General features: G+C 39.8%; 44 protein-coding genes, 1 tRNA gene, 1 other RNA gene and 2 pseudogenes. 5 read left to right on the forward strand and 43 right to left on the reverse strand.

Annotated features, from left to right (window positions below):
- Nucleotides 1–234 precede the first annotated feature (234 nt).
- From AC1TO6_RS14420 to AC1TO6_RS14435, 4 genes and pseudogenes are all read right to left on the reverse strand, one after another.
- A pseudogene (locus AC1TO6_RS14420) lies at nucleotides 235–689 on the reverse strand (DUF2247 family protein).
- 466 nt (nucleotides 690–1,155) lie between these two features.
- Entirely contained in the window at nucleotides 1,156–1,407 is a 252-nt protein-coding gene (locus AC1TO6_RS14425) for a hypothetical protein (RefSeq protein WP_482102313.1), read from the reverse strand.
- A 450-nt stretch (nucleotides 1,408–1,857) separates the two neighbouring features.
- Nucleotides 1,858–2,337: a hypothetical protein gene (locus tag AC1TO6_RS14430; protein WP_482102314.1), complete on the reverse strand. Its 480-nt coding sequence runs from the start codon at nucleotides 2,335–2,337 to the stop codon at nucleotides 1,858–1,860.
- Nucleotides 2,338–2,351: 14 nt separating this feature from the next.
- Nucleotides 2,352–2,834 carry a hypothetical protein gene (locus AC1TO6_RS14435; protein WP_482102315.1) on the reverse strand — a complete coding sequence of 161 codons (483 nt, stop codon included), beginning with the start codon at nucleotides 2,832–2,834 and terminating at the stop codon, nucleotides 2,352–2,354.
- 413 nt (nucleotides 2,835–3,247) lie between these two features.
- Here AC1TO6_RS14435 and AC1TO6_RS14440 point away from each other — a divergent pair, with 413 nt between their 5' ends.
- Nucleotides 3,248–4,072 carry an STAS domain-containing protein gene (locus AC1TO6_RS14440; protein WP_482102316.1) on the forward strand — a complete coding sequence of 275 codons (825 nt, stop codon included), beginning with the start codon at nucleotides 3,248–3,250 and terminating at the stop codon, nucleotides 4,070–4,072.
- A 349-nt stretch (nucleotides 4,073–4,421) separates the two neighbouring features.
- Here AC1TO6_RS14440 and AC1TO6_RS14445 read toward each other — a convergent pair whose 3' ends face one another.
- Nucleotides 4,422–5,333, reverse strand: a complete 912-nt coding sequence (locus AC1TO6_RS14445) for a DsbA family protein (protein ID WP_482102361.1) — start codon at nucleotides 5,331–5,333, stop codon at nucleotides 4,422–4,424.
- A gap of 435 nt (nucleotides 5,334–5,768) precedes the next feature.
- Here AC1TO6_RS14445 and AC1TO6_RS14450 point away from each other — a divergent pair, with 435 nt between their 5' ends.
- Nucleotides 5,769–6,347 (forward strand): TetR/AcrR family transcriptional regulator, encoded by a 579-nt coding sequence (locus tag AC1TO6_RS14450; RefSeq protein WP_482102317.1) that lies wholly within the window; start codon nucleotides 5,769–5,771, stop codon nucleotides 6,345–6,347.
- Between the two features lie 185 nt (nucleotides 6,348–6,532).
- Here AC1TO6_RS14450 and AC1TO6_RS14455 read toward each other — a convergent pair whose 3' ends face one another.
- The 20 genes and pseudogenes from AC1TO6_RS14455 to AC1TO6_RS14550 all read right to left on the reverse strand — a co-directional run bounded on the left by AC1TO6_RS14455 (nucleotide 6,533) and on the right by AC1TO6_RS14550 (nucleotide 23,999).
- Nucleotides 6,533–6,706 carry a hypothetical protein gene (locus AC1TO6_RS14455; RefSeq protein ID WP_482102318.1) on the reverse strand — a complete coding sequence of 58 codons (174 nt, stop codon included), beginning with the start codon at nucleotides 6,704–6,706 and terminating at the stop codon, nucleotides 6,533–6,535.
- A 33-nt stretch (nucleotides 6,707–6,739) separates the two neighbouring features.
- Nucleotides 6,740–6,913 (reverse strand): annotated as a pseudogene (locus AC1TO6_RS14460) (endonuclease V); the annotation flags it as partial.
- A gap of 19 nt (nucleotides 6,914–6,932) precedes the next feature.
- Nucleotides 6,933–7,388 (reverse strand): SMI1/KNR4 family protein, encoded by a 456-nt coding sequence (locus tag AC1TO6_RS14465; RefSeq protein WP_482102319.1) that lies wholly within the window; start codon nucleotides 7,386–7,388, stop codon nucleotides 6,933–6,935.
- A 683-nt stretch (nucleotides 7,389–8,071) separates the two neighbouring features.
- Nucleotides 8,072–8,617, reverse strand: a complete 546-nt coding sequence (locus tag AC1TO6_RS14470) for a T6SS immunity protein Tdi1 domain-containing protein (RefSeq protein ID WP_482102320.1) — start codon at nucleotides 8,615–8,617, stop codon at nucleotides 8,072–8,074.
- Nucleotides 8,618–8,712: 95 nt separating this feature from the next.
- Nucleotides 8,713–8,952 carry a hypothetical protein gene (locus AC1TO6_RS14475; protein WP_482102321.1) on the reverse strand — a complete coding sequence of 80 codons (240 nt, stop codon included), beginning with the start codon at nucleotides 8,950–8,952 and terminating at the stop codon, nucleotides 8,713–8,715.
- A 268-nt stretch (nucleotides 8,953–9,220) separates the two neighbouring features.
- Nucleotides 9,221–9,581: a transfer-messenger RNA gene (ssrA, locus tag AC1TO6_RS14480) on the reverse strand.
- Between the two features lie 80 nt (nucleotides 9,582–9,661).
- Nucleotides 9,662–10,129, reverse strand: a complete 468-nt coding sequence (smpB, locus tag AC1TO6_RS14485; protein WP_482102322.1) for an SsrA-binding protein SmpB — start codon at nucleotides 10,127–10,129, stop codon at nucleotides 9,662–9,664.
- A gap of 151 nt (nucleotides 10,130–10,280) precedes the next feature.
- Nucleotides 10,281–12,587: a ribonuclease R gene (gene rnr, locus AC1TO6_RS14490; protein ID WP_482102362.1), complete on the reverse strand. Its 2,307-nt coding sequence runs from the start codon at nucleotides 12,585–12,587 to the stop codon at nucleotides 10,281–10,283.
- Between the two features lie 68 nt (nucleotides 12,588–12,655).
- Nucleotides 12,656–13,402, reverse strand: coding sequence for an alpha/beta hydrolase (locus AC1TO6_RS14495; RefSeq protein ID WP_482102323.1), 747 nt, complete (start codon nucleotides 13,400–13,402; stop codon nucleotides 12,656–12,658).
- 164 nt (nucleotides 13,403–13,566) lie between these two features.
- Nucleotides 13,567–13,794 (reverse strand): preprotein translocase subunit SecG, encoded by a 228-nt coding sequence (secG, locus tag AC1TO6_RS14500; protein WP_482102324.1) that lies wholly within the window; start codon nucleotides 13,792–13,794, stop codon nucleotides 13,567–13,569.
- Nucleotides 13,795–14,005: 211 nt separating this feature from the next.
- Nucleotides 14,006–15,301, reverse strand: coding sequence for a phosphopyruvate hydratase (gene eno / locus AC1TO6_RS14505; protein WP_482102325.1), 1,296 nt, complete (start codon nucleotides 15,299–15,301; stop codon nucleotides 14,006–14,008).
- A gap of 14 nt (nucleotides 15,302–15,315) precedes the next feature.
- Entirely contained in the window at nucleotides 15,316–16,842 is a 1,527-nt protein-coding gene (gpmI, locus tag AC1TO6_RS14510; RefSeq protein ID WP_482102326.1) for a 2,3-bisphosphoglycerate-independent phosphoglycerate mutase, read from the reverse strand.
- Nucleotides 16,835–17,596 carry a triose-phosphate isomerase gene (gene tpiA, locus AC1TO6_RS14515; RefSeq protein WP_482102327.1) on the reverse strand — a complete coding sequence of 254 codons (762 nt, stop codon included), beginning with the start codon at nucleotides 17,594–17,596 and terminating at the stop codon, nucleotides 16,835–16,837. The genes gpmI and tpiA overlap by 8 nt, the downstream gene beginning before the upstream one ends.
- Nucleotides 17,597–17,611: 15 nt before the next feature.
- The gene (locus AC1TO6_RS14520) at nucleotides 17,612–18,796 is read right to left on the reverse strand and encodes a phosphoglycerate kinase (protein ID WP_482102328.1); all 1,185 of its coding nucleotides are present in this window, start codon (nucleotides 18,794–18,796) and stop codon (nucleotides 17,612–17,614) included.
- A gap of 110 nt (nucleotides 18,797–18,906) precedes the next feature.
- The gene (gene gap, locus AC1TO6_RS14525; protein ID WP_482102329.1) at nucleotides 18,907–19,914 is read right to left on the reverse strand and encodes a type I glyceraldehyde-3-phosphate dehydrogenase; all 1,008 of its coding nucleotides are present in this window, start codon (nucleotides 19,912–19,914) and stop codon (nucleotides 18,907–18,909) included.
- Between the two features lie 105 nt (nucleotides 19,915–20,019).
- A complete protein-coding gene (locus AC1TO6_RS14530) occupies nucleotides 20,020–21,054 on the reverse strand; it encodes a sugar-binding transcriptional regulator (protein ID WP_482102330.1) in 1,035 nt (344 codons plus the stop codon).
- Between the two features lie 134 nt (nucleotides 21,055–21,188).
- Nucleotides 21,189–21,416, reverse strand: a complete 228-nt coding sequence (locus AC1TO6_RS14535; RefSeq protein WP_482102331.1) for a glutaredoxin family protein — start codon at nucleotides 21,414–21,416, stop codon at nucleotides 21,189–21,191.
- Between the two features lie 95 nt (nucleotides 21,417–21,511).
- Nucleotides 21,512–22,306 (reverse strand): TPM domain-containing protein, encoded by a 795-nt coding sequence (locus tag AC1TO6_RS14540; RefSeq protein WP_482102332.1) that lies wholly within the window; start codon nucleotides 22,304–22,306, stop codon nucleotides 21,512–21,514.
- On the reverse strand, nucleotides 22,303–22,881 hold the full coding sequence (locus AC1TO6_RS14545) for a LemA family protein (RefSeq protein ID WP_482102333.1): 579 nt from the start codon (nucleotides 22,879–22,881) through the stop codon (nucleotides 22,303–22,305). Before AC1TO6_RS14545 ends, AC1TO6_RS14540 begins: the two co-directional genes overlap by 4 nt.
- 308 nt (nucleotides 22,882–23,189) lie before the next feature.
- Complete coding sequence (locus tag AC1TO6_RS14550; RefSeq protein WP_482102334.1) at nucleotides 23,190–23,999, reverse strand: DUF2935 domain-containing protein; 810 nt, start codon at nucleotides 23,997–23,999, stop codon at nucleotides 23,190–23,192.
- 187 nt (nucleotides 24,000–24,186) lie between these two features.
- Here AC1TO6_RS14550 and AC1TO6_RS14555 point away from each other — a divergent pair, with 187 nt between their 5' ends.
- Entirely contained in the window at nucleotides 24,187–24,693 is a 507-nt protein-coding gene (locus tag AC1TO6_RS14555; protein WP_482102335.1) for a DUF3231 family protein, read from the forward strand.
- A 780-nt stretch (nucleotides 24,694–25,473) separates the two neighbouring features.
- On the opposite strand, the gene AC1TO6_RS14560 is transcribed toward AC1TO6_RS14555, so the two are convergent.
- From AC1TO6_RS14560 to AC1TO6_RS14570, 3 genes are read right to left on the reverse strand one after another with little or no spacing between them, the layout of a single operon-like run.
- Nucleotides 25,474–26,043, reverse strand: coding sequence for a manganese catalase family protein (locus tag AC1TO6_RS14560; RefSeq protein WP_482102336.1), 570 nt, complete (start codon nucleotides 26,041–26,043; stop codon nucleotides 25,474–25,476).
- Nucleotides 26,044–26,058: 15 nt separating this feature from the next.
- A complete protein-coding gene (locus tag AC1TO6_RS14565) occupies nucleotides 26,059–26,325 on the reverse strand; it encodes a spore coat protein CotJB (RefSeq protein ID WP_482102337.1) in 267 nt (88 codons plus the stop codon).
- A complete protein-coding gene (locus tag AC1TO6_RS14570; RefSeq protein WP_482102363.1) occupies nucleotides 26,322–26,528 on the reverse strand; it encodes a spore coat associated protein CotJA in 207 nt (68 codons plus the stop codon). Before AC1TO6_RS14570 ends, AC1TO6_RS14565 begins: the two co-directional genes overlap by 4 nt.
- Before the next feature lie 468 nt (nucleotides 26,529–26,996).
- Between AC1TO6_RS14570 and AC1TO6_RS14575 the strand changes: the two genes are divergently transcribed.
- Nucleotides 26,997–27,176: a hypothetical protein gene (locus tag AC1TO6_RS14575; protein WP_482102338.1), complete on the forward strand. Its 180-nt coding sequence runs from the start codon at nucleotides 26,997–26,999 to the stop codon at nucleotides 27,174–27,176.
- A 683-nt stretch (nucleotides 27,177–27,859) separates the two neighbouring features.
- Here AC1TO6_RS14575 and AC1TO6_RS14580 read toward each other — a convergent pair.
- Nucleotides 27,860–28,018: a hypothetical protein gene (locus tag AC1TO6_RS14580; RefSeq protein ID WP_482102339.1), complete on the reverse strand. Its 159-nt coding sequence runs from the start codon at nucleotides 28,016–28,018 to the stop codon at nucleotides 27,860–27,862.
- A 287-nt stretch (nucleotides 28,019–28,305) separates the two neighbouring features.
- A tRNA-Arg gene (locus AC1TO6_RS14585) sits at nucleotides 28,306–28,377 on the reverse strand.
- A 193-nt stretch (nucleotides 28,378–28,570) separates the two neighbouring features.
- On the opposite strand from AC1TO6_RS14585, the gene clpP reads away from it, so the two are divergent.
- Complete coding sequence (gene clpP / locus AC1TO6_RS14590; protein WP_482102340.1) at nucleotides 28,571–29,179, forward strand: ATP-dependent Clp endopeptidase proteolytic subunit ClpP; 609 nt, start codon at nucleotides 28,571–28,573, stop codon at nucleotides 29,177–29,179.
- Between the two features lie 165 nt (nucleotides 29,180–29,344).
- Here clpP and AC1TO6_RS14595 read toward each other — a convergent pair whose 3' ends face one another.
- The 13 genes from AC1TO6_RS14595 to AC1TO6_RS14655 all read right to left on the reverse strand — a co-directional run.
- Nucleotides 29,345–29,602 carry an HPr family phosphocarrier protein gene (locus AC1TO6_RS14595; protein WP_482102341.1) on the reverse strand — a complete coding sequence of 86 codons (258 nt, stop codon included), beginning with the start codon at nucleotides 29,600–29,602 and terminating at the stop codon, nucleotides 29,345–29,347.
- 36 nt (nucleotides 29,603–29,638) lie between these two features.
- Nucleotides 29,639–30,586, reverse strand: coding sequence for a DNA-binding protein WhiA (gene whiA / locus AC1TO6_RS14600; RefSeq protein WP_482102342.1), 948 nt, complete (start codon nucleotides 30,584–30,586; stop codon nucleotides 29,639–29,641).
- Nucleotides 30,587–30,611: 25 nt separating this feature from the next.
- Complete coding sequence (locus tag AC1TO6_RS14605; protein ID WP_482102343.1) at nucleotides 30,612–31,595, reverse strand: gluconeogenesis factor YvcK family protein; 984 nt, start codon at nucleotides 31,593–31,595, stop codon at nucleotides 30,612–30,614.
- Between the two features lie 4 nt (nucleotides 31,596–31,599).
- Complete coding sequence (gene rapZ, locus AC1TO6_RS14610; protein WP_482102344.1) at nucleotides 31,600–32,490, reverse strand: RNase adapter RapZ; 891 nt, start codon at nucleotides 32,488–32,490, stop codon at nucleotides 31,600–31,602.
- Entirely contained in the window at nucleotides 32,487–32,969 is a 483-nt protein-coding gene (locus tag AC1TO6_RS14615) for an NUDIX hydrolase (RefSeq protein ID WP_482102345.1), read from the reverse strand. Before AC1TO6_RS14615 ends, rapZ begins: the two co-directional genes overlap by 4 nt.
- A 208-nt stretch (nucleotides 32,970–33,177) precedes the next feature.
- The gene (trxB, locus tag AC1TO6_RS14620; RefSeq protein ID WP_482102346.1) at nucleotides 33,178–34,128 is read right to left on the reverse strand and encodes a thioredoxin-disulfide reductase; all 951 of its coding nucleotides are present in this window, start codon (nucleotides 34,126–34,128) and stop codon (nucleotides 33,178–33,180) included.
- A gap of 109 nt (nucleotides 34,129–34,237) precedes the next feature.
- The gene (locus tag AC1TO6_RS14625; RefSeq protein WP_482102347.1) at nucleotides 34,238–35,758 is read right to left on the reverse strand and encodes a tetratricopeptide repeat protein; all 1,521 of its coding nucleotides are present in this window, start codon (nucleotides 35,756–35,758) and stop codon (nucleotides 34,238–34,240) included.
- A gap of 95 nt (nucleotides 35,759–35,853) precedes the next feature.
- Entirely contained in the window at nucleotides 35,854–36,387 is a 534-nt protein-coding gene (locus tag AC1TO6_RS14630) for an acyltransferase (RefSeq protein WP_482102348.1), read from the reverse strand.
- Nucleotides 36,384–37,037 (reverse strand): pyrophosphatase PpaX, encoded by a 654-nt coding sequence (gene ppaX / locus AC1TO6_RS14635; protein WP_482102349.1) that lies wholly within the window; start codon nucleotides 37,035–37,037, stop codon nucleotides 36,384–36,386. Before ppaX ends, AC1TO6_RS14630 begins: the two co-directional genes overlap by 4 nt.
- Nucleotides 37,030–37,974: a nucleoside recognition domain-containing protein gene (locus AC1TO6_RS14640; RefSeq protein WP_482102350.1), complete on the reverse strand. Its 945-nt coding sequence runs from the start codon at nucleotides 37,972–37,974 to the stop codon at nucleotides 37,030–37,032. Before AC1TO6_RS14640 ends, ppaX begins: the two co-directional genes overlap by 8 nt.
- 17 nt (nucleotides 37,975–37,991) lie before the next feature.
- Entirely contained in the window at nucleotides 37,992–38,798 is an 807-nt protein-coding gene (lgt, locus tag AC1TO6_RS14645) for a prolipoprotein diacylglyceryl transferase (RefSeq protein WP_482102351.1), read from the reverse strand.
- A gap of 30 nt (nucleotides 38,799–38,828) precedes the next feature.
- Nucleotides 38,829–39,755 (reverse strand): HPr(Ser) kinase/phosphatase, encoded by a 927-nt coding sequence (hprK, locus tag AC1TO6_RS14650; RefSeq protein WP_482102352.1) that lies wholly within the window; start codon nucleotides 39,753–39,755, stop codon nucleotides 38,829–38,831.
- A gap of 729 nt (nucleotides 39,756–40,484) precedes the next feature.
- A partial coding sequence (locus tag AC1TO6_RS14655) for an IS110 family RNA-guided transposase (RefSeq protein WP_482102353.1) occupies nucleotides 40,485–41,239 on the reverse strand: 755 nt, incomplete at its 5' end.

A 41,239-nucleotide genomic window follows, 5' to 3' on the forward strand; every position in this document is an offset into this window, starting at 1 on the left:
CCTATTCCTCGAAATTCATCTGCCTTTAGTTTAACATGTAGATAATGAATCGTGACATATATCCGACGCATTAAGATGGATATCCACACCTTCTGTCGTCTGGATGTAGATGTCTTATCAAGAATGTCCGAGCGTAGGAATTTCCAACTTTACAAAGTGCCTGGTTCTAAAAAAATCTGGCGTCATAAGTGGTAGTAACAACCATTAGACACGATTACTAAACTGGTCAAATAGCTAACTAAATCTCACACTCTCTAATTTTAAAAATCTATCTAACCTATTTACCATATTTTCTTTCGTAGTTGGGACTTCTTGAGGCATATAATTAACAAAACTCACCATATCTTCTGGGTAGTGATGATTTCCATAAAACTCTGCAATTTTATTTAATAATTCATTATCTTCTTTACATCTTTCTTTTATTCCAGACAAACAAACAAATCTGAGTTTTCTATTCTCCTCTACTAATATCGTGCTTTCTTCATCTAATTGAGGGAAATAATTAGTTTTTATTTCTAACATCACTTTATCTAAATCTTCACTAGATACACCCCATGCAAGTTCACTAACAAACCCACTTTCATCACCAATCTCCATCAACTCTACTGCATAGTCAGAAATAACGTCTTTACTAAAATAGTTTTCCAGTCATACTTAATATGTCGATTTTTTAAATCTTTTAAGTTCATATTATTCAACTCCTACTATTTTGGGATTTGATTTGGCTTACCGGTATAACACCATTTTCAATGAATATCCTGTGGCTCAACAATCCATTCAAAAACACCTTTTTCGCCATTATTACTCCCTGTTATTTGCTATAATTCCCTTTTAACGTCGTCCCCCCCTACCAGTGGAAACTCCTCCGCAAATCTAAAATAATTATCAACAACATAGAAAAACCATGTTCCTTTGATACATGAGGGAACTCTTTTTTCTATACTTTCCGTTGTCTAATTATTATTGATTAGTAAGGTTTGATAGCTACCGAGTAGGAGCTGCTCTAATTGAATAGACAACTCCGTTAGTTTTGTCACGACATCTATTTCATTATCTGTAATAGACTATGAAAAGGTTACAAAGCGCTTTGGCATTTTTTATCTGTTTACCGAAAGAAGACTCTCACTTAAAAAAACACAAAATCATTAGCATTTATCAAGATTCTATAGTTGTTCGATCAACAAAGTTTTGATTCTCTTTAATAATCATTCTTGAAAGACGTCTTCCTGCCCGCTTAAAGAAGAAATCATCAGCAAACTCCTGTGAATTTATTGGATAAATCTTGTTTATAACCCTATTTTTTTTATCATATTCAATTTGCCCCATTGAATTCTCATTTGGTCCATACAGATATACTACCCTATCTTCGTCCTCAAACTCCTTCAACATCAATACAAAAACTGCCATGAATCTTCACTCCTCATAGTCTTTCTTCCAATTCCACGGCCTTCCAGATTCTATTGTTTTGTCATGCGCTGTTCTATAGTTAGTAATCGGTACCTATTATGTTAAATAGGTACCTGAAATTAATTCTCTGGAAAATTAATGGCAGTAACTACATCTGTAAACAGCCCTTCAATATCTGAAACCCATGTTTCCATCGTCATAAGATCCTACGCAATTGGCGCCAACGCAGTCATCTGATTCGCATTTGGGTGAGTCAGGGGCAGACACCGTCTGTTTTAGGGCTGTTGTGAAGGTGAACCTTTTCCATGAATACCAGCTTGGTGTTCATTTGGAAATTTTGCTGGATGCATATCTTACCATCCCTATTTCCCACCAAAAGAATTTCCAATTTATATGTATCTCATTTTGCTAGGCAAGTACAATCTAAATCAAGGTTTTATTGTTTATGATTTAATCCAAAAGCGATTCAGAGAATTCATGTTTTAATTTACTTATTATCTTATTATCATTACTCAAGATAAAAAATAAGTCTCCATCTAAAATTCTAATTTCTAAATATGCTAATGGATGTTGCATATTATTGATTTCTTTTACTTCCACCCTTGGACGAAAGTTATAATCATAGAGATTATTATTTAAAAAGCAAACGAAAACCCCGTTCCTAATCGATTGAGTATCGTCTAAAACTTCAAAGAGATTTGCTTCTTCCAAATAAACTATTTTATCCCTTTCTACTTTTTCTCCGAACTTCCATGCAATTTCATCATTTTTATGAAGACCAGAACCTGGATCATCACTCACATATCGAGGTACTATCTCTATATCCCCAACTCCCCAATATATTTCACGCATTTCTGTACAAATCACACTAAATAATTTCTTGATAAAATTACTGTTGTTATTGGCATCTGGAGTTTGCAATTTAATCATATTTCAACTACCTTTCATTTTAAAGGGATGTTCGTATCCATACGGTGATCAATCTTATAACCACCTATAGGATATCTTTCATTCCATTGAACTTCGTGCCAATGTGGAACACTATGATTGTCAGGATAACCATTACTTGTAAAATCAACCCATCCCTTTTCTCTACCATAATCATCGTAATACTTAGTTTGTTTAATATTACCATATTCATCATACTTGTTAAGACTCTTCGTCCCAGGTCCAACGAATTTAGGAAAATTTTTACCATATGCCTCATCTGGTAAAAAAGGTTCCTTTGAAAAGTCATCTACATTACCTTTACCAATCGTCCCAACATCCTTAACCTTATCCCCGAATTTCCGAATATCATTCAAAGTATCAAGTGCTTTAGCAGCTTTAATGATAGTAAAAGCCGCAGCTTCTAATCTCTCAGTTGCTGTCGCATCGGCGCTAAGCATAGTACCGATATCTTCCGTAAAGAAGTCAAACGCACCCATGGCATAAGGCAAGGGTTCTTAAAAATCGGTACCCGTGTGTGGCACTAATCAAGTAATTCATTACAATTGTATAATACTAAAATGAAAGTCAGAAAGGTTGGCGATTTACGGCTTTTTTGAATGTTTACTTGGATGTATGAATTATTTGTCTTTGTTTGATGCAGAGGCACTAAATTTCAAGTGTCCAACGAAACCCACAAAGTGGCCGACCAATCGAAAGGTTTCCCACCAAACCATCAAAGCGACCAACAAAGCTTTTAAATTTAGTTTGTCCATATGACGAAAAAGTAGCGGGTATGGGACGTGTTAGTTCAGATCGCCGTTTAATTGTTGGTATAATTGTTTTTTTCGTTTAAAATGTACATATATGGGAATAGAGGAATCAGGGGATATTTATCTGAGGAGGAAGAGTTTTGGAAAACGTATGGATAGATGAGGATATTAAACCTTATATTAAAAATCATAAACAAGCTTTTGAAAACCAATTACTAGGTCAAGCTGGAAATGTAAGAGATAAAATTGATGATATTTTAAGATTTGGGGAAATTGACCTCATTAACAATGCACACAAACTTGTTAACTATGTCATTGAAGGCGATAAACTTAAGGAACTTCAGTTATTTGCTAAACAAGAAGGAATCGCATGGGCTACACATTCCATAGCTTTATCTTTTAAACTGGAATGGGTACAAGCGATTCGCAGAACTCTTTGGAACTTCATACAAGAATATAACAAGGATGAGCAAAATTTCACGATTGATATGGTTTTCATATTGGAAAAACAATTTAATAGCCAAATAGATGACTTTTTAAATTCATTCTTTATTAGCTATTCAACATTTAAAGATTCACTGATTTTAGCTCAAAAGGAGATAGTTGCAAATTTATCTGTCCCCATTATTCCGATAACGCCAAACATATGTATACTTCCCTTAATTGGCGCAATGGACACATTTAGAACAACTATCCTAGAGGAAAAGGTTTTAGAGGAGATTAACAGACTTCATACTCAAACATTAATCATTGACTTATCTGGCATAGCAAGTATGGAAAGTAATGTAATTGAACATCTTATGAAAACGATTTACGGTACTTCCATGATGGGATGTCGCACAATCATTACTGGCTTGCGTCCAGATGTTGTTAGACAGTTGAATAGTTTAGGTATTAATTTTGATAAAGACACGAAAACCTTTGGTACTTTACAACAAGCATTAAATGAATTCTTACTAAAATAATGAAATTAGAAATCGCAGTACATACCTAGTCTACGCTTATATAATATGTAATCGTGGTGAATTACCGCTTTTTTGTATGTGAATTCAGATGTGTGAATTGTTTTTCTTTGCTTGACCAAAGTATACTTCATTTAATTTGTCGTTAAAATCTTTATACGTAAAAAGAGACGATTTCATCTATTGGATAGATGAAATCGTCTCTTTAGGTATCTGCATGCGGCACAAACTTGGTAATTCACTGCTATTGTATAATATCACAATGAAAGTCAGAAAAATTGGAGACCACTGTTTTCCGTATGTTTAGTTAGATCTGTGAATTGCTTGTCTTTGTTTGATGCACAGGTCCAACCTATTTAGTAGTTGTAAAATAGAATTCTCCTAGAATTTCCTGCGTTTGATAACGATCTGGTGTAAGCTCTTTTTCAATATAAGAGTTAATCTCTGATTGTTCAAGATCGTACATGACTTCAATTTCTTTGGAAAATAGAAGTTTTTCTTTTTCAAGCAAGCTAGAAAGGGATGGTTGTTGTTTTGGTTGAAGCTCTTCCGTGTTTAGCACTTGTTTTAATCCGTCAACATAGTATTCAAACGGACGTCCACCAACAATTTTCACACCTTTATTATCCTCATTCATCATGATAATTGTAGGGAATCCTCTGGCACCTAGGCTTCTAACTAGTTCAAAATCTTTATTTAATAATTGTTGTCCAATTGGTTGTTCGGCTTCATTTACAACGGCTTCTCCATCAAGACCAAGTTTATTTACGATGTCAATCATAACCGATGGATCTGAAATATTTTGATTAAATGCGAAAAGTGCTTCTCTGGCACGGCGTAAATACTCAAATGCTGTAGCATCATTATGATTTTTTTGGATTACTTTAAACACACGAGAAGCCGGGTAAGAAGATTGAACTGGATTATCAATCATTAAAGTACCGTCAATTGGCATTCTTGAATGTTCTCCAACTTCTCTCCAATGACCAGCAACGTCAGCTGGTTTATATATTCCGTTAGCAGGATCGATTGGTCCATCATGCCATTTTTCCAGCAAACCGCCCATAACCGTATGAAAATTAAAATAATCACCATATTGCTCTACAAAACGACGAAGTGTCGGCTCAATTGCCCAACAATGAGAACAAATGGGATCTGTCACATAATAAAGATTAATCTTTTTTTCTGGTTGATTAAAATCGATGATTTCAATTTCCTCTTCTCCAGCTACTCCGCATACACCAGTTTCTAAATCACAAATCATATTATTATTGTTCTTCAATTGATCATCCCTCATTTCTTTATAATTACGTTTACATTCACACAAGATAGAATTCCATTCAACGACTAGATAGTCAATAACATCTATTAATTTGGACGTAACGGCTTTAGTATATTCCGTTTGACGAAAATAAACCCTTCACGTTCACTGGTTTTTTCATACTAAACTCCATTCTGCAATTTGTAAATTCACTCTTGCATCTCTTGTGCTCCCAGTAACTATACCGATTTTAACCAAACAACTCCCCCCTATTATGGATTACAATGCATGGTTATTAAACATCGCTTTGAAAGTGGATTATTTGCTTACAATTGAATCTTATAACATAATGAAAATTATCAACACCAATAGTTCGTTGGAAATGTCGTTTATACAACACATTGAAGAATTTGTTTAAAAAGTAGGAGGGAGATCAATATGACTCAACCAAAAACGGATCCTCGAATTCAACGTACCCGAAAATTAATCATGGATTCCTTTATGGAACTATCAAGTAAAACTGAATTTAAGGATATTACCGTTAAGGATATTACTGCTGAAGCTATGATTAATCGTGCCACATTCTATTATCATTTTGAAGATATATATGATTTATTGGAAAAGGTATTATCGGAAGTATTATTGGTTAATTTGGATTTTGACTACTATCAAAAAAATGAACTAAATGAAGAAATGCTGGTTAACATTTTCAAAGCGATTACAAATTTTCAAAAATCATTATCCAGTCGTTGTCATAGAGGATACGAATATACAATTGCCCGTATCATTAGGGAGCAGCTTGAAATCATTTTTTATAAAATGCTGTTAAAACAAAATAAAACTGAAGAGGATAAAGCTCTAAATATTACTGCTGTCATATTAAGCTGGGGAATTTATGGAGCTTCTGTAGAGTGGAAAAGATATAGTAAGGAGATAGCGCCAGAGGAATTTATCAAATCGGCCATTCCTTATATCATTTTTGGGATTGACTTTGGAGTTACGAAGAAACAGTTGTAAATGTTGGTTGTTTCTGTTTATTAGTATCCGGAGTGTTTTTGTCTCGTGGAATAACAGGACTCAAAATGCATAGGAGTTCTACTCTTTTTATAAATATAATAAAGAGCGTATCCGTGATGGAGTACGCTCCTTTGTTGAATTAACGTCGGCAATGATTTAATTATTTATCTAACGGTTCCTTATTGCTACCAATAACTAGGATTTTGCATTGCGTTTATATCATGCAAAATACCATTTACCGTGACCTTACCCGCAACGTCACCAATACTATCACTTTTCTTCTCTACAACATCATCAGCTTTTGTAATATTGGTGCCAGAGCCCTCTTCTATAAAAAAACCTAGATTAGCATTAGCCAATCTAGGTAACAATTTTTTTTAATGCTCTAATCATCATTGTGTTAGTTGTTTTCTCACTTTATGTGTTTCTAAATCTGCTAATCTAACAGGAATTGGTAAACGACTCTCTTTATTGATACAGTTCATAACCATTTCGGTGCTTGTATCTAAATCAATCCAGTTTCCACAAGAAACAAAGATGAGTTTAACACTTTTTGTCGTCCTTAAGTGTTCTAAGCTGTATAACCTATAACCCTTGCTCTTCCTCTTCTTCCTCAAGTTGTGCATTAAAATAATCAGCATAGGTCTCCCATTCATCTGGTTTTGAGGTAAAAGATTTTTTTTCTAATTCAGAAATTTCCGCTGCATCAAACCAAATAACTGAAGGAGTATTTTTTGTATCCATGACTATAAGACTTTCTGATGGCTCAGCTAGAACGACAAATCTAGTTGGCAAATTTACAGACTCTCTCAATCTAATCGTTTCATCGATGATATTTAAGCTGTTACCTACCCTGGAAAAAGAATAATTACTTATACTACCCAAATATCCCCCACTAAAAAATGTTGATATTTCGCAAAAAGTTTCTGGCAATTCTATTTCTAACATTTTTTCTATTTCTATTAACTCTTCATTGTTAATTCCATCATCAGAATAAAGAGCTTCGTGTCTTTTTTTCATTTCTAAATTTTTTTTATTCATAATACAATCCCTCTCTACAATTTATTTATTTTCTACTCTCAATTTCCAATATTCTCTTGTATCTGCATTGAATTTTTTTCGCTCTATAGGAAAACTAGGATTAGGTTTAATTTTACCAAACTGGCTGTTAAAAACTTCATATGTTTGTTGAGTTCCTTTCGGCCGAGTAGCCGTCCATTTCGATTTCGAATCAAATACTTTGGCGTACCCAATTGGTAATGAGTGTTAGATAAAAGATCTAGTTTATTTTGAGTTTTGCCTAGTGAACTGTTGACGACATCTTGGTAAATTGGGGAATAGATGGACGCCATCTTCTCTGTACTTACCACATTTCTTACTTGATTTAAATCGTTTCTTTTGTTGAATTACCGTCGCGATGATTAAATTATTTATCTAACGTATCCTTGTTGCTACCAACAACTTGGATTCTTTTTATTGAATTTATTTCATGCAAGATAATCCTCCAGCCATAACATTCCTATACCTTCTTAATATTATAATGTTATCTTGGAGTGTTGGTAACTTCATCAACTTCTGTAACGACTTATGTTTAAAAGTTAATAATTACAATATAAAAAAGGGATGAAAGATATAAAAAAACTGGAAGAAAATACATCTTCCAGCTTAGTTTATGAGTTAATCATTGTTCACTCGACTCGTCTTATCTAAAACTGAGTTTCTTGTTATTCAATAGGACCCATGAATTCAGTGACAATTAATATATGCTCTATTAGTTTCACTTTTTTTAGATTTCCAGCTTTTTCTGTTCCACTTAATCCTAATAAAGGGGTGTATCCAAAACACTCGTCATAGTTAGGGGCACTATATTTACTAGTCGCTTCAGGATAAGGCTGCCACATTAATTCATCGTTCATAAAGTCATTATCTTTTAAATCATCAAAAAAGAATTCAAATCCGGATGAAACAACATTAACATATCCTTTCCTAAAGTTTAATAAATTTACATACTTATCTTTTTCCCATACTATAATATCACCCATTGCAGTTGTAAAAATAGGAATCGCCTGCTCATACCTTAGGTAACTTCTCTCTAAAATATCTAAATAATCGTCTGGATTAATAACTTTTAAATAGTTATTTACGAAACTACCAAAACCATATTTTTCCCATGTTTCTATTAACTCTTCAGGAAGTTTATCCTTATACTTCAAAATAACATCTTCATCAACAGTTTCATGTTTAATAAAATCGCTAAATATAGTTTCCACTTAAAAAGCCCCTTATTGTGTTCTTGGCTTAATCATAAAATGTTGCTTTTATTTTCTATTAAATAACTCTTTCCCCTCCCCATAAATTCAACTTTTTAATATATATCCTTTTCAGAATCTTTATACTCAGTAATAAGAAATCCAACTTTAGATGTTTGATGGTTTCGACCTTTAAAGTCTCTTCCATCAATACCATAGGCTGACCATCCTTCTTTTCCAATGTAAAAAGTCAGTATGTTCTTGTATGCGAACTTTTTAGCTACTTGATCTTCACTGATGAATTTTAACTTATTTTGAGTTAGAAACTTACAGATTCTCTCTTGTGAATTATCCATTTTTACTCATCCTCTCATTTTTAAATGAAATGTTCTTTTTGTTTGGTGGGAAAAGAGTAGCGGATTATAGTTTTGTCTGCCTGTTCATCACACAATTCGAATTAATTCTGAATCATGTCTGAATTGCACCGTGCACAGGCAGCACTCACTAGGTACCGCAAAATCCCCTAAACAAAAGACGATCTCATCAAAAGATGAAATCGTCTTTGTTATATATATTGTTGCCATAATGATGCCACACATCGCTTAAACGTTGCTGTGACAACAAATATGGAGACGGTGGGAGTCGAACCCACGTCCAGAGGCTCTAACACTTAAGCATCTACGCGTGTAGATTGTCTATTTGGATTCGCGTGGCATTATGCCGGCAATCAGGGCGTCATGTACGCTATCTTGGAAGTCTCTTCCGGCTGCCTCAAGAGGCAACAGCCGTCGTATCCCACTAAAGGTTGAGCCCTACAAATGCCACATGGGCGATGGAAGTGTAAGGCAGATTCAACAGCTTACGCTGCGAATGCTAGGTTGTTGTTAGTTTTGCCTGTTATTATAAGGTGCCGTTTCTGACGGAGCCGGGCCCTCCGACGCGCAACTCAAGCTCAGACGACCCCTGTCGAATCCGTAACGCCCCCAAAGGGATGTCAGGATGGCCTTTTTCAAGGCTTCTGAACTACTTGAACACTAATCAGTATACCTCATTTTTACATAAACTTCAATACTTTTGTTTATCTCTAAGAGCACGATCTATTTCACGTTTTGCATCTTTTTTCTTGAGATCCTGGCGTTTATCGTAATCTTTCTTCCCTTTACCTACGCCTATTAATACTTTTGCAAAACCGTCTTTTAAATACATCTTAATCGGAACAATTGAAGTTCCCTGTTCTTTCGTTTGTCCAATCAATTTGCTAATCTGTTTTTTATGGAGCAACAGTTTCCTCGACCTAACCGGATCATGATTAAACTGATTCCCGTGGTCATATGGACTAATATGCATATTGGTAATCCATGCTTCGTTATTGCGGATTCTTACAAAAGCGTCCCTCAGTTGGACTTTACTATTGCGAATTGCTTTGATTTCAGTACCTAGAAGGACAATACCTGCCTCAATCGTTTCTTCTATTGCAAAATCATGATTCGCCTTTTTATTAACAGCGACTACTTTCCCCTGGCCTTTCGCCATTTCTTTCACCCCTTAATCCATTACGCCCCGGCGTAATGGCGTCCCAATTTCGAATTGCACTTGTGCCTGTAGGACGCAGGTAGGTAACCTTTCAAAACTTGTGACATCCCGCCGGAGGCTTAACTTGGGAGCGGCCTATACCGCTCCAATTTTATTTTTTCTTTTTAGGCTTAGGTTTTCCGCCCGCTTTTTTAGCCGCGCCTTCATAAAACTTTTTCTTTTTGCTATATGTTCCGGTTTTCTTTTTATCTTTTGACTTGTCACCGGGTTTACTGTCACCGTCTCTTTTCTTTGCATGGATGACTTTCGGCGATTCCTTACGTGTACGACGAACGTTTTGTTTCATCCCAACGATTTCAAAATCAATTGCCGATTCCTCCGGTTTTACGGAAATCACTTTCACAGTTACTTCATCGCCAAGCCTAAATTGCTTACCAGAGTGTTCCCCAATCATCATCATTTGTCTATCGTCAAATCGGTAATAATCATCCGTCATATGACTGACATGGACAAGTCCTTCGATTGTGTTCTCTAGTTCGACAAACAAACCGAAGTTTGTCACCGACGAGATAACTCCTTCAAACTCTTCTCCAATTTTATCGAGCATGAACTGAGCTTTTTTCAATGACTCTGTATCGCGTTCAGCTTCGACCGCACGACGTTCCCGTTCAGATGTATGCTCAGCGATATCGGATAATATCGCGCTCCAATGCGCAAGCGTCTGTGCCGAAACATCTTTTTCGATTAGATATGTCCTGATCAAGCGATGAACAATCAAATCTGGGAAGCGACGGATGGGTGCCGTGAAATGGGTATAAAATTCTGTGGATAATCCAAAGTGTCCCAGACTTTGATCTAAATACTTCGCCTGTTGCATTGAACGAAGAAGCATTGTAGAAATAACCGTTTCTTCTGGAAGACCCTCAATCGATTCAACGATTTCCTGCAATGCTTTTGGATGGACCTTATTCCCCGTTCCTTTTACAACAACGCCGAAGTTAGTTAGAAATTCGAAAAAGCGTTGTAATTTCTCAGCCTTTGGATCTTCGTGAATTCGGTAAATGAAAGGTACTTTAAGCCAGTGGAAATGTTCCGCGATCGTTTCGTTCGCAGCAAGCATGAATTCTTCAATAAGGCGTTCTGATACAGTACGTTCCATAATGACAACATCAGTTGGCCATCCTTTTTCATCAACAAGGATTTTCGATTCCTTGAAATTGAAATCAATGGCTCCACGATCTTCTCTCTTCTGTTTCAAAATACCCGCGAGGTCAGCCATATGGTTAATCATAGGAACGACATGTGCATACTGAACTGAAAGCTCTTCATCTTTTTCTTCGATGATTTTATAGACTTCTTGATAGGTCATGCGTTCTTTGGAGCGAATCACACTCTCAAATATTTCGTGTTCAACGACTTTCCCATTGCGATTTATCGTCATTGCGCAAGACAAAGTAAGCCTATCAACGCCCGGGTTCAATGAACAAATTCCGTTCGATAATCTATGCGGCAACATCGGAATAACTCTATCCGTCAAGTAAACGCTTGTTCCACGGTCGTAAGCATCATCGCCCATTGGAGAGTTTTCCGTCACATAATAACTGACATCCGAAATATGAACAGATAATATATAGTTACCATTGTCATTTTTTACAACTGAAATGGCATCATCAAGGTCTTTCGCATCCGCACCATCAATTGTAATTGCGAGTTCTTCACGAAGATCACGACGTTTAAACAAATCTTCTTCCTGAACTTCATCAGGGATTTTATTTGCCTGGTCTAGTACTGCTTGTGGAAAATCAATTTCAATTCCATGCTTATGGATAATGGACAAGATGTCCACGCCAGGATCATTTCTGTGTCCAAGGATTTGTGTCACCATACCTGTTGCTGATTTCCCGTCAACAGGCCAGTCAGTTATTTCAACAACGACTTTGTGGCCGTCAACTGCATCAAGCGAATCGCCTTTTCCAATGAATACGTCCATAGGCAGTTTTTTATCATCGGGAACAACGAAACCGAAGCCTTTGTTGTCCTGGTACATGCCTACAACTTTTGTTGTTTTACGTTCCACGACGCGCGTAATTGCCCCTTCACGTCTTCCGTCTGATGTGGCATTAGCGACACGTACGAGAACAGTATCCCCGTTCATAGCGCCATTCACTTCATGTGGCGGGATGAAAACATCGTCCATTCCTTCAGTTTCCGGTGCAAAAAAACCGAAACCTTTTGCATGTCCGATGAATTTACCACGTAATAGGTTCATGCCTTCTGGCACACCATAACGATTCGATCTCGAACGAATGATCAGCCCTTTTTGTTCAAGATGCACGAGCATTTTTACAAGTTCTTTGAATTCCGCAGCTTGTTCAAATCCCATTACTTCTTGTATTTCCTGTACAGTTAGTGGCTTATAAGTTTCTTCTTTCATTAGAGACAGCAATTTTTCTTGCATGTCTTTTTCTAAACTATCCAATTGCGTCACTCCTTCTAAGTCTATAGCATGGTCATAAGTCTTATTGTTCACACATTCCAGTTTAATGATTCCAGAAATCCAAAAATATCTTCATGAAGTTTCATTTTTTCCGGTCCGAGTGTAATAACATGCCCCGATTTTTCATACCATTTGATTTGTTTTTCATTTGATTCTGTAGTCTTATATATGACATTTGCGGAATCAGGATCAATTACTTCATCGAGTGTTCCTTGCACGACGAATAGCGGAGAATAGATGTGATCGATATTGTCCCGCACCTCGTAGACAAGCTCGCGAAGATCTTTGAGTGAAGGCATTGTTTCGCCACGTAAGTCCTCAATATCAAGTTCAATTTCTTCTTCGCTTTTTCCTTCATATTTCTTATATTCACGTGCATATTTAATAACACCTTCATACATTACATCCGTCGTTCTCATCGACATTGGCGCGCACATCGTAATAATGCCTTTCACTGGTTTGTTATACCCTAATTTCAGTGAAAATACGCCACCTAGGGATAATCCAGCTACTGCGATTTCATCGTAACCCGCTTCTTGCAATTGACGGTAGCCTGAAAGAACATCTTCCCACCATTCTTCTGGACCAGTATGTATTAACTCTTCTGGCGGTACGCCATGGCCTTTATAATGAGGCGCAAGTGTTGTATATCCTTTTTTCTCAAGAAATCGTCCTAGCATTCGGACATCTGCAGATGTACCTGTAAATCCGTGAAGAAGTAAGACTGCACGTTTCCCTCTCTCGAAAAAAAATGGTTTAGGTTGTGCAATTCTCAATTCAATCATCCTTTCGAAGAATAGCCTAAGGTACCGCTTTGGCGCTTGAGGTCTAGACACGACCTCAGTAGCGAAGCTTATACTTTCTTATTTTTTATAAAAAATGCCTGACCAGTCGGAAGGTCAGGCGATAGTGGTCTATTTATAGTTTAACATGCAAAAGATTATACTTTCATAATGACGATTGCCAATACGATAAACAAAACGGCAAGTACAACAGTAACCCTTTGAAGTACAAGGTCAAGTCCACGCGCTTTTTGTTTTCCGAATAGCTGTTCCGCTCCACCAGAGATGGCTCCTGATAGACCTGCGCTTTTCCCAGATTGCAATAATACGACTACGATCAATGATAGTGCTACGATTACGAGCAGTGTCATCAGCAAAGCATGCATTTTGTTCCACCTCCCGATTCGAACTTCACAACAGTTTTATTTTACCAAAGACGGACGGTGGTTACAACCTATTGTACTACTTTCATGGCAGTAGTCTATACAACCTAAGGCTTCGTTCGCCATATAATCACAAACAACTCATTGCTTTACAGTCTCAATTCAAACACATCGACACAAAACCCCGCACTAGGCGGGGTTCTAATAAAACCTTTTACTTCTTCAAGTTATAAAACGTCTTAGCACCAAGATAAACAGCAGTATCATCTAGCTGATCTTCAATACGTAATAATTGGTTGTATTTTGCAACACGGTCCGTACGTGAAGGTGCGCCAGTCTTAATTTGACCTGCGTTTGTCGCAACTGCGATATCAGCGATTGTCGTATCTTCTGATTCACCCGAACGGTGAGAAATGATTGCCGTATAGCCTGCACGCTTCGCCATTTCAATTGCATCGAACGTTTCAGTCAATGTACCGATTTGGTTCACTTTAATAAGGATTGAGTTACCAATACCTTCTTGAATGCCTCGTTCAAGCTTCTCTGTATTCGTTACGAATAAGTCATCTCCGACAAGTTGAACTTCTTTACCTAAGCGTTCAGTCAATAGTTTATGACCCGCCCAGTCGTTTTCATCCAAACCGTCTTCGATAGAGATAATCGGATATTTACTGCAAAGCTCTTCGTACCAGTCCACCATTTCTGCAGACGTTCTAACGACACCTTCTCCAGCGAGATTATATGTGCCATCGTCTTTGTTGAAGAATTCAGAAGCAGCTACGTCCATCGCAAGAAGTACATCTTCACCCGGCGTGTAGCCAGCTTTTTCGATTGCTTCAAGGATGATTGACAGTGCTTCTTCGTTGGATGATAAGTTCGGAGCAAAGCCGCCTTCATCACCAACAGATGTATTTAACCCTTTACCTTTCAATACAGCTTTCAAGCTATGGAATATTTCAGTACCCATACGAAGGCCTTCGTGGAAAGATTCTGCACCGACTGGCATAACCATGAATTCTTGAATATCGATGTTATTATCGGCATGCTCACCACCGTTAAGAATATTCATCATCGGTACCGGTAATTGCTTAGCATTGATGCCGCCTAGGTACTGGTAAAGTGGAATGTCTAGATAATCTGCAGCTGCATGTGCAACAGCAATGGATACACCTAGAATGGCATTCGCGCCTAACTTCCCTTTATTTTCAGTTCCATCTAGTTCAATAAGTGCATGATCTATCGTTACTTGATCAAGTACCGAGTATGCATCTTCCAATTCCTCTGAAATGACTTCATTCACATGGTCAACTGCTTGCAGGACACCTTTACCTAAGTAACGCCCCTCATCACCATCACGTAATTCCACCGCTTCATACTCGCCTGTAGAAGCGCCAGATGGAACGATGGCACGACCGAATGCACCGCTTTGTGTAAATACTTCAACTTCTACTGTTGGATTCCCACGTGAATCAAGTACTTCTCTAGCTTGGATAAGTGTAATGATTGGCATATATTTCTCCCCTTTTAAAATAATGGTGTGCCGGTCATTTCTGCCGGTTGTTCTATTTGTAACAATTTTAGCATTGTTGGAGCCAGGTCTGCGAGTATTCCACCTTCCCGCAAAGAGACTCCTGGTTTTGTAATAATAACTGGAACAGGATTCGTCGTGTGCGCCGTCATCGGTGCGCCGTCCTGCGTAGTCACTTCATCGGCGTTGCCATGGTCAGCCGTGATGATAGCAGAACCGCCTTTTGCGTGAATTGCGTCGATAACTTTACCAAGGCAGTAGTCGACTGTTTCAATCGCCTTGATGGTAGGTTCCAACATTCCACTATGCCCTACCATATCCGGATTTGCGAAATTAAGAATTATCGCATCGAAACGATCTGCTTCAATTCCTTCAATCAAGGATTCAGTCACTTGAAAAGCACTCATTTCAGGTTGCAAGTCATACGTTGCAACTTTCGGCGAGGCTATCAAAATTCGTTCTTCTCCTTCGAACTTATCTTCCCGTCCACCGCTCATGAAAAAGGTAACATGTGGATACTTTTCTGTTTCTGCAATCCGAAGTTGAGTTAAGCTGTTTCGAGAAATAACTTCGCCAAGCGTATTTTCTAAGTTTTCACTATTATAGACGACATCTGCTGTGATGTCGTCACTATAATGTGTAAATGTGACAAACTTCAAATCTTTATACATTTTAACTCCTGTTTCAAATTCTCCGAATGCAGGATCCGTTAACGCACGTGATAATTGAATGGCACGATCTGGTCGGAAGTTAAAGAATACAACTGCATCTCCATCTTCTATCGTCGCAACTGGCTGGCCAAGTTCTTCAATAATGAAAGGGACTACGAATTCATCATGAACGCCCCGCTCATATGACGCCAGTACCCCGGCAGTTGGCGTAACTGCTGTCAAAGCAGCACCTTCTACAATCGCCTGGTAGACCTTTTCCAATCGCTCCCAGCGCTTATCACGATCCATTGCGTAGTAGCGCCCTGAAATGCTCGCAAATTTACCTATGCCGAGTTCTTGCATAACTGTTTCAGTTTTCTCAATGTAAGATAGGGCAGATTGTGGACTCACATCTCGGCCGTCAAGGAAAGCATGGACGAAGACTTTTTCAATTCCATTCATCTTTGCAAGTCGGAGGAGTGCAAACAAATGCTCATAATGGCTATGGACTCCGCCGTCTGATAATAATCCCATCAAGTGAAGTGCAGAGCCATGTTTCTTAGCATGTTCTACTGCCCGTAAAAGTGTCTCATTGTCGAAAAAGTTTGCTTCTCTAATTGATTTATTAATACGTGTTAGATTTTGATAAACAACGCGCCCGGCACCAATATTTAGATGGCCTACTTCAGAATTACCCATCTGCCCTTCAGGTAGACCTACCGCTTCTCCACTAGCTGTCAGCGTTTCATGTGGGAAGTTGTTCCAGAGAATATCGTAATTCGGCTTATTAGCCAGTGCAACGGCATTGCCTATCTTGTCGTCTCTAAGGCCAAAGCCATCCATTATGATTAAAGCTACCGGACTTTTACGCATTTGCCCCAGCCTCTAACAGTTTCAAGAATGAATTAGGGTCCAAACTAGCACCGCCGACAAGAGCGCCATCAATATGTTCCATTGCTAAAAGTTCTACAATGTTATCAGGTTTAACACTGCCGCCGTACTGAATACGAATTTGATCTGCAACTTGTTTCGTAAACAGGTCTCCGATTGTCGAGCGAATTACGCCACACACCTCATTCGCATCTAATGCAGTAGCCGTTTTTCCAGTTCCGATAGCCCAGATTGGTTCATAGGCAATAACCGCTGTTGAAGCTAAATCGGAACTGATTCCTTCGAAAGCTTTCTGCACTTGTAAAGCAACGATATCGTTGGTTTTGCCACTTTCACGTTCTTCAAGTGATTCTCCTACGCAGACAATTGGCGTTAGCTTGTACTCGAATGCAGCATGAACTTTTTTGTTTACAGTTTCATTTGTTTCGTTGAAGTACTGACGACGTTCAGAATGGCCGAGGATGGCATAATTTACGCCAATCGCCGAAAGCATCGCAGGGCTTACTTCTCCCGTGTATGCTCCTTCTTTCGTATCGTGCATTGTTTGTGCACCTATACCGAGCACCGATTCTTTTGTAATCTGTGCAAGTTCAGAAAGATATAAAGCAGGTGGACAGATAACTGCTTCCACTCTTTCTGAAACGGGTATCTTTCCTTTCACTACTTCAACGAAGTCTCTCGCTTCGTCTGCATTCTTATACATTTTCCAGTTCCCAGCTATTATTCGTTTTCGCAAAATAATTCCCTCCGTTTAGTAATCGTTCAGTGCAGTGACTCCTGGCAAGTCTTTCCCTTCCATAAACTCAAGAGATGCACCCCCACCAGTGGAAATATGATCCATTTTTCCTGCTACGCCAAACTTTTCGACAGCGGCAGCTGAATCGCCTCCACCAATGACCGTGTAGGCTTTTGTTTCAGCCATCGCTTCAGCAACTTGTTTGGTTCCACCAGCGAATGGCTCCATTTCAAACACGCCCATCGGTCCGTTCCAGATAATTAAACTTGAATCTTTAATAACATCCGAATACAATGCAGCTGTTTCCGATCCGATATCGAGTCCCATCCATCCTTCTGGTATGGCGTCAATTTTCACCGTTTTCGTATTCGCATCTTTCGAAAAAGCATCAGCGATTACAGCGTCAATTGGTAAATATAAGTTAACGCCTTTTTCTTTAGCCTTTTGAATAAATGATTTCGCCAAGTCGACTTTATCCTCTTCAAGCAATGAATTTCCTGTTTCATAGCCTTGTGCTTTCGAAAATGTATACGACAGTCCCCCGCCAATTAACAAGTTATCCACTATATCTAAAAGATGATCGATGACGTCAATTTTGTCCTTCACTTTAGCTCCACCGATAATCGCTGTAAACGGACGCTCAGGCTCCGACAAAGCTTTGCCGAGAATATCCAGTTCTTTTTCAAGTAATAGTCCAGAAACAGCTGGAATATACGCTGCGATACCCGCCGTAGATGCATGTGCACGATGTGCAGCACCGAAAGCGTCGTTGACGAAGAGATCAGCTAATCCTGCAAATTCCTTTGCAAGTTTCGCATCATTTTTCTCTTCTCCCGCATGGAACCTGACATTTTCAAGCAGAACGATATCGCCGTTTTTCATTGTTGAAATGGCTTTCTCCACTTCGCTTCCAATGGACGAATCGAGTTTTGTAACCGGCTTACTCATCAGTTCAGCAAGTTTGACTCCTGCAGCGGTAAGCCGCACGTCTTCATTCACTTCGCCTTTTGGACGTCCTAAATGACTTGCAAGAATGACTTTTGCGCCTTGTCCGACCAAATATTCAATCGTTGGGATTGCTGCACGGATTCTCGTATCATCCGTAATCTTCCCATCCTCCATAGGCACATTGAAATCTACCCGGCAAAAAACCCGTTTCCCTTCAAACTGCATATCCTTCATCGTCTTTTTCGACACCATGAAAAACGCCACCTTCAAGTTAAATTTAAAAAGGAGGAACGGGGTAACCCCGTTCCTCTTACCCAACTATATTATAAGCCGTCTACTGATGTATGGCTATATTTAACTGTTTACAAGCCTTTTTGGTACATGTAAAGTGCCAAATCAATACAACGTGCAGAGTAAGCTGTTTCGTTGTCGTACCAAGAAATTACTTTAATCATGTTTTTCTCGAGTACCATTGTTGATAGACCATCTACAGTCGAAGAGGAAGGATTTCCATTATAGTCTTTTGAAACTAATGGCAGTTCATTGTAGACTAAGAAACCTTTCAATTCATTCTCAGCTGCATGTTTGAATGCATTGTTCACATCCTCCACCGTCACATCTGTCCCGAGTTCTGCAACGAAATCGACAAGTGAAACGTTCGGCGTCGGTACACGCACAGCCATGCCATCAAGTTTTCCTTTTAATTCAGGAATTACGATTGTCACTGCAGACGCCGCACCAGTTGTTGTCGGAATCATGGATTCGGCAGCTGCACGAGCACGTCTGAAATCCTCATGTGGTAGGTCTAGAATGCGCTGATCATTCGTATAAGAATGAATCGTAGTCATCAAACCGCGTTTTACGCCGAATTGATCATTTAGAACTTTCACGACTGGAGCTAGACAATTTGTTGTACAAGATGCATTTGATACGATATCGTCTAATTCTGGATTGTATGTTTCATGGTTAACACCCATAACGAGTGTTGTTAGATCACCTTTAGCTGGGGCAGAAAGAATGACTTTTTTCGCTCCTGCTTCTAAGTGTTTGCTCAATTTTTCCTTGTCGCGGAAGACGCCAGTCGAATCAATAACAACATCGACTCCAAGCTCTCCCCATGGTAGTAGTGCTGGATCTCTCTCTTCGTAGACTCTAACTTTTTTACCGTTTACAACAAGCGTATTCTCTTCTGAACTGACTTCAGCGTCGAAAATGCCATGCACGGAGTCATATTTCAATAGATGTGCTAGCATTGCTGCGTCAGTCAAATCGTTTACTGCTACGATTTCAATATCTTTTTGTTTCATAGCCTCACGAAATACAACCCGTCCAATTCTTCCAAATCCATTAATCGCAATTTTCAATGTCATAGGATATTCCTCCAGTAAATTTAATGTATTCAAATGTTAACTTTAACTACAAAAATCCTGTTTAAACCTGTTCCCTGAATAGAGCCAACTTAGTCATGTTCCAGTTTATTTATCAGCAAGTATCTTCAGCATTTCAGTTGCTGCGCCTTCATCGGTAACTAAATTTGTCTGCTTCGGGGCACTGGCCATATAAGCTAGGATAGCTTCTGCTTTACTGCTGCCGCCTGCAACCGAAATGAGAAGTGGAACCTTCGTTAGATGTTTAGTCTGAATACCAACAGTCCTTAGTCTATGAACAGCGTTCCCATCCTGGTCGAAATAATAACCGAATGCTTCTCCTTTGGCGCCGAGGTTCAGCATTATTTGTTGTTCTTCCTCTGGCGATTTTCGCATGGTTGCCATTGTTTGCGCGTCACCGATTCCATGCATTACACAGTCTGTTGTTTCATAAAGTTCAAGCATTTTCAAAACAGAAGGTTCTTTTCTGAACACTTCATGCGCTTCCTCACTTAACGACTCGGGGTAATAAAACGTACTGTATGTACCCCCAGACGCTGAGGCGAAAGTTGCCGCAATGACATTTGCCTGCATGCCAATGTCATCCCCCACTCCGCCCCGAGCAGCTATAAACAACAAATTAGCGGCATTGTCGAGCTTTTCTATATAAGGAGGGATTGACGCAATCGTACTTCCTCCAGTAACAGCAACTATTTTGCCCTTACCAATCTTTGTGGAAAATAGCTTCGCCGCTTCCATACCGAGTAAATTTTTCGATGAAGTATCTATATCAGAATTACCCGAAACAACTTTGACTGATTGGATGCCCAATGCTTCTACTAACTTTTTCGCAAGCAAAGCAGATCCCGACCAGTCTTCCATAGACAATTCAAGTGCTTGTAGAATATCTACACCTTCTGTTGTGATTGCCGCGCCGTCTTTCGCAATTACAATTAGATTTTGTCCTCTAAGAATATCCAGCATTGTTCGTATTTCCCGTTCTGATAAACCAACCACTTGTCCGAGAGCTCGTCTGCCAATTGGACCGGCCATCTTCACAAATTTTAATATGCGGTATCTTTCCTGCATTAGCTCCATCATTTCTGGGACGAGCTTTCTTTGCGCTTCCGTAAATAAATCCAATGATCAAACCCCTTCCAACAGCGTTGGTCATTATTTGTCCCACGTAGTCATAAAACGTCCCACAATGGGCAAAAAAATACTTCTGTCTGTATTATAGCTTTTTTACTCCGCTACATCAAATATTTCACATTATTTTAGAATAGATTTACGATATCTACATATCCAATTGAACCGTGTAGAACTGGTACTTCATCTATTTCAATGACCGGAATCATTAACATATATAATTCATGGCTTTCATCGTCTTGTTCAATATCGATGGTAGTCCATGTTAATTGATAATCTTCACTGACAAGCTTCATCATCATTTCCGTCTCATCGCAAAGATGACACCCTGGTTTGGTATAAAACTTCACATGCATCCAAAACACCTCATTACTTCTATATTCTATTCAGTATAAGCGAAAAAGGGCTTCATGCACAAATTGTTGTCTGTGCTTGAAACCCTTCATTCCTTTTACCAACTTCGACCTGCTCCTCCGCCACCGCCGGAACCACCGCCGCCGAAGCCTCCAAAACCGCCGCCCGAACCGCCTCCGCCGCCTCCCCCAAATGAACCAGGGAAGAAGATTGGTCCTCCACCTCGACGACCGCCAGAGCCACCTCCACCGCGACCTCCCTTATTCCTCATGATACGGAAAATAATATAAATCACTATGAAAAGCAATATGGGAAACGGGACACCAAAACCTGAATCACCCGAACCTGCACTTAGAGTTGAAACTGGTGCAACTGCCCCGTCCCATCCATACTCAGCTGCTATTTCATTATAATAGGATTTATAAGCCTCCATGATTGCTAAGTCGGGTTGCTGTTCATTCAAATAGGGAACTGCCACGTCGTCCATGATACGTCCGACTTTCCCATCTGGAAGCGCGCCTTCCAATCCATATCCCACTGATAGGTAAAAATGGCGGTTACCGTCTGAATTTTTTTCAGTTGTAACAACGAGCAAAGCCCCATTATTTTTTTCACTATCGCCTAATTGAAATTCTCTTAGCTTCTCTACTGCATACTCTTCAACAGGTTCATCCCCAATGCTCGGGAGGATTAATACTGCGAGTTCCGCTGTTGTCGCATTATATAATTGGATGCCTAATTGCTCAAGCTCCGCTGCCTGATCAGCAGATAGCACATTCGCTGAATCTTGAATGACCGGAACAGCGGCATCAGCCGATAATGCCGCAAAGTTTAGCGATGTGAATACAATTAGACATGCCGTCGCCAGTAAGCGGACAGCTTTATGAATCATTCCGAGTCATCTCCAAAATCGACTTCAGGTGCTTCATTTGCAGCTGCATCGGCTTTAAAGTATTCTTTTTCATCATATCCAAAGATGGATGCGACAATTTTTCCGGGGAATCTTTTTACCTGTCTATTGTAATTGGATACTACATCATTGTAATCTTTACGTGCCACGCCAAGTCTGTTTTCAGTTCCTGCTAGTTCATCCATCAGTTGTCTGAAGTTTTCATTGGCTTTCAAGTCAGGATAGTTTTCCACGACTACTAGAAGACGGCTGATGGCACCGGATAATTCTGTGTCGGCTGCTGCCTGGTCTTCCGGCCCTCGTGCACCTGCAAGTTTTTCACGAGATTCGGCTATATCACTGATAATTTCTTTTTCATGGCTTGCGAATCCTTTAACCGTATTGACCAAATTCGGAATCAAATCAAGTCTCCGTTGTAATTGGTTATCGACTTGTGCATATGCCGAGTCCACATCTTCTTCAAGATTGACGAATTTGTTGTAACTTGGAACCAGTATCATAGCGAGTATTGCAAGTATAATTCCAATTACCACAATCGGACCTAAAATCTTCTTCATTTTTTCACTCCTATTCGTTATTTACTCTTATTTACCCTGTTCCATAACGTATTGAAACTTTTTCCTACACTCCTATATACTCCATCTCCCTACGAAAAGATTCACCTAATATTGAAAAGCCGCAAAAAAGTATACGTACGCTTTTACTAAGCATACGTATACTTTTTTTGGATATTATAATTGTGTACAGTTTTTATCAACTATGTAAAGGAAACTTCTGCATCTCCTCGTTGCATAAAAGAGAGATTAGCAAGACCACTCAATGAGGTTGAAACCATCTCTCATTTTTCAAAAAAGTTAGATTTACATTACGATTCTGGCCGCGGTTTCGTGGGATCTTCTTTCGGCGGTGGAACACTGGTTAACTCAGCTAATTTCATTAAATAATACGTTTCTTCACGCGCCATATGGTCGGCCATTAAAGGCGTGAGCGTTCCGAGCGTTTCCTTTTTAAGCTCCATCTCTTCTAATTCTTTAAGGAAGTTTTTAAATATCTTCATTTCTAAGTTAACGTCATTGTGGAACCTTTCTAATGCAGGGAACTTCATCACATTCGCGCGTAAGAAACCAGCCATTTCAATTGCTTTCAAATAAAAGGCATCCCAGTCTTTTTTGAAATTACGACTTTTATTTTTGAGCTGCGCCTCAACCGTGTCCAAATTTGAGTCTAGCGCCCCTGCGTGACCCGTAGCATCCAGTAACCATAAGAGATCGTGATGGAGCGGGTGAACAGCTGGTGGCATCTGTCCTTTTTCAAGGCATGAAAACAATCGAATGGCTTCCTCTACTTCATTGACCATATGGTTGATAAAGGATGGAGATAATGAAATTTTTATATTCCCAATTAAATGTTCTTGAATCAAAAACAACTTAAATGTACGAATCTCTTCACTGGCTATCTTTGATTGTATTAAGACTGCTTGTAGTAATCGTACATCTAAAGACTGTCTTGAATTGTTAAGCAGTTCGTCAAATTGTGTAATAAAGTGACTGGCTGTCTTAATTTTCTCGATTTCAGTTGGTGCCAATGAATCGTGAATGAAACGAGCGTGATCTCCCAATATTTGAAGCCAAAAGTGAAGTTCAAACACTGCTTCTTCTTCAATTGTTCTCGGCAAAAAATCCCCTCCATTTATCTCTACTTTCATTTGTATGAGGCAGTAGGTTTTATTATGAAAACCACAAAACTAATTCCAATTCACCATATCGCTCTTGAGACAACCAAAAAGAACCTTGTCATTTTGAATAATTTTTCTTTAGTAACACATAATAAAAGTAGGAAATAAAAATAAAGGGAGTGCTTTTGTGGGAATAATGGATGGAAACCCGAAAAATGAGCCGATGCATTATGGAGAAGTAGTTGGAACGTGGGCCTATCTCGGCGCAAATAATGGATTAATTAGTGGTTATGAATTATTTATTAATCACGCAGGTGATAAGGATCTCATTAAGCTTCTACATGAGGCTATCAAAATGATGAAAAATGAAAACGATGATCTGTTAAAGTTATTGAAAGTCAATGGAGTCACGCCACCCCCTTCGTTACCTGAACGTCCTAATGCAAGTGCCGAGGAAATTCCAGTGGGCGCAAAGTTTTCGGATTTAGAAATCAGTGCGGCCGTTTCCATTAATGTTGGACAAGGACTTGTATCATGCAGTGAAGTTATGGGGCAATGCCTTCGAGAAGACATCGCAGTAATGTTTGGTAAATACCATACAGAAAGAGCCTTTTTCGGTGCAAAGATGCTGCGTCTCAATAAGGAGAAGGGTTGGCTTGTCTATCCACCACTTCATAAAAGTAAAGCTGAATAAATGAAACCCAAATTCAAAAAGGCGATGGTCATTGGACCATTGCCTTTTTGTTATACATTTATACGTCTGTTGATTAACCATATATTTGCTTAAACGCTAGTGAGAAGAGCTTAAAACCCGCTAATTTCACTGGACTATTTTCGATCCGCTATCGGCGAATTAATCATTGCAGTTTTACCGACAGGGCAAGTGTTGCTAGAAGTGACTCCGTCACTTCTAGCAACACTCTTTTCGGTGATCCTGTTGTGAATAAATGCCTGTCGCGTTCCTACAATATTCAAGTGAAAAATGCAGTTGCTTTGAAAGAAAAGAATAGATTACTTTCTATAAAGAGTGTAAGTGCCCGAAGATGCAATTTCGGGCACTCTGGCACGTTGTACATTGTGTTTGTTGCTATACTCTATAAGAAAGTGACGCTTCCTTAGAATAAAAGTAGGGACACTATAGAGAAGGCTTGAGCGGTCAAAATTGTATCTTTGACCGCCTCTCTCCTAATAAGAAGCGATCTATTCTTTCGTCCCGAAAAGCTTCGGCACTACTTGTACTAGTGTCTTTGGAGAGCGGCGGGTGAACAACCACCATACTATTACCGAAAAAGTAAGTAGGTATGCGACTTTGTCGCATACCTACTTACTTAGACCTCTCGATAAGCGTATAGAAGTTGTTCAATTCAAAGCGATCTAAAAGCAACTATACATGTAGTGCCCGATGTCTGATCAAATTATTTACTGGTTATTTTAGTTAATCAACAAGTGATAAACTTACACGCATTTCTCCGTATTAAAAAACCTTTTTACGATCGCGTTCATCTTTTAACATTTCAACAGCTTCTCTGAATCGTAAGGAGTGAATGTTTTCTCTCTCCCTTAAAAATGCCAATGAATCATTGATGAGTGGATCATCTGAAACGTCAATCAGCCATTGATAGGTTGCTCGAGCTTTTTCTTCCGCTGCAATATCTTCATACAAATCGGCAATCGGATCGCCTTTTGCTTGGATATAGGTCGCGGTAAACGGTACACCGCCCGCATTTTCATAGAAGAGAGCATGTCCGTGGTTAACAAAATGCGCGCCTAGTCCAGCTTCGACAAGTTGTTCAGGTGTAGCATCTTTCGTTAATTTATACATCATTGTCGCAAGCATTTCTAAATGTGAGAATTCTTCCGTTGCGATGTCATTCAAAAGACCTATCACCTTACCTGGAACCGTATAACGTTGATTCATATATCGGAGCGCAGCCGCAAGTTCCCCGTCTGCACCTCCGTATTGCTCCATCACGTACTTCGCAAGCGTTGGATTACACGTACCTACCTCAACCGGATATAACAGTTTTTTTTCATAGACCCACATAGCTAATCTCCCTTCTCATCGTTGCCATGGCCATGGTTCTTGATTCCAGCGCCAGCCGATTTCAATGGCCTGTTTTGATGGTATGGATGTCAGAGATAAGGGTCCGTATTTATTTTCATATTGGCGCCGTACATTAGCAGCTTCTTTAATTGCTTCCCGCCACTGATCTAGCGCTTCAGCGTCATCAGGATGGGTATCAGTGTACAGCGTTAGCTCCACGACAACAAAGTCTGCCTGCTGCACCATCAACATCATATGGCGTTCTTCTTCAAACGCGTTCATGAAATCCCCTCTTCCCGTGAGAACCCATCATCAAATGCTGGCCAAAGCGTTCCGCGACGCAATGCTTCTGCAGGAGAATACTGAGGAAGACCAGGCTGCTGAAAATTCGTAAAAATCTGCGGAGGTAACACGAAAGTCTTTACCAGTATAGGTGGACATGGATCTAGCGGGGAAACGAACGGTTTATAACTTCCCCGGAACATCGGACGTTCCAATTTCATCACTCCTCGAAATATTGTATGACGGGAACGTTATTTTGCTACCATTGCCTTTGTTTAGCTAAAGGTAAAGCCAATGTAATGATTAGAATAAGTAAGCAGAAAATAACTCCGAACAAAGTGATTATTAGCCAATCCAAATAAACACTCCTTTGTCTTCAGGAAATACGCCCAGTGACACTTAGTATATGTAGGTAAACGAATTTTGTTAAAAAGGAATTGAAGTAACTATGAGAATCTAAAACTTAGATCAAAACAAAAAAGTTAGGCAAAAATCGCCTTCTTTTTTCCATTTCAAATATGCGCTGCTTGTTCTTCGCTCCAAAAAGATAAGAACTCTATTTGAGATGCATAGTAAGCGCGTTATTGGAGATTCTAAAGTTAATTAATGACTAAATGGTTTCACTTCAATGCTTGACGACATTCGAAATTACAATAGGAGGTTCTACAATAATGACTAATCAAAACATGAACACGAATGCAAGTGCTGACAAGAAAAAGAAAGATACAACTACTTTTACAGCCTATGGAGATCCTGTAAAGTCCTCTTCACCTACTATTAATAATGATTTTAAGAAAGCAACTTCCACAATTGCTGAAAGCACTCAGAATGGAAATAGTCGAAAAGATTAAAAACTCCATGACCATCTGTATTTACAAAATCAGCAATAGCTGATGAATTTGCTTTTATCATAATTTAATTTTCAACGCTAAACTTTTCTCGTACGAGCTATTTCCTCGTGTTCCAAGTGATCGCAAACCGTCTGGGCTATTAATTTCACAACTGATTACGTTTCCACTTATAGAGACTTTACATTTTCTAGTTGAATTTTTACGACTGATTCCATTTTCATTTGACAACGCACATCTAAAAATTGTGTTTCAATCATATATTCACGGTTTTCCCCATACAAAAACCTCCACTAAATCATTCAAAAAAGTGCATTTATCGTGGGGCTTTTATTGATTAACTCAAATTCAATTTGATTTTAACCATTGAGTATACTTTCACAAATACTTAAACGAAGTCAGTAACACCATTAGCAAGCAACTGTACAAAGGTGGCAGCAAGTCCTAAAACCTCGAAACACTAGAACGGATTGTAAACGCCATGAAGACGCTCGAACGCAACGGTAAGCTGTACGGAATAAACGATATTCTGACGATTGAATAATAAGGATAACCGAAAAGGGCTACGCTTGATGGCGCGGCTCTTTTTATGTCGTGCGATATCCGCATGGCTAAACGAAAAAAGCCTGTACTTGATTGCACTAGGCTTTCCGCTCCTTATATATGAATCCATTTGATGTCGTACCTTATTCTTTCGCTAACTTTTTTGCGTGCGTGTCGTAATACTCTACCACCACATCCACTTCGACTTCCGGCTCTACTTCCGGTGTAAATAGCCATATGACAAATAATACGCCAAACGTGCCACCCCATACCACTACCCAACGCTTGTACCACATTTTCAATAAAATAACCCCCAATGAAATTTTATTTTGGCACTATTCTGATTATACACACTTCCAAATATTCCCGCTATAGCGAAAAAACTGTATTTATAGGGGATTTGGGCGGCCGGGTTTTCGACTGCTCGCCCAATCGCTTTATTGACTTCCGCTAATAGCGATGCGTTCACTGTTTTCAGACAACGAAAAAACCCCCATTCAAAATACGTATTTTCTACGTAAATGAAAGGAGGTTAGCGGAGGTCGCGTAGTGCTTGCGACCAATAACGTTGTTGCAACGTCACTTTAAATGCCCTCGGCGAGAATCGAACTCACATCTTAAGCTTCGGAGGCTCACGTGCTATCCGTTGCACCACGAGGGCGTTGCCTTATTATATAATGTTGTGTTGTAACAGACAAGACTAAGTATACTAGTGCGGCAACACGATTGCAATGCTTATTTTAAAGCGTTATATTTGACCTTCGTTGACCATACTATGTATGATAAAGTTACAGTTGAAACGATATCTAGTTTCAATAGACCTACAATCTATCCACCTTGAAGGAGGAAATGGAATGAATCTAATACCTACAGTAATTGAACAGACTAGCCGAGGTGAACGTGCTTACGACATCTATTCCCGTCTATTGAAAGACCGTATTATCATGCTCGGAAGTGGAATCGATGACAACGTTGCGAACTCTATCGTTGCTCAACTTCTATTCCTAGAAGCTGAAGATCCAGATAAGGACATTTCCATTTATATCAACAGTCCTGGAGGAAGCGTTACAGCTGGAATGGCAATCTTTGATACGATGCAATTCATCAAACCTGACATTCAAACAATCTGCATAGGAATGGCTGCATCAATGGGATCGTTCCTACTCGCTGCCGGTACTAAAGGTAAACGCTATGCGCTTCCTAATGCTGAAGTTATGATCCACCAACCACTTGGAGGAGCACAAGGACAAGCAACAGAAATTGAAATTGCTGCTAAGCATATCTTATTCATTCGCGAAAAACTGAACTTGATTCTTTCAGAGCGTACTGGGCAACCGGTCGAAGTTATCGCGAAGGATACGGATCGCGACAACTTCATGACAGCTGAACGTGCAAAAGAATATGGCTTAATTGACCATATCATCACACGCAGTGATATGAAAGACGCACCTAAAACAAAATAATTAGTTTGAAAGCCGATTTTCCATTTTTGGAGAATCGGCTTTTTTATTTACTAAACTGGTGATTTCACGGTGAGAAACGAATCTTCTTCCCGATACCAAAGCTTTTTTCTGAAAAGAAAAAAACCGCTTCTACATGTCTTCAGACAGCAGTAACGGCGAGTTATATTAATTTTCGTTTCCAACCAGATTGACAAGTGATTCTAAAGCTTGTTCTTCGTCATTTCCTTCTGCAATTAGTGTTACACTTGTTCCTCGTGCAATGGCAAGACTCATAATCCCCATTATACTTTTCGCATTCACTTGGCGTTCGTCTTTTTTCAAAAATATATCCGCCATAAATCGATTTGCCTCTTGAACAAAAAGGGCTGCTTGCCGTGCTTGTAACCCCGTTTTCATCTTCACTTCAACTGTTCTTTCTGCCATGACAGTATCTACTCCTCTCTTGGTCCGACATCGGATTCACCGACTGCCGAGTCCACCACTGCGAAGGTTTTCCGCAATTTCTTCTATTTTTCTTAAACGATGGTTTACACCTGACTTGCTTACCATTCCGCCCGTAACTAATTCTCCGAGCTCTTTTAAAGTGATGTCTTGATTGTCCACCCGAAGTCTTGCGATTTCTTGTAGTCTTTCAGGTAGTTCCGCAAGGCCGATTGTTCTTTCAATGAACTTTATATTTTCAACTTGGCGCTGTGCAGCTCCTATCGTTTTGTTCATATTCGCTGTTTCACAATTCACAAGTCGATTCACACTGTTCCGCATATCCCGTATAATCCGTACATCTTCAAACTTCATTAAGGAAACATGCGCACCGACAATACTTAGAAAATCCGATATTTTTTCGGCTTCCTTTAAATACGCGATATATCCTTTTTTACGTTCAATGGATTTTGCATTCAAATGGTATTTGTTCATCAGATCGACTAGGTCTTCACTGTGTTCTTTATAGATTGAAAAGATTTCAAGATGATAGGAAGACGTTTCCGGATTATTAACGGAACCACCTGCTAGAAAAGCACCTCGTAAATAAGCGCGTTGACAGCATCTCTTTTTCACCAATTCCTTTGCAACCTCATTTTTGAATTGAAACGTACCCGTCAAGATGTAAAGGTCTTCAAGAAGATCTTTCGCACCGTTTCGAATTCGACAAATATAAACATTATTCTTTTTCAAACGCATTTTTTTTCGGACGAGCAGTTCCACTTTATATGGATACAACCTTTTCAAATTCGAATAAAGCCGTCTGGCTATAGCGGCATTTTCAGTTTGCACATCTAGACTCAACTGCTTATTGGAAAAGGATAGTGCCCCATTCATCCTGATGAATGCTGCGACTTCTGCTTTTGTACAACAATCATCTGCTTCTATCTGTGTCATTTCTTTCTTTGTTTCTGATGCAAAAGACATGATTCTTCCCCTTTCTCGGCGACAATCAGGTCTGTTCCGTTTTTATCCCATTTTCCATATAATCGATAAGCCATTTAGCAACCTTTTCAGAGTCATGTATTATATTACCCTCATAGAGTAGGCCGATGTCTTTTACTACAATATTCGGGACAAGTCGTTGCAACGATTCAATGTCATTTTCGACAGGCCAAGGTGGTCCAGTCAATTTCTTGCCCTGTTGCAACGATGGAAGTACTGTGCCATTTAATAATACTGTATCAATAAATGCTTCGCCTGCATGATCATACAGTGCCTGGACATGCTCTGAGGCTGTATAGCGATAGGTCTCACCTGCTTGCGTTGCCAAGTTACTAATGTATACCTTTTTCGCTTTACACCCCAGTACTGCTTTACGTATCGCCTGAACAAGTAATGTCGGTAAGATACTCGTATATAAGCTGCCCGGACCAATAATGATAAGATCAGCCGCTTTAATTGCCTCAATTGTTTCAGGTAACGGTTCAACTTCTTGAGGTGATAGATATACCCTTCGAATTTTCCGTTCGTATACAGGTATTTTCGATTCGCCTGTCACGATTGTACCGTCTTCAAGTTCTGCATGCAATGTGATTCGCTGATTTGCAGCAGGCAATACTTTCCCTTTTATGTTAAGTACCCGACTCATTTGCTCAACAGCACGGGCGAAGTCACCAGTGATATCCGTCATTGCGGCCAACATTAGATTCCCAAGGGAATGGCCTTTTAAATCTTCTGATATTGAGAAGCGATACTCGAACATTTCCTCAATAAGTGGTTCAACATCTGAAAGCGCTGCCATTACTTTCCGGATATCGCCTGGAGGTGGGATATCGTATTCATCCAAAAGCCTGCCCGAACTCCCGCCATCATCAGCGACAGTGACGACCGCCGTTAAATCGACAGGATGATATTTCAATCCGCGTAATAACGTTGACAATCCGGTTCCGCCACCGAAGACCACCACTTTTTTTATATGCTTCGATTTCGGCATAGCGTCAATCCTTTCTTTTTTCAATATCCCTATGCGTAATGAGTGTCCGATACTCCTCTTTGAACCGTGTTCCGAAAAACTCGGCGAGTGTAACAGAACGGTGCTGCCCCCCGGTACAACCGAATGCAATGACAACTTGTGATTTTCCTTCATTTTTATATTGTGGGATCAGAAACTTAAATAAATCTGTCAATTTTTCAATTAACATCTGTGTATCGTTCCATTTCAGTACATAGTCGTAGACTTCTTTCTCTAGACCGGTTTTCGGTTTTAAGTCCTCGATATAAAAGGGATTTGGTAGGAAACGTACATCAAACACGACATCTGCATCAATCGGCATTCCGTGCTTAAAGCCGAATGACAGGAAATTCAATGTAAAACCTAAATCTTCCTTAGAGGAGAATTCAGACATGATTTTTTCCCGTAATTCTCTAGGCTTTAATCCTGTCGTATTGAATATTGAACGAGCACGTCCTTTCATCTCAGTCAATAGTAGCCGTTCCTTTTTAATACCGGTTAGGGGTAATCCACCTTCCGATAGCGGATGCGAGCGTCTTGACTCTTTATAACGTCGGACTAGCGTTTCGTCGTTGGCATCGAGGAATAAGATTCGGGAAGATACGCCTTTCATCTTCAATAAATTATCTAGTGCACCGATGAGCGAATCAAAGAGATCGCCTCCCCGCGTATCCATAACAGCGGCTATCCGTTTCATACGATTCTCCGATTTCATCATCAAATCCAGAAACATAACAAGCAGCTCTGGCGGTAAATTATCGATACAATAGAACCCCAGATCTTCGAAACTCTGCACGGCTACTGTTTTACCGGCACCTGACATTCCCGTTATGATAACTATTTCAACATCGCTGTTTGGCTTCCCAATTTCGGTCATTTCCCATCACCTTCCACAGAATTCTGGATTACTTCTTTTAATAGTTTAAATTCTTCGGTGTAAAAGAACGTCCCGTATTGTATACCCTGCTTGGAAACCGCATATAGCAAATTTGTGCGGTCTCCTTCCGCCATGGGAAGCGTCTGAAGGCTTTCAACAGAATGCCACTCAAGCACGCCTTCAGTGGTTGTTTCAAAAAGTTTACCACTGAAATCAGTTGCAATGAATGTATGAAGCATCCATTCATTTTTCACGTGTTCCCCCGTATCATCAGTAATCACCATCGTATAAACGCCTTTTAAATATGAGTTAACCGGCTTTGCACCCGTCTCCTCGGTGAATTCCCTGACTGCCGTTTCGTAAATCGACTCACCGGGATCCATCTTTCCTCCTGGGGCCACGTACCAGCCACGGCGCGGTTTTTTCAACAATAATACACGATTGTCTTTAATGACAAGTAAGTTTACTATTCTCTGCATTTGACTATCCCCACTTTTTTAATCTGCATAATACTATTATACAACGTACCATTGGAAAACGACAAAAAAAGAAGGCTAACTACCGGATTGAACCGGCAGACAGCCTAATTTAAGCTTGCTATATCAAAAGGGGGGTCAATTGATACTTTTACTATACCCCTTTGATGTTGCATTACTGTTACAGTCAGGTTAAGGTTTCATTAAAAAGTTATGCTTCTGCGCCTAACTTTTCCATTAATTCCTCGACATATTTCTGTACAGCCTGTGCAGCGATACTGCCGTCTCCTGTAGCCGTTACAACCTGCCTCAATAACTTCTCACGGACATCACCTGCAGCATAAATGCCTGGTACAGATGTCTCCATGATTTCGTTCGTAGCGATATAACCATTTTCGTCTAGAATTCCAAGTTTAGCAAAAGGAGCTGTTAACGGATCCATTCCGATATAGACAAACATGCCATCCGTTTCAAATTCTCTTTCAGAATTATCGATTGTTGAAACAAGTGTCACGGAACCGACTTTTCCTCCATTACTGTTAACTTCTTTGACAGAAGAATTCCAGATAAATTCAATCTTATCATTTGCAAATGCACGATCTTGAAGGATTTTTTGTGCTCGTAATTCGCCGCGTCGGTGAACAATCGTCACTTTATCCGCAAACCGTGTCAAATAGGCTCCTTCTTCCACAGCAGAGTCTCCGCCGCCTACAACAACTAGCTCTTTCTTACGGAAGAAAGCACCGTCACAAACCGCACAATAGCTTACGCCTCGTCCAGTGAGTTCTGTTTCGCCTGGAATACCCATCTTTTTGTATTCGGCGCCAGTCGTAATTATAATTGCACGTGCTTTATATTCTTTGTCCCCAACAACAATCGTCTTATAACTGTGTCCGTCAATAACATCTGTAACATCACCATAAGCATATTCCGCGCCAAACTTTTTGGCATGTTCAAACATTTTTGTAGAAAGATCGGGACCGAGTATATGTTCGAATCCAGGATAATTCTCAATTTCTTCCGTGTTTGCCATTTGACCACCTGGTATTCCACGTTCAAGCATTAGCGTTGAAAGGTTCCCCCGTGATGTATAAACAGCAGCCGTCATCCCCGCAGGGCCGGCACCAATAATGATGACATCATAAATCTTCTCAGTTGTCATGTGAACTTCCTCCTCCACAACATTTACAACATAAATCGTATAGGATTTTGACCTTCTATTCAACTTTACTGCTTATGAATGACAGTGTATGGGAAGCTGTATCACAACATTAAACATCGAATTGCGGAAGATATTCTATCAACTCACCAACGTATTTCGTCAAGGTGGGCACTGAGATACCAAATCCCTTAGCAATTGCTGTCTTGGTCACACCCGGATAACGGGATGATTGAAACATATAATCTGCCGCTGCTGCAAGCGCTCTTGGATTTCGGAAAGAATACGATTGGCTAAGCCCCGTTTCACACAGAGTAAACCACATTTGGAAAAGATGTGTCGCTTGTTTATCCAACGGACAGTATTTGGCATAGAGCAAGTCCGTCGTTTCTAGCGCCCTCATAAATGACTTATCGAACTTACTTTCCGGCATGAACTCATAGTCGAGCCCACTTGCCAGGAAAAGCCGTTCAAAATTACTTAGTTTTTCAATTTCGATATATGACGGATGTGAGATAATTTCCTGCTTATGTCCTGACTTTCCAAGAAGATAAAACCCAAACATCCTTTCACTTCTATAGGGATTTGTAATTTTACTTAAAAGAAATCCCCTATCCTGTTCAAGTGAATCGGATTTTATGATCTCTTGGACATCTTTCCAAGGCTCATATCCAACCTTCGTTGGATCTAAGTCGACTAACTTTGCATATGCATCTCTTGCAACTGTTTCGTGTCCAGAAAAATAAGCAGAATGGGAAAGCCAGAAATAGTAGCCCGTATCTCCTTCAAACCCTCTTTTCTGTAAACTTCTGAGCCAGTTATATGCTTCTTTATGTCGACCAATCAGCGCAAACGTAGCACCTAGTTTATAGCGATTTTCAATTTGATACGGTTTTATCTTCACGAGTAAAGCAAGTAAAGACTCTAAGTCCTCTTCCTTTTTTTCATAATAATAAAAGACCGCAAGATTACAGAGTGCATGGATATTTCCTTTATTACCCTCTAAAACGACATGGAGTAATTCGCTGGCTCGCTCATTTTGCCCAATGTAAAAGTAGGCAAGTGCTAAATTGTTATACGCCGCCCAAAACTCGGGATAGTCGACTATAATTTGCTCAAGCAATTCTACAGCTGCCGTAAAATCCCCTGATTCCATCAATCGACGAGCTTTTTCCTGGAGAAAATATACTTCACCATCCGGCATTTCATCATCATTAAATGATTCTTCTTGTTCTGCAAAATCAATAATCTCCATTGAATCATCAGCAAAAGTACCATCCGGATTAAGTGAAATATACTTTTCAGCATACATTTTTGCATCACGTAACATACCCAGATGTGCATGTACTTCTGCCAAGTAAAAGATAATTTCCTCTTCAGACGGGTCAAGTGTATTCGCTGTCATAAGCAGCTCGTGCGCTTCTTCAAAACGTCCCTCTTCCATAACAAGCACACCGTATTCCATAAGAATCTTTGGATCTTCAGGACTGAGTTCAGTCGCTCTCTTTAAATATCTTTGTGCATCATCAAAACGATCGCGCTGCATTGCTTGAACTGCTTTATTATAATAAAATTCACCGTCCGGATTGAACGAAATGACATTTTTTTCATGCTTCTTACTAAGTTTATCCAATCATATTCCCCCACAAAAATAAGAAGGAACGCAAAGTACGTTCCTTCCCGTATTGTCCCCCATTATATCATAATTAACGCGAAAATTAGCTACTTTCAACTATTTTCCTCTACGATTGAGTTTTGTTGTCGAACTTTCATCTGCTCTTCAGTGAAGATAATTTTCACCGGATTTCCACCTGCGAACACGCCTGCCGGAATATCACGGTTAACAAGGGATGCCGCAGATATAACCGCTCCGTCGCCGATTTCGATTCCAGGTAGGATCAGTGTATTCGCTCCGATTAAGACATTCTTTCCGATGACAACGTCACCAATACGGTACTCATCAATTAAGTATTCATGGGCAAGAATCGTCGTATTAAAACCGATAATTGAATTATCACCGACCTTTATCCGTTCAGGGAACATAACATCTGGCATCACCATGAGTGCAAATGACGTCTTATGTCCAACTTCCATTTTTAAAAAATTGCGATACAGAAAGTTTTTCATGGGCATGAACGGTGTATACCTTGAAATTTGAATGACAATAAAGTTTTTTGCCACTTTGAAAAATGGAACTGTCTTATATATATGCCAGAGCGAATTTGCGCCATCTTTTGCGGGGTACCTTTCAGTACGTCTCACGCCTCTATACCTTTAACCATGTGCAACAGGTCTGAAATATGTTGCAGCATAAAGTCCGGGTTAAATGACTGTAGAAATTCTTCGCCTTTTGCAGACCACGCAACTCCAGCGGTGCGTACTCCAGCATTTTGCCCACCCACTATATCATGATAGTTATCCCCTATCATCAGCGCTTCATCCGCTGTGGCACCCAAGCGATTGAGAGCCAACAGAATGGGTTCTGGATCAGGTTTAGTTTTCACGACATCATCCATTGCGATGACTTCGTCAAATACACCTTCCACGTCAAGAAGCCCCAAACCTCTGATAACCATATCTTTTTTCTTAGTGGAGACAATCGCCATTTTCATGCCCGCCGTTTTCAATAACCTCAATGTTTCTGAAACACCGTCAAATTCGCTTGACAGCTCATCATGCATTGATCTATTCCATGCTCTATATTCTTCTATCAGTAATTCTGTTTTTTCAGGGTCAACCGAGTCAAATGTTTCATTCAAAGTCGGCCCAAGAAACGGCAGTATGTCAATTCGCTCATACTTCCCAGGATAATGATTACCTAGGACGTACTGGAATGTTTGGATAATCAATTCATTTGTATCAAGTAACGTTCCGTCAAAGTCGAATAAAAGTGTTGTAATTGGTTTAGCCATCTGAAATCGGAACTCCCTTCTCTTTCTTTTGTTCAGCACGTCTCCAGACAAATGCGACAATAATTGTCAACACGAAGGCTGTTATAACCCTAATTATCAATAATGGCAGAATAGGAATGCCTAACGGAATAAAGATCAAGGTGTCTTCGACAATCGCATGACAAGCTACAAGAAATATGAATGCCAGTGTCGCATCTTTTTTGCTCACGCCGTCCTCTTGTACCGCTTGAATCATTATGCCTGCACCATAAGCTAGACCGATGACTAGACCTGCAACAAGTGTCATTGAAGCATTTGGTTGAACACCGATCACTTTTGTGAAGGGTGCCAGTTTCTCTGAAAACTTTTGTAAGTAATTACGGTCTTTCAAAAACTGTACGAGAATCATGAGAGGAATAACAATCAGAGCAAGCTGCAGTACGCCGAATGATGCTTTTTGCACACCTAGCAAAAGAATTTCAAGCCACCCACTCGGCAATTCCGAAACTTTCGGAGCCATCCCGTACTGTGCCGTCTCTCCTCCGCCTTTCCACATCAGGTTTATGATAATACCTGACATAAAAGCAAGTCCAAATCGCACTAAGAGCACGATCCATACTTTTACCCCAACCTTTACCGCCACGCCTGTTTCAATGAATATATTATGTGAAAAAGACAACATCACGGCAATGATGAATACTTCCTTCACTGTCAATTCTAACGACAAAATACCTGCGATCCCCGCATATAAATTGAGTGCATTACCAAGAACTAATGGAATTGCAGCTTCACCACTCAAGCCAAATATCCCCATAAACGGTGCGATTAACTTAATAAGCCATGGCAACAAAGGGGTATGCTGTAAAATGACAACAAGCACTGTTATTGGAAAAATAATTTTTCCAAGTGACCATGTTGTACGTAGCCCCGCCTTTAGTCCATTTTGAAGTGTCCCCATTCCCCATTCCCCTTTTTCTAATCTTTATAATTCACATTTACTTTTTGAATATACCTTCTTACGATGAAAACAGTGAGTGCTACGATGATAGTAACAACAGATACAAGCTGTGCCGCCCTTAGTTCACCGATAACATATAGGCTATCCGTTCGCATTCCTTCTATGAAGAAACGTCCTGCTGAATACCATACTAGATAAAAGAGGAACGTTTCACCACGCTTCAAGTTCACTTTGCGCAATAAAAGAATGATGATTAGCCCAACGATATTCCACATGGATTCATACAAAAATGTCGGATGGTATGTAACGCCTTCAATGGTCATCTGATTCATGATCCAATCCGGAATAATCGTCGTTTCGAGGAATTTTTCCGAAACAGGACCTCCGTGCGCTTCCTGATTCATAAAGTTGCCCCAGCGCCCGATAATTTGACCGATTAAAAGGCCGGCTGCTGCAATATCAACCGTTTTCCAAAATGAAATACCTCTTTTTTTCGTATAAAAATAGGTCGTGATGAAGGCACCAATCAATGCGCCATGAATTGCAATGCCTCCCTCCCAGATTTGAATAATTTGGCCGGGATGGTCTTTATAGTAATCCCACGAGAATAGTACATAATAGATTCTTGCGCTTATAATCGCAATTGGAACTGCCCAAATTAACAAATCAGTTAAAAAATCTGGGTGCATCCCACGTTTCACCATTTCTTTTTGAACAACAAAAAATGCGAGAATAATGCCCAGTGCAATTAGAATGCCATACCATCTAACTTCCAATGGTCCAAGCGAGAATGCAATCGGGTTTATTGCCAGTAATTCAAACATCCATCAACCATTCCTTTCTCTCACGAAGCATTAGTTTAGATTTCCATCGATTTGAGCATCCAGTTTTCTCGAAAACTCCTCTGCCGCATTGATGCCAAGCTTTTTCATCCGGTAATCCATCGCTGCAACTTCAATAATAACGGATAAGTTACGTCCAGGACGTACCGGTACAGTAAGTTTCGTCAATTCCGAATCTACAATTTTCATCTTCTCGTCATCGAGACCCAGACGTTCGTATACCTTCTCAGGATCCCAAATCTCAAGATCGATTACAATTAAAATCCGTTTATCACTTTTAACAGCACTTGCCCCAAACAACGTCATCATATCTACAATTCCAACTCCGCGGATTTCCAGCATATGTTCTAGAAGTTTTGGCGCATTTCCAATCAAAACATTTTTGGCTACTTGCCTAATTTCAACGAGATCGTCCGCCACAAGACGATGTCCCCTTTTAACGAGTTCAAGAGCTGTCTCACTTTTACCCACACCACTTTTACCGGTAATGAGGATACCAATTCCATATACATCTACCAACACTCCATGAACTGCAGTCATTGGTGCGAGTCTGCCACTAAGATAGTTCGTCAGCATACCAGAAAATCGTGTAGTCGGAATGTCTGTACTCAAAATAGGAATTCCCCTATTGTTCGCTGCCACCATTAATTCAGTCGGCACATCCATATCATGTGCCACTATGATGGCTGGAGTTTTTTTTGTACAGAGTCTTTTCATTCGATCTATTCGTTCGGACTTCGTCAAATTCGCGAAAAACGATAGTTCCGTTTTACCAAGAAGTTGAACGCGATCTGCCAGATAGTAATTGAAATAGCCAGCCATTTCAAGACCTGGTCTTGAAATATCACTTGTATGTATTTCCCGCTCGATTCCCTGTTCGCCTGCTCTCAGTTCTAGAAAGAGCCTTTCTTGAACATCTTTCACTGTTACATAAGCCATTGATGCGCCTCCCTTTTTTCATATATCCCAAACGCCTAAGCCTCATTTTACCATGCCTACTTTCAAATGAAATGATTATGTGTCAAAACGGTCCACAAGCAGATACTTTTCCTATATAGAAGGTGAGAAGGGATGTGAAGTGTAGACCACTTGGCGCTTTGGGGATGCCTTTCGCCATGAGCCTGCGCCTGGGGTGTACATTATCGAGAGTGAATTGTGATTCAAAGTGTGAGTTGTAGATCGCTTGGCGCTCTTGGGATGCCTCTCGCTATAAGCCAGGATTTACGCTTCGCATCCAGTCTCAGGGCTTCGGCTACCCCTTTGCCGCGCCTGCGCTGGTGATTTCATTTTCGAGGGAGGAGTTGATTCAGAGTGTGTAACGTAGACCGCTCGGCGCTTTCGGGATACCTCTCGCCCTAAGGCTGGATTAGCGCTACGCATCGAGTTTTACCCCTTCGCTAGAGTGTTCATTATCGAAAGGCTTGCACTTCGGAGTGTGGATTAGATATCGCTTTGGCGCTCTGCTTATACCTATCACTAAATTTTTAAAAAGCTATGTTATAGTTAATGATTAATTTTTTTCTACCTTTTTTTACTAAACCAGCTAATAGGATGTCAATATTTTTCTTTAAAATTACTATTAATCTTATGATATACTATTTTGTGCATGACAAATAGCCCTCCAAAAACCTTCTGGAAGGTTTTCTCTTAATTACTTGTAACCAGTAATTACGTTATATCTTGGAAAGTCTCTTTTCTATTTAATAAAGCATAAATCCAGTGAAGCAGTTTGGTAATACAGGCTACTATCGCCACCTTGGAAGGCTTTCCTTCTGATTTCTTTTTATCATAGAATTCTTTCAGCTTTTTGTTTCTTGAACTTCTTATACCGCACAATACGGCAAGATACAAAGCATGGCGTAATCTACTTGAACCTCGTTTAGTAATACGATTGGTTGTGGCAGTAAACTTTCCTGATGAGTGAACACTGGGATCTACTCCTGCAAAGGCAACCAGTTTTTTCGGATGACTAAACCGATCGATTTCACCAACTTCGGAGATAATCGTTGCAGCGATTTTTTCTCCGATTCCAGGAATCGATTGTACAACCTTATATTCTTCTAATTCATTCGCCATCGTCACAATACGACTTTCTAGCTCTGAAAGGTGTGTCTGGTACTGAAAAAGCAACTCAATATACATTTGAAGGTTGATTAAGTGACTGTCATACACCACTTTTTGAAATGGATTTCGCGATGCGGAATCCATTAATTTTTTGGCCTTACCCAGTGCCCATTGACTAGATCGTCTTGGACAAAACTCCATCACACACTCCGCTAGCTTACTTTCTCCAGCTGCTAGTACATCTTCTGAAGTAGGGTATTTCTTTAACATCAATAAAGAAACCTTCGAATAAAGATCACCAAAAACCTTGCGGTATTCAGGAAACACTTGATCTAAAATAGTATGAAACTGCAGTTTAG

This window comes from Sporosarcina sp. Y352 (genome assembly GCF_056786535.1).

Bases quoted from the DNA above. Each gene is read 5' to 3' on its own strand.
- AC1TO6_RS14615 (WP_482102345.1), bottom strand. From the start codon at position 32,969: ATGCAGAGAATAGTAAACTTACTTGTCATTAAAGACAATCGTGTATTA.
- AC1TO6_RS14575 (WP_482102338.1), top strand. From the start codon at position 26,997: ATGACTAATCAAAACATGAACACGAATGCAAGTGCTGACAAGAAAAAG.
- AC1TO6_RS14435 (WP_482102315.1), bottom strand. From the start codon at position 2,834: ATGGGTGCGTTTGACTTCTTTACGGAAGATATCGGTACTATGCTTAGC.
- AC1TO6_RS14570 (WP_482102363.1), bottom strand. From the start codon at position 26,528: ATGTTCCGGGGAAGTTATAAACCGTTCGTTTCCCCGCTAGATCCATGT.
- AC1TO6_RS14540 (WP_482102332.1), bottom strand. From the start codon at position 22,306: ATGATTCATAAAGCTGTCCGCTTACTGGCGACGGCATGTCTAATTGTA.
- clpP (WP_482102340.1), top strand. From the start codon at position 28,571: ATGAATCTAATACCTACAGTAATTGAACAGACTAGCCGAGGTGAACGT.
- rapZ (WP_482102344.1), bottom strand. From the start codon at position 32,490: ATGACCGAAATTGGGAAGCCAAACAGCGATGTTGAAATAGTTATCATA.
- AC1TO6_RS14565 (WP_482102337.1), bottom strand. From the start codon at position 26,325: ATGAACGCGTTTGAAGAAGAACGCCATATGATGTTGATGGTGCAGCAG.
- AC1TO6_RS14605 (WP_482102343.1), bottom strand. From the start codon at position 31,595: ATGCCGAAATCGAAGCATATAAAAAAAGTGGTGGTCTTCGGTGGCGGA.
- AC1TO6_RS14595 (WP_482102341.1), bottom strand. From the start codon at position 29,602: ATGGCAGAAAGAACAGTTGAAGTGAAGATGAAAACGGGGTTACAAGCA.
- ppaX (WP_482102349.1), bottom strand. From the start codon at position 37,037: ATGGCTAAACCAATTACAACACTTTTATTCGACTTTGACGGAACGTTA.
- AC1TO6_RS14425 (WP_482102313.1), bottom strand. From the start codon at position 1,407: ATGGCAGTTTTTGTATTGATGTTGAAGGAGTTTGAGGACGAAGATAGG.
- AC1TO6_RS14430 (WP_482102314.1), bottom strand. From the start codon at position 2,337: ATGATTAAATTGCAAACTCCAGATGCCAATAACAACAGTAATTTTATC.
- trxB (WP_482102346.1), bottom strand. From the start codon at position 34,128: ATGACAACTGAGAAGATTTATGATGTCATCATTATTGGTGCCGGCCCT.
- AC1TO6_RS14560 (WP_482102336.1), bottom strand. From the start codon at position 26,043: ATGTGGGTCTATGAAAAAAAACTGTTATATCCGGTTGAGGTAGGTACG.
- AC1TO6_RS14520 (WP_482102328.1), bottom strand. From the start codon at position 18,796: ATGGTGTCGAAAAAGACGATGAAGGATATGCAGTTTGAAGGGAAACGG.
- AC1TO6_RS14465 (WP_482102319.1), bottom strand. From the start codon at position 7,388: ATGAATAAAAAAAATTTAGAAATGAAAAAAAGACACGAAGCTCTTTAT.
- AC1TO6_RS14640 (WP_482102350.1), bottom strand. From the start codon at position 37,974: ATGGGGACACTTCAAAATGGACTAAAGGCGGGGCTACGTACAACATGG.
- gpmI (WP_482102326.1), bottom strand. From the start codon at position 16,842: ATGCGTAAAAGTCCGGTAGCTTTAATCATAATGGATGGCTTTGGCCTT.
- eno (WP_482102325.1), bottom strand. From the start codon at position 15,301: ATGCCAATCATTACACTTATCCAAGCTAGAGAAGTACTTGATTCACGT.
- AC1TO6_RS14535 (WP_482102331.1), bottom strand. From the start codon at position 21,416: ATGCATGTGAAGTTTTATACCAAACCAGGGTGTCATCTTTGCGATGAG.
- AC1TO6_RS14445 (WP_482102361.1), bottom strand. From the start codon at position 5,333: ATGATTTGTGATTTAGAAACTGGTGTATGCGGAGTAGCTGGAGAAGAG.
- rnr (WP_482102362.1), bottom strand. From the start codon at position 12,587: ATGCAAGAAAAATTGCTGTCTCTAATGAAAGAAGAAACTTATAAGCCA.
- whiA (WP_482102342.1), bottom strand. From the start codon at position 30,586: ATGTCTTTTGCATCAGAAACAAAGAAAGAAATGACACAGATAGAAGCA.
- hprK (WP_482102352.1), bottom strand. From the start codon at position 39,755: ATGGCTTATGTAACAGTGAAAGATGTTCAAGAAAGGCTCTTTCTAGAA.
- AC1TO6_RS14545 (WP_482102333.1), bottom strand. From the start codon at position 22,881: ATGAAGAAGATTTTAGGTCCGATTGTGGTAATTGGAATTATACTTGCA.
- AC1TO6_RS14475 (WP_482102321.1), bottom strand. From the start codon at position 8,952: ATGGATAATTCACAAGAGAGAATCTGTAAGTTTCTAACTCAAAATAAG.
- AC1TO6_RS14450 (WP_482102317.1), top strand. From the start codon at position 5,769: ATGACTCAACCAAAAACGGATCCTCGAATTCAACGTACCCGAAAATTA.
- smpB (WP_482102322.1), bottom strand. From the start codon at position 10,129: ATGGCGAAAGGCCAGGGGAAAGTAGTCGCTGTTAATAAAAAGGCGAAT.
- lgt (WP_482102351.1), bottom strand. From the start codon at position 38,798: ATGTTTGAATTACTGGCAATAAACCCGATTGCATTCTCGCTTGGACCA.
- secG (WP_482102324.1), bottom strand. From the start codon at position 13,794: ATGCATGCTTTGCTGATGACACTGCTCGTAATCGTAGCACTATCATTG.
- gap (WP_482102329.1), bottom strand. From the start codon at position 19,914: ATGACATTGAAAATTGCGATTAATGGATTTGGAAGAATTGGACGGGTT.